The sequence below is a fragment of the Serinicoccus kebangsaanensis genome, from assembly GCF_008919445.1.
Classification (GTDB): Bacteria; Actinomycetota; Actinomycetes; order Actinomycetales; family Dermatophilaceae; genus Ornithinicoccus; species Ornithinicoccus kebangsaanensis.
On sequence record NZ_VSLG01000020.1, the window covers coordinates 1 to 46,515 of the forward strand.

A 46,515-nucleotide genomic window follows, 5' to 3' on the forward strand; every position below is an offset into this window, starting at 1 on the left:
CGTCGACGAGGACAGGATCTCGGCAAGGGTCAACTTTCACCTGCCGTCACGGGGTCAGTTTTCACGTGCCGTCGACACCGAGTTTCGAGGAACCGGACTAGGCACTGCCTTGACCCAGCGAGCCCTAGCCCTTGCCCCGGGCCTGCCAGCCACGCTCAGCAGCAGCAAGATGGGCTACGGGGTCTACCGCAGGCTCGGTTTCGTCGACGTAGGTCGTCCGATTCACTGGGCATGACCAACATAGACCACAGCGAGTTCCACGCGCCGCACGCCAAGTGAGGCCAACCTTGGCTGGAGTCGACAACCCCAGGCCGCAAAACTCGCGGCGACACCTGAAGCATCCTGTACTGCCGCACCGAGCGTGGCCGCACGCTCCTGCCGCGCTGCGACTGTGACCTTGAGCCGCCTGACTGGAATCAGTCAGCGCCCGGGAGGGCGTTCAATTCACGCGCCTCAGCCTCACGAGGGTCTGCAACTGCGCGTAGGTCGACATGCAGTTGCACGACCGAGGGTCCGGCCGGGAAGCCTTCTGGCCGGACCGCACCGTTGTGGGCGTAGATCTCGATGCTGTGGTCATTCAGACGCCACCACCAGCTGGGTCCGTGGCCCGCCGTTTCCTCGGTGGTCTCCTCGGGCGCTCCATGAACGTCGGCGACCTGCTGGGCCAACTCAGCCGCAGCGTCGCGGACGTCGTCCCAGCCATGGTCGTCCCACAGGAACCAAAAGACGTCCGCGAATCGCTCATGGTACGTGCTCCACCCTGCCCGAGCCGTGCCCCATATGGGCATCGAGGCCATATGCCAGGATCGACCACTGCCCTCAGCGGGTGTCTCTTCTGCAGTCTCAGTCGCGATGCCCTTGGAGCGCAGCCACGGAAGTCCATCGTCGATACCTTCTGGCCAAGGTGATCGCAGAATGGATGTGAGCTGGGACGCGACTTCTTGCGGCGACGGCCTCATGACGGAACCCTAGCGAGACAGACGCGACGTCGCCCTGGTCGAGCGCACTACTTTGCCGCGTGGAGCGTGGGGTCAGTGGTCGTGCTGCTGCAGGTCCTGTGCGACTCGATGCCTGAAATCCTTGTGCGTATTGCCTATGGGCAACTGCATCACCAGCCGCGCCTGAACTTCATCCCAGCCGAAGGAATCCTGCAGCGCGTGCAGCGCGTCGTCGAAGTCAGCCGATGCCGTCACCGTCTGCAGAACTCGGATGGGGTCCTTCAGGGCTTCGTCAACGGCGGCAAGGGCGTGCAGGCGCTGGTCAGGCATGCCCGAGTCTGGCACGGCTGGCCTCCATCCAGTGCGCGCTACTGCCGCCAGGAGGCCAGCCACGCTCGTCCACCTCCGCCGCGTCGCACCGTTCGTTCAAGACGCGGTCTCTGGGAGTCGGTGTGTCCGATGTGACCTGTCGACGCAACTGTCCGCCGGGCACGGTCCGAGTGCGCCGTCCGGAAACTACGCTCTATTCGTCACCCTCGTCTTCGGCGACGGGAATCAGTTCGGATGTTGGGATGATGTTCATGCCATCGTTCGGGAACCTAACGTGAGCGTCCCCATTGTGATCTCTGACTACGTACACGATGCCGACTTCACCCCCGGCAGCCTCTTTCCATCGCACTCTGTCACCCTGCTGGATCCCATCCATTGCCCTCCACCATCCTCTCAACGGTCTACGCACGAGCCCTCTGTGCTCGAACCCCATCGCACCGTACCGCCCGTCACCTTGCCGACGCGTCGGATCGGCCGCCTGGAGGACGGCCATACCCATCCGACTCTGCCGCGAAGCGCGCGTCGTGAGCGAGACGTCGCATGGAATTGGGAGACACGCCCTAGTGCCCGGACGCACCTGGCGCCCGATCCACCGCATAAGGTGGCGGCTCTATGCCCCTGGACCTTCCCGTCGCCGCCCGCACGCTGCCCAACGGTCTGCGTGTCGTCGTGAGCGAGGACCACGCCGTCCCGAGCGTCAGCATGAGCCTGTGGGTGGACGTGGGCTCGCGTCACGAGCAGGCAGGGCGGACCGGGCTGGCGCACCTGTTCGAGCACCTCATGTTCCAGGGCAGCGAGCTGGTCGCGGAGGGTGAGCACATGGCCTCGCTCATGGCCCACGGAGGCCGGGCGAACGCGACCACGAGCTTCGACCGGACCGCCTACGTGCAGTCGGTGCCGCGGAACTGCCTCGACCTGGCGCTGTGGCTGGAGGCGGACCGTCAGGGCCACCTCCTGCCGGCGCTGACGCAGGAGAACCTGGACAACCAGCGGGACGTGGTCGTGGAGGAGAAGCGGCAGCGCTACGACACCGTCCCCTACGGCACCGCCCTGCTCCTGCTCGGCGAGCTGCTCTTCCCCGCCGGCCATCCCTATGCGCACCCCACGATCGGCTCCATGGCGGACCTGGCGGCGGCCGGCTTGGAGGACGCCCACGCCTTCTACCGGGCGCACTACGGGCCGCGGACCAGCATCCTGACCCTGGTCGGAGACCTCACCGCGGACGAGGGGTTCGGTCTCGCCGAGCGCTACTTCGGGCACCTCGAGGACGCCACCACCGCCCGTCCGCCGACCACCGCCGCGCTGCCCCCGCTGCAGACCCCGGCCCGGACGGTGGTGACCGACGAGGGGGTGCCCTCCGAGCGGATCTACCTGGCCGCCCGGCTGCCCGCCGTCACCGACGAGGAGTTCCTGGCCTGCGCCCTCGCCCTCGATGCGCTGGCCACGCTGAGCATCTCCCGGGTGCACGAGTCACTGGTCCGCGGCTCGGAGGTCGCCAGCGGCGCCTCCGCCACGGCCCTCGGCCTGCGGGACGGCACCTCGATCGGGCTCATCGTCGTGGACGTGACCGAGGGCACCGACCCGGCGGAGGTCGAGCAGCAGCTGGCGGAGCTGCTCCGCGACTTCGCCGTCACCGGCCCGCGCGAGGTGGAGCTCGAGGCGTCCCGGGCGGACAGCGAGAGGTCGTGGCTGGAGGCGCTGGCCGGGTACGACGAGCGGGCCGAGCTGCTCAGCCGGGCCGCTCTGCTCTTCGGCGACGCCGGCCAGGTCAACGACCATCTCGACCGCGTCCTCGCCGTCACCGGCGACCAGGTGCGGGGCGCGGCCGGCCGCTACCTCGTGCCCGAGGCGATGGCGACCCTCGTCTACCGCTGGGAGGAGGGGTGATGAGCGGCCGACGCGTCCGCCGGCGCCCCGAGGTCGGGCCGCCCCTGCCCTGGGAGTTCCCGGAGGCGTCGACCCGCACGCTGCCCAACGGGCTGCGTCTGCTGCTGGTCGACCTGCCCGGCCAGCACGTGCTGTCACTCCGGCTGGCCCTGGCGGCTCCGCCCTCGCAGGAGGAGCGCGGCACCGAGGGGTCGACCCTGATGATGGCGCGCTGCCTCGACGAGGGCACCGCATCCCGCGACGCCACCGAGCTGGCGGAGCTCGTCGAGCGGCACGGCATCGCGCTGGGCGCCGGGGCGGGGGAGCGGGGCATCCACCTCGGTGTGGAGGTGACCGGGCGGCACCTGTCGCCCGCGCTCGACCTGCTGCTCGAGTGCCTGACCGAGCCGGCGTTCCCCGAGCGGGAGGTGGCCCGGCTGGTCCGGCACCGGCTCACCGACATCACGCACGAGCTCGCCGACCCGACCGGGCTGGCGCAGCACGAGTTCCGGCAGGCCTACTTCGACCCGGACGGCCGGTCCCACCTCCCCCTGGGCGGGGTCGCAGCCACCGTCCGTGAGCTCACCCCGGACGTGCTGCGTGCCCGCCACGCCAGCCTGTCCCCGCAGGACGGGGTCCTCGTGCTGGCGGGTGACCTGTCCGGCGTCGTGGACCCCGAGGGGCTGCTGGTGCGCACGCTCGGGAGCTGGCGGCCGCGCAGCTCGCCGACGGCGCAGGAGCCGTCCCCCTCGCGGCGGGCCCCGGACGCCGCCCGCCTGGTGGTCGTCCCCCGACCCGGCGCGGAGCAGACCGAGCTGCTGCTGGGTCGTCCCGGCCCGGATCGGCGCACACCTCACGGGTGGGGCACCTACCAGGCTCTCGCGATGCTCTTCGGCGGTGCACCGCACGCCCGGTTGGACCGGGTGCTGCGCGAGGAGCGGGGCTACACCTACGGCATGCGGCTGGGCTTCCGCCCGCGCCGCAGGGGCGGTCAGTGCATGGTCGGCGGCGCCGTGCGGGCCGATGCCACGCTGCCCGCCCTGCAGGAGACCCTCCGGATCCTGGCGGTGCCGGGCGAGGACCTGACCGCACGAGAGGTGCGCGAGGCCGCCGACTTCGTCGCCATGACGGCCCCCGGACGGTACCTCACCGCCGACACCGTCGCCGACGAGCTCGTGTCCCTCCTCGACGACGGCCTGCAGCCGTCCGTGGTCACCCGCACCCTGCAGGAGCTGCGTGGCCTCACCGTGGAGCAGGCCGCCGGGGCGTGGGACGAGGTGCGGGACGGACCGGGGTGGACCGTGGTGGTGGTCGGCGACCCGGAGGCCACCCGCGGCGTGGCCGCCTCCGACCTCGGGCCGGTGGAGTCGGTCGAGGGGGCCGGCCCTGCGCGTCAGCCCTGAGCCTCCTCGGCGCCGGCGAGGGTGGACAGGATCTCGGCGTGGAAGCGCCCGTTCGAGGAGATGACCGCCTGGCCGGGGCTCTGGGCCGTGAGCGGCTGGGCTGCCGGCTCGCCGGAGGGATCGGTCACCGTGCCGCCGGCCTCCCGCAGCAGCGGGGCCAGCGTCGCCAGCTGCAGCGGGTCCGCCCACGCCGACAGGCTGACGTCGAGCGCTCCCTCGGCGACCAGGGCGTGGCTCCAGAACTCACCGTAGGCGCGGGTCCGCCACACCCGGTCGGTCAGCGCGCTGAAACCCGGCCCGTGGGGTCCGTGCATCCAGCCGGCCACGTCGTCGGCGGACAACGAGGCGTGCGCCAGCACACTCGTCGGGGAGACCGCGATCCGCCGTGCCCGGGCCAGGGTGCGCCCGGTCCAGGCGCCCGACCCGACGCCGGCCCACCACCGACGGGCCAGCATCGGGGCGGCCACCAGCCCGAGCACCGGCACGTCCTCGACGACCAGGCTGATCAGGGTCGCCCACACGGGCACCCCGCGGACGTAGTTCGCGGTCCCGTCGATCGGGTCGATCACCCACCGCCGGGCACCGTGACCGGTCGCGTCCATGGTGCGCCCCTCGACCCGGTCGCGCGGGCGGGTGCGGTGCAGCTGGTGCCGGAGCAGCTCCTCCAGGCGGGTCGCCGCGGGCGTGGTCAGCAACCCGTCGTCCCCCACCTGGACCTCGGCCTCGAGGGAACCGAAGAGGTCGAGCGAGGTGCGCTCCACCGCGTCCGCGAGGACGTGGGCGAGTCTCAGGTCGTCGTCGTAGCCAGCCACCTGCTCACCGTAACCGCTGGTCAGCCCTCATCCGTGCTCATCGCTGCTCCGGCTGCGCAGCAGCCGCCGGAGCGACTCCAGCCGGGCTGCGCCGGCCGGTCCCGCCCGTCCGGCCCCGACCCAGTCGTCGAGGGCGCAGTCCGGCTCGTCGTGGCTGCAGCCGCGCGGGCACGACACGGTGCCACCGGCCAGGTCGTCGAAGTGCTCGACGAAGGTGTCCGGGTCCACGTGCCCCAGGCCGAAGGACCGGACACCGGGTGTGTCCACCACCCACCCGCCCTCGGCCAGCTCCAGGGCGATCGCCGAGGTGGAGGTGTGCCGCCCACGACCGGTCACGGCGTTGACCTCGCCCGTCGCCCGCAGCGCGTCCGGGACGAGGGCGTTGACCAGGGTCGACTTGCCGACGCCCGAGTGGCCCACGAGCACGCTCGTGCGGTCCCGCAGCAGGGACCGCACCAGGTCCACCGCCTCGGCGTCCAGCATCCGGCCCGCTCCGCCGTCGCCGGCGCTCCCGGTGACCACCGAGGGCACGTCGAGCGCGGTGTAGTGCTGGAGGAAGCCGTCCGGAGAGGCCAGGTCGGCCTTGGTGAGGACCAGGAGGGGGTCGAGCCCGGCGTCGTAGGCGGCGACCAGGCACCGGTCGACCATCCGCTCACGGGGCGCGGGGTCCGCGAGGGCGGTCACGATGACGAGCTGGTCGGCGTTGGCGACGATGACCCGCTCGACGGTGTCGGTGTCGTCGGCGCTGCGGCGCAGCACGGTGCGGCGCTCCTCGACGCGGACGATCCGGGCCAGGGTGTCCGGCCGGCCCGAGGTGTCGCCGACCATCGCGACCCGGTCACCGACCACGATGCGGCTCCGGCCGAGCTCGCGGGCCCGCATGGCGACGACGGTCCGGTCCGCGAGCCGGGTGGTGTAGCGACCACGATCGACGGTCGTCACCATGCCCACGACGGCGTCCTCGTGGGAGGGCCGGTCCTTGGTGCGGGGCCGCGACCCCTTGCGCGAGGGCCGGACGCGCACGTCCGACTCGTCGAGGTGGTCGTACCGACCGCTCACGGGGTGGTCACCGCACCACCGGCGAGGGCACGGCGGTGGCGACCGCCCTCTCCCAGGCGGCGTCGAAGCCCGGGAAGGTCTTGTCCGCCGTCGCCACGTCCTCGACCTCGACGCCGTCGACCCTCGATCCGACGACGGCGGCGAACATCGCCATGCGGTGGTCGTGGTAGGTCCGGCAGCGCGCGCCGTGCAACGGGCCAGGGTGGACCTCCAGCCCGTCCGGGCGTTCCCGTGCCCCAGCACCGAGCCGCTCGAGCTCGGTGCGCAGCGCCGCCAGGCGGTCGGTCTCGTGGCCGCGCAGGTGGCCGATGCCGCTGAGCCGGCTGGGCGAGGTGGCCAGGGCGCACAGGGCCGCGACGACGGGCGTGAGCTCGCCGACCTCCGACAGGTCGAGATCCACGCCGTCCAGGCTCCCGTCCGCCCGGCCGTGGGCCTCGAGGCCACGCTCGGTCAGCTCGGTCCGTGCCCCCATGGCCGCGAGGATCTCACGCATCCTCATCCCGGGCTGGGTGGTCCGCTCGGGCCAGCCCGGGACCACCACGCGGCCCCCGGTCGCCGCCGCCAGCGCCACGAACGGCGCCGCCGAGGACAGGTCCGGCTCGACGACCGCGTCGACGGCTTGGACCGCACCCGGATGGACCCGCCAGCTCGACGGCGTGGGCCGGTCCACCCGCACCCCGGCCGTGCGCAGCACGTCGAGGGTCATCTCGATGTGCGGCACGCTGGGCAGGACCTCGCCCACGTGCTGCAGCAGCATGCCGCGGGGGTATGCCGCGCCCGCGAGCAGCAGCGCGGAGACGAACTGGGAGCTCGCGGAGGCGTCGATGCGCACCTCCGGCACGGAGCCGACGTCCGGCCCGGCGGCGCCGCGGACGCCACCGTCCACGACGAAGGGCAGGGTGCCCGCGCCCTCCTCCTCCACCCTCGCCCCGAGGGCGCGCATGCCGTCCAGGACCGGGCCGACCGGCCGGGTCCGAGCGCTCGGGTGCCCGTCGAACCGGACCGGCCCGTCGGCGAGCGCGGCCACCGGAGGCACGAACCGCATGACGGTGCCGGCCTGACCGCAGTCGATGTCCGTGCCGCCGCGCAGTCCCCCGGTCGGTGGCCGGATCAGCCATCGGGCCGCATCGGTGTCGTCGACCTCCGCGCCGAGGGCGCGCAGGGCGGCGACCATCCGCTCGCTGTCCCGGGAACGCAGCGGTTGGGTCAGTGAGCCGGGTCCGTCGGCGAGGAGGGCCAGCACCAGCCAGCGGTTGGTCAGGGACTTGCTGCCCGGGATCCGGACCGTGGCGTCGACCGGGCCCGGCGCGGCGGGTGCGGCCCACCAGCTCGGCGGCCCAGTGCTCATCGGTGCGTGCTCCTCGGGGTCGGACGGTCCTCGGGCGAGAGGTCGGCCTCCACGCTATCGCCTGCGGCTCCTGTGGCCAGCCCGTCGAGGAACTCGCCGGCATACCCGATCACGGCGGCGAGGTCGCGGGTGGGGGAGTGGGTGCCCGGGACGGAACGGAGCTGCAGCATCTCCATCCCGTCCACCGCCTTCGCGATCTCCTCCGGGGTGCCCATCGGATCCCGGGCACCGTTGACGACCAGCGTGGGCAGGCCGGCTCCGGGCGGGCGGGCGAGCTCTGCGGCGCGGCTGCGCTCGGGGCGACCCGGCGGATGCAGCGGGAAGGCGAGGCACAGCACCCCGGCGACACCGGCGACGGCCACGCCGTCCGAGCCGACGCTGGTGCGACAGGCGACCCGCGCGCCCGCGCTGCGCCCTCCGTAGACCCAGGGTCGGGGCAGCGGGGACCCGTCGGGCGCCTCGTCGCGCGTGCTGAGCCGCTCGACCACCTGGATCCAGGCGTCGTCGAGGGTCGGTGGTGGCGTCGCGACCCTGCGGCCGGCCACCCGCCACGGCTGGTCCACCAGGAGCACGGCCCACCCCTCCTGGCTCAGCGTGGTCAGGGCCCGCACGTCCGCGGCGTCGCGGGAGCCGCCGGCGCCGTGGCCCAGCAGCAGGGTCCCGCGAGGGGTCCCGCGCGGAGGCACCAGCCGCACCTGGGCCGGACCCCTGGTCGTGGGGACGTCCTGGCGGGCGAGGTCGAGCACCGGCACGACCAGGTTCACCCGCCGACCACCTCGCCGGTCACGGGGTCGACGACCCCGACCAGGTCCTCTGCCGGCGCCGGCTCCACGAGCTGGGGGCCGGTGCTCCGGGAGCTGCCGACCGACCTGCCCACGGCCCAGGCCTGGAACCGCCCCGGCAGGTGGGCGGCGTCGATGATCGAGCGGACGTCCTCGGGCGCGGTGACCTCCGGGTCCAACCAGTCCTCCCACTGCTCCGGCTCGAGCGCCAACGGCTGGCGGTCGTGGATGCGGTCCAGGCCGGGCTCGGCGCTCGTCGTCACGACGGCGTACGACACGATCCACCCGAGCGGGTCGTCCTCGGCGGCGGAGGGATCGCGCCAGAACTCGTACACACCCGCCAGGGCCAACGGCACCTCGTCGCCACGGCTGACGTAGAACGGCTGCTTGCGCGGCTTGCCCTTCGCGTCGGTGGCCACCGGGCTGACCTGCCACTCGTACCACCCGCTGATAGGCACGAGACACCTGCGGGCGAGCGCCGGGCGGGAGTAGGCGGGCTTGTCCAGCAGCGTCTCCTGCCGGGCGTTGATCATGCGTGCGCCGATGGCGGGGTCCTTCGCCCACGAGGGCACGAGGCCCCAGGTGAGGAGGCGGAGCTGGCGCGCCGGCTCGGCATGCTCGCGCGGTGTGCGGGTGAGCACCACGGGTGCCTGCTTGCTGGGTGCCACGTTGTAGTCGGGCTCCCCGGGCGGGGGCTGCTGCGGGTTCTTCAGCACGCTCCGGGACACCTGGTCGGTGGCGTCGAGATCGATGTCGTAGGCCTCGACGAGCTCGTCCGGGTGCGCGCTGGCGGCATACCTGCCACACATCAGTCCGGCCCGCCTCTCACTGTCGGTAGCTGGAGAGGAAGTTTCCCATGCGTTCCAGGGCGGACCGCAGGTCCGCACCCCACGGCAGCGTCACGACCCTGAGGTGGTCGGGAGTCGGCCAGTTGAATCCGGTCCCGTGCACCACCAGGATCTTCTCGCGCTCGAGCAGGTCCAGGCACAGCTGCTCGTCGTCGTGGATCTCGTGCACCTCGGGGTCCAGCCTCGGGAAGACGTAGAGGGCGCCGCGAGGTTCCACGCAGCTCACGCCGTCCATCGCGTTGAGCATGGTGGTGGCGATGTCGCGCTGCTCGGCGAGGCGCCCCCCGGGCCGGATCAGCTCCTCGATGCTCTGGTGCCCGGACACGGCCACCTGGATGGCGTGCTGCGCGGGGACGTTGGGGCACAGGCGGGTGGAGGCGAGCAGCTCGATGCCTTCGAGGAAGCCCTTGGCGTGGGACGTCGGCCCGGTGATCGCGACCCACCCTGCCCGGTAGCCCGCGACGCGGTAGGTCTTGGACAGGCCGTTGAAGGTGAGGCACAGCAGGTCCGGCGCCAGGGAGGCCACCGCGACGTGGGCGGCGTCGTCGTAGACGATGCGGTCGTAGATCTCGTCGGAGAGCAGCAGCAGCGAGTGCTCCCGGGCCAGCTCGACGATCTGCTCCAGCACCTCACGCGAGTAGACGGCCCCGGTCGGGTTGTTGGGGTTGATGATGACCAGCGCCTTGGTGCGTGGCGTGATCTTGGCCCGGATGTCCTCCACCTGCGGGTTCCAGCCGTCCTGCTCGTCGCACAGGTAGTGGTGCGGCGTGCCCCCGGCGAGGCTGGTGGCAGCGGTCCACAGCGGGTAGTCGGGGGCCGGAACCAACACCTCGTCACCCGGCTCCAGCAGGGCCTGGAGGACCAGCATGATGAGCTCGGAGACGCCGTTGCCGAGGTAGACCCGGTCCACGTCCAGGTCCGGGAAGCCGTCCTCCTCCTGGTAGCGGGAGACCACGGCACGACGGGCCGAGAGGATGCCCTTGGACTCCGAGTACCCCTGCGCCGTGGGCAGCGCCGCGATCATGTCCTGCAGGATGATGTCGGGAGCCTCGAAGCCGAACGGGGCCGGGTTGCCGATGTTCAGCTTGAGGATCCGGTGCCCCTCCGCCTCCAGTGCGGCGGCACGGGCCGCCACCGGGCCGCGGATCTCGTAGAGGACGTTCTGCAGCTTGGCCGGCTGGGTCAGCGGGCGGAGCCGCGCGGTGCGGGGGCTGGTGGTCACGGCACCATGCTCCCACTGCGGGGTCGGAGGCGGTCATCCGGGAATGCCGTGGGCCATGGACCGCGTTGTCGCCTGAGTCCGACCGTCCCCTGCAGGAGGCACCCCTTGCTCACCACCACTGCCGCACGCGGCGAGCCCGCCGGCGCCTTCGCCCTCAGCGGGACGCACGGGCTAGGCTGGGCGACGATGACTACTGATCAGCCGAGGGTCGACGACATCGACGCCGAGGCGGTGGCCGAGGCTGACGCGACGGTCGATGTCGCGACCGAGAGCCCCGCCGACCGGGCCGCACGGTTCGAGCGCGAGGCGATGCCGTTGCTGGACCAGATGTACAGCGCCGCGCTGCGCACGACCCGCAACCCGACCGACGCCGAGGACCTGGTGCAGGAGACCTACGCCAAGGCGTTCGCGGCCTTCCACCAGTACCGTCCCGGCACCAACCTGCGGGCCTGGATGTACCGCATCCTCACCAACTCCTACATCAACAGCTATCGCAAGAAGCAGCGGCAGCCGCTGGAGTCCGACGCGGCAGAGGTCGAGGACTACCAGCTGGCACGGGCCGCGTCGCACACCTCCCGGGGGCTGCGCTCGGCCGAGGCCGAGGCGCTGGACCACCTGCCGGACAGCGACGTGACGAGGGCGCTGGCCAGCATCGGGGAGGACTTCCGGATGGCTGTCTACCTCGCGGACGTCGAGGGCTTCTCCTACAAGGAGATCGCCGAGATCATGGACACCCCGATCGGCACCGTCATGTCCCGGTTGCACCGGGGACGCAAGCAGCTGCGAGACCTGCTCACCGACTACGCCGTCGACCGCGGCATCGTCCGGGCCGAGGAGGGGTCGTGATGGCAGAGGACCTGCCCGAGAAGGCCGACTGTGCCGGCGTGCTGCTGCGGCTCTTCGAGTTCGTGGACAACGAGACCGGCCCGGTGGACCGCGAGCGCATCCGGGAGCACCTGGACGAGTGCGGTTCCTGCCTCGCGGAGTATGACCGGGAGCTGCTGCTCAAGGCGCTGGTCCGGCGCGCCTGCGTCCGGCAGGCTGCGCCGGAGGGCCTGCGCGCCCAGATCCTCACCCGCATCACCAGCACCAGCGTGACGGTCGTGCGGCGGCGCGAGGGCTGACACCGAGCCGCACCGCACACGCACGAGGGCCGACCAGGATGTCTGGTCGGCCCTCGTGCGTGTGCGGTTCAGGCGTTCGGCTTGCGGCCGTGGTTGGCCGCCTTCTTCTTGCGGTCGCGACGCTTGCGTGCACGCTTGCTCATCGGTCCTCCTGAGGTGGGGTTTCTCGCTCCAGTGTCCCACAGCCAGGGCGCACCAACTGACCTGTGACTCAAGTCACACTGAGGGTAAAGACTTGTTCAAGAATACGCACGGTTTTGCCATGAGAGCGCGCTCTCACGGGCGCTGTGTGGCACCCTAGAGGGAAGCCGGTTGGTCTCACCGGCACCTGCTCCTCCCCGTGTGGAGCATCCCTACGGAAGGACACCACTATGCTGCACCTCATCGTCGACATCTTCAGCTCCGGCGCCTTCGAGGCGTTCTTCGGCTTCATCGACGTCGTGTCCTGGGAGGACTGACGACTAGCACGTCGAGGAAGAGGGGCGCGGATCGCAGTGATCCGCGCCCCTCTCGCATGCGCGTGTGGCTTCTCGTCCTCACCCTGGCCGTGGTGGCCGTGGTGGTCGTGGGGTGGGCCCAGCTAGGCATCGGCACGGACCAGACGGTCGGCACCGGGAGCCTGGTCATCCTCGTCGTGCTGGCCACCCTGGGGGTGGTGATCCGGGAACGCGGGCTGGGACCGCACTGGGGGGTGTCCGTGGCGACGGTGGTGCTCGCGGCCACCATCCCGCTGGCGGGTGCCTTCGGGGCGGCTCTCGTCGGGGGGTGCGCCTATCTCGCGGACCCCGGGGCGCGAACCCTGAGGACCAGACTCTTCAACGTCGCCATGACGGCCGCCATGGGAGCGGTGGGTGGCGTCTGCTACAGCCTCGTCGGGGGAAGCTTCGTCCAAGGAGCCAGCTTCTCCGCCCTCGAGCTCCTGCTACATGTCGGCGCACCGCTCGCGGTGGCGTATGTGGTCATGGCGCTCGTGAACTCGTTCTGCATCGGCGTCATGTCCTTCGTCGTCCGGGGCACGCGCGTGCTCAGCGTGGCGCGTGCGGTGCTGAGCAGCCTGGGCTGGGGATACCTCTCGCACGCCGTGACCGCCTTCCTCTTCGTCGTGCTCTGGGGGCCGGTGGGTCTGGGTGCGACCTCGGCGCTGTTCGTGCTGGGTCCGTTGCTCATCGTGCACTGGACCATCGGCCGGGACGCCCTGGCCCGGCGGGAGCACCAGGAGACGGTCACGACGTTCGTCGCCGCACTGGAGCAGGCGGACCCGGCCTCGGTCGGTCACAGCGCGCGGGTCGCCGACGTCGCCGAGGCCATCGGCGCACAGCTCGGCCTCGGGGGCGAGGCCGCGGAGGACCTGCGGTACGCCGCGCTGCTGCACGACATCGGCCTGATCGTGGTGCGCCCCGAGTTCCCGAGCGACCCCCAGGACGAGATCGCCTACCTGAGCGCGCTCAGCGCCCACCCGCCGGCGGGCGTCAGCGTGCTGGCCGGGCTGGACTTCCTCGAGGGCTCCCTGCCGGCGATCGCCCACCACCACGAGCGATGGGACGGTCGCGGCTACCCGGCCGGCCTGGCCGGCGAGCAGATCCCCCTCGCGGCACGGATCATCGCGGTCGCGGACGCCTTCGACGCCCTCCTCGGCGACCAGGAGATTGTCTCGGCGGAGCCGGGTGCGGCGGCAGCCGAGCTGCGCCGGCGGGCGGGCACCCATCTCGACCCACGCGTCGTCGAGGCGTTCGAGGCGGCGCTGGCCCGGCAGGGTGCACTGGGCCGCCGGCCACTCCCGGCGACGGTGTCAGGGCGCACGGCCCGGCTGCAGGACCACGACCATCCCGGCGTCAGCGACTCGTTCGCCGACTGGCAGCCCGAGACGGTGGGTCAGTCGTGAGGCGCACAGTGAGGGCCTCATGGCACTGACCTGGAGCGTCGCCCTGGTCGGGCTGCTGGCGATGGTGATCAGCGAGGCCTGGAGGCAGAGGTCCACGGCTCCCGTGCGCGACGCGCCGCTGACCCAGGCGGCCGCCATGGCGCTGGTGATGTCGACGGCGTGGCCGGTGACGGCCCGAGGTCTCGGCGACGTCGTGGGCCTGCTCGGACCGTTGCTCCTGGCGGCGGCCGCCGTCCTCGGGGTGGCGGCGTGGCAGCGCAGGCTCGGCGACGCGCCCCAGGACCTCCTGCGACTCGGGACGTCGGTGATCGTGGCCGGCCTGCTGGTGCGGATCCCCGGCCCCACCGGGATGACGCTGCTGGAGCGGATCTGGCACCCGGGGGGCGGCACGGTGCTGTTCGCCCTCGTGCTGCTCGTGGTGGGTGTCGTGGCCGTCGGCGCACCTCTCATCGGGCGCGCGGTGCACGCCGCGGTGAGCGGGCGGGACACCCCGTGGGCGAGCGTCGTCGGCGAGCTGGGTCCGCAGGCCCTCGTCTCCCTCGCCGGTGCCTCCACCGCCGTGGTGATGTCCCTTGCCCTGACCGAGCTCGGTCCGGCCAGCCTCGTCCTGTTCCTGGTCCCGCTGCTCGTGCTGCAGCCCGCGGTGGCGCGGCAACGACGCATCCGGCTGGCCCAGCGCCAGACGATCTTCGCCCTGGCACGGCTCCCCGAGGAGGCCGGCTTCGCCGCGCCGGGGCACGGGTCACGGGTCGCGGCGCTGGCCGTGCCGATCGCCCGGGACCTGGGGGTGGACGCCGCCGACCTGCCGGACGTGGAGGCGGCCGCGCTGCTGCACGACATCGGCCAGGTCGGCCTCCCGCGGCCGGTGCCGGACGGGGCCACCGTGGAGGTCTCGGCGCGGGACCAGCGAGCCATCGCCTTCACCGGCTCCTCGATCCTGGCGCGGACGGCCGAGCTCTCCCGGCTGGCCACGCACGTGGCCGACGTCGGTCTCGCGCAGCACCGGGCGACCGAGCGGGGTGACGTGTCCGTCATCTCCCGCGTGGTGCGCGTGGCCTCCGCCTACGACGACCTCACCGGGCGGACCACCCGGTTGGCCGGTGCCGCGGGACCCGTCCAGGCCCTGGAGCGCATCCTGCGCAGCACGCCGCACGACTACGACGCGGCCGTGGTCGACGCCCTGATCCGGCAGCTCGAGCGCAGGGACGTGCTCTCGGCCAGCCAGGCGTCCGCGCTGCGCACCTGAGGACACGACAGCGCCCGGCGGCATGGGCCGCCGGGCGCTGTCGTGTCGGGGGATCAGCCCTGCTTGGTCTCGGCGAAGATCTCGGCGATGCGGTCGATCTTGGCGAGCAGCTCGTCAGCCGTCGCGACGTCGAAGCTGCCCTTGGTGCCGGACGCGCCGGCCAGCTTGGTGGCCTCGTTGACGAGCACGTGCAGCTCGGGGTACTTCTCGAAGTGCGGCGGCTTGAAGTAGTCGGTCCACAGCACCCAGAGGTGGTGCTTGACCAGCTCCGAGCGCTGTTCCTTGATGATCATCGCGCGCATGCGGAAGTCCGCGTCATCGTTGTCTGCGACCTTCTCGCAGATCTTCTTGACCGATTCGGCCTCGATGCGGGCCTGGGCGGGGTCGTAGACACCGCAGGGCAGGTCGCAGTGCGCGCTGACCTCGATCGTGGGGGCGAAGAGCCTGGTGAACATCAGCCATCCTTGTGCGTAGTCGGGCGGGGGACTCCAACACCCCTCACGTTAGCCTGAGTGGGTGCTGCTCGCGATCGACACCGCCACCGGCATCGTCGGTGCCGCACTCCACGACGGTGAGCGGGTCCGTGCCGAGGTGGTCCACCACGACGTGCGGCGGCACGGGGAGCTGCTCGCCCCGGCGATCCAGGAGGCTCTCCGGGAGGCAGGCATACCCGCTGCCGAGCTCACCGCCGTGGTCTGCGGGGTCGGTCCCGGTCCGTTCACCGGCTTGCGGGTCGGGGTGGTCACCGCGCTGACCCTGGCGCACGGCCTCGGGCTCCCCACCCCCCAGGGCATCTGCTCGCTGGACGCCCTGGCCCATCAGGTCATGGGCACCCACGAGGGGGAGCTGCTCGTCGCCACCGACGCCCGCCGGCGCGAGGTCTACTGGGCCCACTACGCCGTCGGTCCGACGGACGCCCGGCGGATCGCCGGACCCGGGGTATGCGCTGACGCGGACCTGGCGGAGCAGCTGCGGACGCTGCCCACGGTCGGCCGCGGTGCCGAGCTCTACCCGGACGCGTTCAGCGGCGTCGCGCTCCCGGACGTCCGGGACGTGCGACCTGGCGCCCTGGCCGAGCTGGCGGTGCGGCTGCGGGCCGGCGACCACCCCGACGCGGAGACGGCGCTGCTGCCGCCGGAGCCGCTGTACCTGCGCCGGCCCGACGCCGTCGAGATGCGTCGATGAGGGCGGGCACCCACCTCCGGGCCGCGACCTGGCGCGACATCCCCGCCATGGCCGACCTGGAGCGCGCGGCCTTCCCGGAGGACCCGTGGGACGAGGCGAGCCTGTGGTCCGAGCTGGCCCGACGTCCCCGCCGGTCCTACCTGGTGGCGCACGACCCACGGACGTCCGACCTGGTGGGGTATGCCGGTCTGGACCTCGGCGGCGACGTCGCCGACGTCATGACGCTGGCCGTCGACCCTCGGGCTCGCGGGCGTGGGGTCGGGACGCTGCTGCTGGACGAGCTGCACCACCGGGCCCGCGCCGCCGGTGCGGCCAGCGTGATGCTGGAGGTGCGCAGCGGCAACGACGTGGCCCGACGGCTCTACGCCTCCCGCGGCTACGCCCTGGTCCGCACGCGTCGGCGCTACTACCGGTCCGGCGAGGACGCCCTCGCCCTGCGCAAGGAGCTGTCGGCCGATGGATGAACCCCTGGTGCTGGGCATCGAGACCAGCTGCGACGAGACCGGCGTCGGCCTGGTCCGGGGCGAGACGCTGCTCTTCGACGCGATCGCCAGCAGCGTCGAGGAGCACGCCCGGTTCGGTGGCGTCGTCCCGGAGGTCGCCAGTCGCGCCCACCTGGAGGCGATGGTGCCGACCATCGAGCGCGCCTGCCGTGAGGCGGGGGTGCGGCTGGCGGACGTCGACGCGGTCTCGGTGACTGCGGGGCCAGGGCTCGCCGGGGCCCTCCTCGTCGGGGTCGCGGCCGCGAAGGCGCTGTCCCTCGGGCTGGGCGTCCCCCTCTACGGCGTGAACCACCTCGCGGCCCACGTCGCCGTCGACGTGGTGGAGCACGGCCCCCTGCCGGAGCCCACCATGGGGTTGCTGGTCAGCGGTGGTCACTCCAACCTGCTCCTGGTGCCGGACGTGACGCACGACATCCGGTCGCTGGGCGCCACGATCGACGACGCGGCAGGGGAGGCCTTCGACAAGGTGGCGCGGGTGCTGGGGCTGCCGTTCCCCGGAGGGCCGCACATCGACCGGGCCGCCCGGGAGGGCGACCAGGTGGCCATCGACTTCCCCCGCGGACTGACCTCGGGCAGGGACATGGAGCGGCACCGGTTCGACTACTCCTTCTCCGGCCTGAAGACGGCCGTCGCCCGGTGGGTGCAGGCGCGGGAGGCGGACGGCGAGCCGGTCCCGGTCGCGGACGTGGCCGCGAGCTTCCAGGAGGCGGTCGTGGACGTGCTCACCCGCAAGGCCGTCCTGGCGTGCTCCGAGCACGGTGTCGACGACCTGCTCATCGGCGGAGGGGTGGCGGCGAACAGCCGGCTGCGCGCCCTGGCCCAGGAGCGGTGCGACAGGGCGGGCATCAGGCTGCGGGTGCCTCGACCGGGCCTGTGCACCGACAACGGTGCGATGGTGGCGGCACTCGGCGCGCAGATGGTCACCCGGGGGCGGGACGCCTCCCGTCTGGACCTGCCGGCAGACTCCTCGCAGCCGGTGGAGCAGGTGCGTTCCTGACCCTGGGCGCGGGAGGCGTGGGGCGGTCGTCGTCGACTTGCCGCACCGTCGGCTGCAGGCGCACCATGGGCTCTCGTGCGTGTCTTTTGGGCCCATCCGGCCCGTGCGGTCACCCTGGGCTTCGTGGGGCTCGTGCTCCTCGGCACGACCCTGCTGCTGCTCCCCGTCTCCCGCGCCCCGGGCGCGCCGGCGGATCTGCTCGTCGCGGCCTTCACCACGGTCTCCGCGACCTGCGTGACCGGCCTGATCACCGTCGACACCGCGAGCTACTGGACCCCCTTCGGGCAGGTGGTCATCCTCGCCCTGATCCAGATCGGTGGCTTCGGGGTGATGACGCTGGCCACGCTGCTCGCGATGGCCGTCCGGGGCAAGCTCCGACTGCGCTCCACCCTGGCGGCGCAGGCGGACTCGCACTCGCAGCGGCTCGGCGAGGTCCGGTCGGTGATCCGGTCCATGCTGCTGATCCTCGTCGTCGTCGAGCTCGTCGTGGCGGTGCTGCTGGCCGCCCGGTTCCGCTGGGGCTACGGCTACGACGTGGGCACGGCGGTCTGGCACGGGGTGTTCCACTCGATCTCCGCCTTCAACAACGCCGGCTTCGCGCTCTACCAGGACAGCGCCATGGGCTTCGTCGGCGACCTGCTGGTCATCGGACCCATCTGTCTCGCGCTGGTGATCGGCGGGCTGGGTTACCCCGTCCTGCGCGAGCTGCTGCACCGCGTGCCGCACGCGCGATGGAGCGTGCACACCCGGCTCACGGTCTGGGGCACGGCGGCGCTGATGCTGCTCGGCACGGCGCTCTTCTGGTGGTTCGAGTCCCGGGCCGGGGGGACGTTGACCCACCTGGGCCCCGGGGGTCAGTTCGTCGGGGCCGTCGGTGGCGGCCTGTTCCCCCGGACGGCAGGCTTCAACAGCATCGACTACGGCGTGGCCAGCGACGAGACGCTCGCGGTCACCACGGTGCTCATGTTCATCGGCGGCGGGTCGGCCGGCACGGCGGGCGGGGTCAAGATCACGACCTTCCTGATCCTCGCCTTCGTCATCTGGTCCGAGATCCGCGGCGAACCCGACGTGGTCATCGGTCGCCGCCGCATCTCCAGCTCCACCCAGCGCCAGGCCCTCTCGGTCGCGCTGCTCGCGGTGGGCCTGGTGGTCGTCTCCACGATCTACCTCATGAGCCGCACCGAGGGGGCGCGGCCCACCGACCTGCTGTTCGAGACGGTCTCGGCGTTCGCCACCGTCGGCCTGTCCACCGGGCTCACCGCCGCCCTCCCGTGGGACGCTCAGCTCCTGCTCATGCTGCTGATGTTCCTCGGGCGGGTGGGCCCCATCACGGTGGCCGCCGCGCTGGCCCTGAACACCCGCCACCGCCACTACCGACTCCCTGAGGAGAGACCCATTGTTGGCTAGGAAGAAGCGAGACGCGGACGGCGCCACCCCGACGGTTCTCGTCGTCGGGCTGGGCCGGTTCGGGACGGCCGTCTGCGAGTCGTTGGTGCGGCAGGGCGTCGACATCCTCGCGATCGACACGGACGAGCGCCGGGTGCAGAAGTATGCCGACGAGCTCACCCACACCGTGGTCGCCGACGCGACCGACGGGGAGGCGATGCGGCAGCTGGGCATCGGGAGCGTGGACCGCGCCGTGGTCGCGATCGGGTCGGACATCGAGGCCAGCGTCCTCAGCGTCATCACCCTGCACGAGGCGGGGGTGGGGCGGATCTACGCCAAGGCGATCACCCGCAAGCACGGGAAGATCCTGGACAGCATCGGCGCGGACCACGTGATCTACCCGGAGTACGTCATGGGCCAGCGCGTGGCGCACATGGTCACCGACGGGCTCGCCGACTACCTCGAGTTCGACGACGAGTTCGCGATCGCCCGGTGCAGCGCGCCGGTCGAGACCTGGGGCCGGAGCCTGGCCGACTCCGCGGTCCGGACCCGGCACACCATCACGGTCGTCGGGATCAAGCCGCCGGGCGAACCGTTCACCTATGCGGTGCCCGAGACGATGGTGGAGGAGGGTGACGAGCTCGTGGTCTCCGGCCGGGTCGGGGACGTCGAGCGGTTCGTGTCCCTCCCGCGTGCCCGGCGCCGGGCGGACTCCTGAGGCGCGGGCCCGTGCGGGCCGCGGGCTCAGGCGCGGTCCACGACGAGGACGGCGGGCGTGCCGGCCACCGTGGTGAGCACCAGGATCACCTCGTCGTCGCCGACGGTGCGCCGCGGCAGGCGCAGCTCTGACCGGAAGGCGTCCGGGTCCGTGCGGACACCCCGCTTCTTGATCGTCACCGGCCCGCCGGCCCGCCCGCGCAACCACGCGCGGACGGTGCGGGCGCGCAGCGGGAGCACCTCCCGGACGGCATACCAGCGCACGACCGGGTTCTCGACCCGGTGCTCGGCACTGACGTAGCCCGCGTCGTCGGAGAGCTCCTGACCCTGCACCAGGGCCGCGACCGCCCCGGTGAGGTCGGCAGCGAGGACGGTGCGGTCGGGCTCGGCGAGCCACGGCCCCGGGTCGGCGCCTGGCGCGAGCACCCCAGGGTGCGGCCCGGAGCGCACCTCGTGCCAGCTCACCTCGCCGTCGGTCGTCGTGCCGACCACCGCCCGTCGCCCCGGTGGGCCCAGCCCCCACCACAAGGTGCACTCGAGGACGTCGCCGTCGATCCCCACCCACTCGGCCGCCGCGTCATGGGGCACCGCGGCACGTGGGAACGCGGGAGAGAGCTTCGCCGCCGTGACCCGGGCCTGCTGCGCCACCGCGAGGACTGTCTCGAAGGGGGGCGACAGGTCCTCGAGCCGGGTGAGCCGGCGGGTCCGGCCACGGGTGTCCGCGTGCCCGGGCACCCGACGGGCGGGGTCCAGGAACGCGGCGTCGGCCGCACCGACGTCGGTGTCGTGGGCATCCCCGACCAGGACGCGCACCCGGTCGAACGGGGCGAGGTTGGCCCGGGCCGCCGCGGCGACGGCCGGGTCGGCCTCCACGGCCGTCACCGCCAGCCCGGCCTGCGCGAATGCCATGGAGTCCAGCCCCAACCCGCATCCGAGGTCGACGACGTGCTCCACCCCGCTGCTCGCCAGCAGCGTCGCGCGGCGGGCGGCGACCGGCGGGCGGGTGGCCTGCTCCACGCCATCCTGGGTGAGCAACAGCCGGTCGACCAGGTCCCCGAGCCGCGGTCGCGCGCGGGACCGGAGCCGCGCCTGGGTCAGGGCGGCGGACACGAGGTCGGGATCGTGCCCGGCGTCCCGCAGCCGCGTCATGAGGGACAGCGAGGTCCCCTCGTCGTACGGCGGCAGACCGGCGAGCAGCTCGGCGCCCGCACCGTGCTGCAGCCGCTCCACGAGAGCCACGGCAGGATCGGCGCTCATGGCCCCATTGTGCTCCCAGTAGATTGGCGGCATGCCCCGAGTGTTCAGCCGCAAGGTCAGCCGGATGCTGCGTCGCGGGCGCCGGATCGCCGTCGGGGTCGCCGGTGCCGGGGTGGCCGGACAGCTGACCCTGGCCGCGGGCGTCGTCGCGGCGGACGCCCTGCGCAAGCGGCGTGACCACGTGGATCGCGACGCGCCGGTCCAGGACCCGCTCTCGACGACGGTGCAGGGGTCGCGGGTCACGACCTACACCTACGGGCAGTACCTCTACGACGACATGATCGCGGCCATCGACGAGGCGGAGGACTTCGTCTACCTGGCGTCCTACATCTGGAAGGCCGACGAGGTGGGCCGGGCGTTCAAGGAGGCGGTGCTGCGCGCGGCCGACCGCGGCGTGCTGGTGTGCCTCGTCTTCGACGGGTTCGCGAACCTCGTCGTGCCACGGGACTTCCTGAAGTTCCCGGAGGGTGTCCACGTGCTCCGTTTCCCGGTGCTCCGGACGGCGCTGCCGCTCATCGACGTCCGTGCTTCCGGGCGGGACCACCGCAAGATCCTCGTCGTCGACGGTCGGGTGGGCTTCGTCGGGGGCTACAACATCGGGTCCCTGTATGCGACGAGCTGGCGGGACACGCACGTCCGCGTCGAGGGCACGAGCGTCTGGGAGCTGCAGAACGCCTTCACCGACTTCTGGAACCGGCACAAGGGCAGGCGCCGCCCGGATCTCCCGGACAGCGGGACGCTGGACTGGAACGCCCACATCCGTGCCGCACGCAACGAGCCGAGCCGGGTGGTGTACCCGGTGCGCGCCCTCTACCTCGAGGCGATCGACCGCGCCGTCCACCGCATCTGGATCACCCAGGGGTACTTCATCCCGGACCGGGAGATCCTGCACGGGCTGCTCACCGCCGCCTCGCGCGGTGTGGACGTCCGCGTGGTCATGCCGCAGGCCTCCAACCACGTGCTCGCCGACATCGTCGCGCAGTCCTACTTCGCGACGTTGCTCGAGGGTGGGGTGCGGCTGCACCTCTACCACGACGTCATGGTGCACGCGAAGACCATGACCGTCGACGGGCGCTGGGCCACCATCGGCACCGCCAACGTGGACCGCCTCTCCATGCAGGGCAACTACGAGATCAACCTCGAGATCGTCGACCCGGAGCAGGCCGAGCACATGGAGCGCATCTTCCGGTCCGACCTGGAGCACTGCCACGAGCTGACCCTGCAGGAGTGGGAGGAGCGGGGGAGGGGCACCCGGCTGGTGGAGCGGGTGCTGCAGCCGCTGCAGGTTCTGCTCTGAGCCGAGTTCGCCCAACTCGCTGGCACTCGGCTTGACCGAGTGCTAATGCGCTGCCTAGATTCGTCCTGAGCACTCTGGGCACGTCAGTGCCAGCCGCGAGTGACCGCCGACCCCCGCGACGGCGGTGGCCACTGCGCGGTGGAGTGAGCACCGGAAGTAGCGACCACCTGACCGGCGCACCCGCGTCGGGCACTGAAGGAGAAGGAAGGTAACCGTGTCGGTTTCCATCAAGCCGCTCGAGGACCGCATCGTCGTCAAGGCCGTCGAGGCCGAGCAGACCACGGCCTCCGGCCTGGTCATCCCGGACACCGCCAAGGAGAAGCCCCAGGAGGGCGAGGTCCTGGCGGTCGGGCCGGGTCGGATCGACGACAACGGCAATCGTGTCCCCATGGACGTCGCCGTCGGCGACCGGGTGATCTACAGCAAGTACGGCGGCACCGAGGTGAAGTACTCCGGCGAGGAGTTCCTCATCCTGTCGGCGCGTGACGTGCTCGCCATCGTCGGCTGACGCCCTCGCAAGAATCCGAGCTTGCGAGGCTCGGAGCCAGGCGTGGAAGCCGACCAGAGAGCGCGTCGGCTGACGCACTCGCAAGAGTCCGAGCCTGCGAGGTGCACCCTCGCACGACATCACCGCAGACGCACCGCCCCGGCCGCCCACGTGGTGCCCGGGGCGGCGCGCGTCCTGCGCCGCAGACCAGACAGATCCGCTGAAAGGAGCGCTCGCCCATGGCGAAGCAGCTGCAGTTCAACGACGACGCCCGCAAGGCGTTGGAGCGGGGCGTCGACGCCCTGGCCAACGCGGTCAAGGTGACGTTGGGCCCGAAGGGCCGCAACGTCGTCCTCGACAAGAAGTGGGGCGCGCCGACCATCACCAACGACGGCGTGACCATCGCGCGCGAGGTCGAGCTGGAGGACCCCTACGAGAACCTCGGTGCCCAGCTCGCCAAGGAGGTCGCGACCAAGACCAACGACATCGCCGGTGACGGCACCACCACGGCGACCGTCCTCGCCCAGGCCATGGTCAAGGAGGGCCTGCGCAACGTCGCCGCGGGCGCGGCGCCCGCCGGGCTGAAGCGGGGCATCGACCAGGCCGTGTCGGCGATCAACGACCGCCTGCTGGAGACGGCGCGCGAGCTCGAGGGCCGCGACGAGATCGCCCAGGTGGCGGCCCTGTCGGCCCAGGACACGCAGATCGGTGAGCTGATCGCCGACGCCTTCGACAAGGTCGGCAAGGACGGCGTCATCACGGTGGAGGAGTCCTCCACCACCGCGATGGAGCTGGAGTTCACCGAGGGTATGCAGTTCGACAAGGGCTACCTGTCGCCCTACTTCGTCACCGACACCGAGCGGATGGAGGCGGTGCTCGAGGACGCGTACGTGCTGCTGGTCCAGGGCAAGATCTCCAAGGTCTCCGACCTGCTGCCGCTGCTGGAGAAGGTCGTCGGCGAGGGCAAGCCGCTGATGATCATCTCCGAGGACGTCGAGGGAGAGGCCCTGTCCACCCTCGTGGTCAACAAGATGCGCGGCACCTTCAACGCGGCTGCCGTCAAGGCTCCGGGCTTCGGTGACCGCCGCAAGGCGATGCTGCAGGACATGGCCATCCTGACCGGTGGCCAGGTCGTCGCCGAGGAGGTCGGCCTGTCCCTGGAGTCCGTGGGCCTGGAGGTCCTCGGCACCGCGCGCCGCATCGTGGCCACCAAGGACACCACGACCATCGTCGAGGGCAGCGGAGACGCCCAGGCGGTCAGCGACCGCGTCGCCCAGCTCCAGAACGAGGCCGCCGCGACGGACTCCGACTGGGACCGCGAGAAGCTGCAGGAGCGGATCGCCAAGCTGGCCGGTGGGGTCTGCGTCATCAAGGTGGGTGCGCACACCGAGGTCGAGCTCAAGGAGAAGAAGCACCGCATCGAGGACGCCGTCTCGGCGACCCGTGCGGCGATCGAGGAGGGCATCGTCGCCGGCGGTGGCTCGGCGCTGGTGCACGCCGCCCCGGCGGCAGCCGAGCTCGGGCTGGCCGAGGACGAGGCCGTCGGTGCCGCGATCGTGGTCAAGGCGGCCCAGGAGCCGCTGCGCTGGATCGCGGAGAACGCCGGCCTCCAGGGCTACGTCGCGACGACCAAGGTCGGGGAGATGTCACCCGGGCAGGGGCTCAACGCCGCCACCGGGGAGTACGGCGACCTGTTCGCCGCCGGCGTGATCGACCCGGTCAAGGTCACCCGCTCCGCCCTGCGCAACGCGGCCTCGATCGCCTCGATGGTGCTCACCACCGACACCCTCGTCGTGGACAAGCCCGAGGAGGACGAGGACGAGGCCGGTCACGGTCACGCCCACTGACCGCGCCGCGCGGGCCGGCCGAGCCGGCTGACCCGCGCCACGACGAAGGCCCCGTCGGGACACCTCCCGGCGGGGCCTCGTCGTGCGGTCGTCGGGGCGTCCGTGGTGGTCGTGCTGGACCCGGAGGGTCAGCGCGGCTGGTGCGGCCTGGCCGCGTCCACCCGCTCGTAGTGCTCGGCCCGCTCCTCCTCGGTCATGCCTCCCCAGACGCCGTAGGGTTCACGGACCGCGAGCGCGTGCGTGCGGCACTGCTCGAGGACCGGGCAGGTCGCGCAGACCAACTTGGCGCGTTCGTCCCGACGGCGGCGCGCCGGGCCCCGCTCGCCCTCGGGGTGGAAGAAGACCTCGGGGCTCGTCGTCCGGCAGGCGCCTTCGAACTGCCACTCCCACAGGTCCGCCACGGGGCCAGGCTGTCCAGCGGTCTCGGCCACGGCTTCCTCCTCTCGGGGGCTGGACCCGGGTCCTCACCTGCGCCTCGCCCCCCTGCGGGGCCCCTGAGCAAGCAGCATCCGAGCGTGACGAGCGTCTCGTCGTGCCGTCACTCTACGTGCTCGGGCACGCAGGGCATAGCGGCGGGTGGCCCGCCCCGGGAGCGGGGCCCAGCGGCCCTAGACTGGGGACATGACCTCCGGTGACACCCCCGGTCCCTCCGACCCCTTCGCGCGGCTCGGGCTCACCTACGACGACGTGCTGCTGCTGCCCGGTGAGACCGACATGTCCCCGACCGAGATCGACACGACGAGCCGGTTGACCAGGGAGGTGTCCCTCCGGGTGCCGCTGGTCTCCGCCGCGATGGACACGGTGACCGAGGCGCGGATGGCGATCGCGATGGCCCGGCAGGGCGGGATCGGGATCCTGCACCGCAACCTCTCCGTGGAGGACCAGGCCCTCCAGGTCGACCTCGTGAAGCGGACCCAGACCGGGCGCATCACCAACCCGGTGACGATCGGCCCGGGGGCGACCCTGGGCGAGCTGGACCAGCTGTGCGGCCAGTACCGCGTCTCCGGGCTCCCGGTCGTCGACGAGGGAGGGCACCTGCTCGGGATCTGCACCAACCGTGACCTGCGGTTCACGCCGGTGGCCGAGTGGGACCGCACGCTGGTCCGCGACGTCATGACGCCGATGCCGCTGGTCACCGCCAGCGCCGACGTGTCCCGCGAGGAGGCGACCGCCATCCTGCGGGCGCACAAGCGGGAGCGGCTCCCGCTCGTGGACGAGCAGGGCCGGCTCTCCGGCCTGATCACGGTGAAGGACTTCGTCAAGAGCGAGCAGTACCCGCACGCGTCCAAGGACGGTGACGGCAGGCTGCTGGTCGGTGCGGCGATCGGCTACTTCGGGGACGCCTGGCAACGGGCCACGACGCTGATGGAGGCGGGTGTCGACGTGCTCGTCGCCGACACCGCCCACGGGCACGTGCGGATGCTGCTCGACATGGTCGCCCGGCTCAAGAGCGACCCCGCGACCCGCCACGTCCAGGTGGTCGGCGGCAACGTCGCCACGGGCGCCGGTGCCCGGGCCTTCGTCGACGCGGGGGCGGACGCCGTGAAGGTCGGCGTGGGGCCCGGGGCGATCTGCACCACGCGCGTGGTCACCGGGGTGGGGGTGCCGCAGCTGTCGGCCGTGCACGAGGCGGCCCAGGTGTGTCGGGAGGCCGGCGTCCCGGTCATCGCCGACGGCGGCATGAAGTACTCCGGCGACATCGCCAAGGCGCTGGTGGCCGGTGCCGAGGCGGTCATGATGGGGTCGATGCTGGCCGGCTGCGAGGAGAGCCCGGGTGAGCTGATCTTCGTCAACGGCAAGCAGTTCAAGAGCTACCGCGGCATGGGCTCGCTCGGGGCGATGAGCTCCCGCGGGGCGAAGTCGTTCTCGAAGGACCGCTACTTCCAGGCGGAGGTCACCAGCGACGACCAGCTCGTCCCCGAGGGCGTCGAGGGCAAGGTCGCCTACCGCGGGGCGGCGAGCGCGGTGGTGCACCAGATGGCCGGTGGCCTGCGGCAGGCCATGTTCTACGTCGGGGCGCGGACCGTCCCCGAGCTGCGGGACAAGGGCCGTTTCGTCCGGATCACCCAGGCCAGCCTGCAGGAGTCCCACCCGCACGACATCGAGATGACCGCGCAGGCGCCGAACTACGGCTGAGCCCCCGGCGCGACGCGTGGCGCAGTCCGGTCGCGACGGTGCCGGCAGGTAGCCTGAGCCGGTGAGCGAGATCGAGATCGGACGTGGAAAGCGGGGCCGTCGGGCCTACTCCTTCGACGACGTCGCCGTCGTGCCGTCCCGCCGCACCCGTGACCCCGAGGACGTCTCGATCACCTGGCAGATCGACGCCTACCACTTCGAGCTGCCCATCCTCGCGGCGCCGATGGACTCGGTGGTCTCACCGGAGACGGCGATCGCGATCGGAGCGCTCGGTGGACTCGGGGTCCTCGATCTCGAGGGCCTCTGGACGCGCTACGACGACCCGGCCGACGCGCTCGCGGAGATCGCGCGGTTGGAGGGCGAGGAGGCGACGCAGCGGATGCGGGAGCTGTATGCCGCGCCGGTGCGTCCGGAGCTCATCACCGCTCGGCTGCGGCAGATCAGGGACGCCGGGGTGACGGTCGCCGGCTCCCTCTCGCCGCAGCGGACCCAGCAGTTCTGGAAGGCGGTCGTCGACGCCGGGGTCGACCTCTTCGTCATCCGCGGCACCACCGTGTCGGCCGAGCACGTCTCCAGCCACGCCGAGCCGCTGAACCTCAAACGCTTCATCTACGAGCTGGACGTGCCGGTCGTCGTCGGCGGCGCCGGCACCTACACCGCAGCCCTGCACCTGATGCGCACCGGGGCCGCCGGGGTGCTGGTCGGCTTCGGTGGCGGCTCCACCCACCGCACCCGCACGGCGCTGGGCATCCACACCCCGGCCGCGACCGCGATCGCCGACGTCGCGGCCGCCCGGCGGGACTACCTGGACGAGTCCGGAGGACGCTACGTCCACGTCATCTCCGACGGGGGGACCAGCGAGTCGGGCGAGATCGTCAAGGCGGTCGCCTGCGGAGCCGACGCCGTCATGCTCGGCGCCGCCCTCGCCCGGGCCCAGGAGGCGCCCGGTGCGGGCTACCACTGGGGGAGCGAGGCGCACCACCCGGAGCTGCCGCGCGGCGAGAAGGTGCACGTCGGGTCGGTCGGCACGCTCGAGGAGGTGCTGGTCGGTCCGGCCCGCACCGCCGACGGCACGACGAACCTCATGGGTGCCCTGCGCCGGGCGATGGCGACCACGGGGTACACCGACCTCAAGGAGTTCCAGCGAGTCGACGTGGTGGTGGCGCCCTATGGCGAACGATGAGCGACCGGAGTCGGGCAGGCACCGTCCGGGTGGACTGCCCGAGGTGAACGTCAGCATGGCCCCCGAGCACGTGCGCCGCCGTCGCGTGGTGCTGGGCACGCTGCTCGCCCTGGTCCTGCTGGGTGGGTGGGGGCTCACCCAGGTCATCGGCGGGGCCGACGGTGCGCCCGCGGCCGGCCCGGAGACGACCTCGGGACCGACCGAGGCCAGCGCTCCGCAGCAGGCGGACGACGCAGGCGGCGACGGTGGCGAGGGTGACCAGGACGGCCAGGAGGGTGAGGGCGGTCAGGACGACGGGGCCGGTGAGCCGGCCGACCCGGGGACCGAGGACGACGGTGGTGAGCCTGCCGTCTGGCAGCGCGAGCCCGTCCCGGGCGAGCACGCGAGCGACCTGACCGCGCTGGAGCAGGTGGACTACCTGACCGGAGGGCTGACCCCGAAGTCGGTCATGTCCTCGGGGCGTGGGCTGATGATCGCCAACAACATGATGTACAGCCACACCTCCACCGTCTTCGACAGCACCAGCCGGGAGCAGCTGGAGGTCCTGGACGACGCGGTCGAGCTGTCCCAGTTCGGCATCGAGGGGCACCCGGGCCTCTCCCAGGGGTCGCCGGTCGAGGCCGCCTGGACGGCGGACGGACGGTATGCCTACGTCTCCCAGTACACGATGTACGGCGAGAACTTCGGGGTCGAGGGCTTCGACGCCTGCACCCGGGACAGCGGCGTGGGAGCCTCCTTCGTCTATCGCTTCGACGCCGAGGAGATGGCCTGGGACCAGGTCTTCGAGGTGGGCGCCGTGCCGAAGTACCTCGCGCTGAGCCCGGACCAGGAGACCCTGCTGGTGAGCAACTGGTGCGACGCGACCCTGTCCGTCGTCGACACCGAGCGCGGCGAGGAGACCGGGGTCATCCAGCTGGCCGCAGCACCACGCGGCGTGGTGGTCATGCCCGACAACACGACGGCCTACGTCGTCGCGATGTATGCCGACGAGCTCTACAAGGTCGACCTCGCCGAGGGCACCGCGGAGGTGGTGATGCAGACCGCCTCCCGCCCGCGCCACCTCAACCTCGCCGACGAGGGGCGCACGCTCTACCTCACCACCAGCGGCGGCAACGCCATCTACAAGATCGACACCGGCACCGACGAGATCGTCGACCAGGTGAACCCCGGCGCGGAGCCGCGCAGCGTGGCGATGAGCCCGGACGAGAAGGCGCTCTACGTCGTCAACTACAACGAGGCGAGCATCGCCAAGGTCAGGACCTCCGACATGGAGGTCGTCGACACCGCCCCGGTCGACGCGAACCCGATCGGGATCGACTACGACCCGGTCACCAACACCGTCTGGGTGGCCTGCTACGGCGGCTCGATCTACGTCTTCGACGACCAGAGCACCCTGCTCTGACGTCCAGGGGGAGGACCTACCCTGGAGCGGTGATCCGCACCGCCCTCAAGCCCGCCTGGCTCGCGCTGCTGGCGCTGCTGGTGGTGGTGGTCGTGGCGTTCTACCAGCTCGGCATGTGGCAGCTCGGGGTGAGCTCGAACGCCGCCTCCAGGGAGTTCTCGCAGGAGCAGCGGCAGCGCCCCACGGTGCCCGTCGGGGAGGCCATCGCGCCGCAGACGACCTTCCCGAGCGACGGTGCCGGGCGGTCGGTGCGGGCGCAGGGCAGCTACGCGGCCGACCTGCAGTTCCTCGTCCCCGACCGGCTGCTGGCCGGCGAGCGTGGCTACTGGGTGGTCACCCCCGTGCGCACCGACTCGGCGATCGGCCCGGCGCTGCTCCCGGTGGTCCGGGGCTTCGTGCGCTCCCCGTCCGACGCCGCCGCCCCGGCCGAGGCACCGGTCACGGTCACCGGCACCCTCGCCCCCTCCGAGTCACCCGGCCCCACCGGGCTGCCCGCGGGTCAGCGCGGTGCGATCGACACCGCCGACCTGGCCAACGACTGGCAGTCCCCGATCTACGACGCCTTCGTCTTCCTCGTCGACGAGCAGCCCGGCCTCACCGACGAGGCGGTGCAACCGGTCCCGCCGCCGGTCTTCGGGGAGAGCGGGGTGGTGTGGCGCAACGTCGGCTACGCGCTGCAGTGGTTCATCTTCGCGGCCTTCGCCATCTACATGTACCTCCGCTTCCTGCACGACGCGGCGCGCCGCGCCGAGGGCCCCGCGCCCTCGACCGCCGACGCTCCGCCGGCCCCACCTCCCCAGCCCCGGTCCGCCCCCGCCCCGATGAAGGAGCCCCACCCATGACCCCCCGTGCCAAGCTGCTGTTCTTCCGCCTCATGGCGTTCGTGGTCGGCATCGGCCTGCTGCTCCTGGTGGCGCACATGGTCCTGCGCTACGGCTTCGGCAACCATGCCCTGGCGTGGTGGCCCTCGCCGCACGGGTGGGTCTACATGGTCTACCTCGTCGCCACCGCGCTGCTCGGCTTCCAGCTGCGCTGGGGCCTGGGGAAGATGGTCGGGGTGATGCTGGCCGGGTGCGTGCCCTTCCTGTCCTTCTGGGTGGAGCACCGGGTCGCCAGGGAGGCGGCGGCCCAGATCGAGGGGGACGGCGCGGGCGCGGGTAGGGTGGCCGCGTGACCTCGGCAGCACCGGCTCTGGACGTGCGCCCCGACCCCGTGCTCGTCGTGGACTTCGGTGCGCAGTATGCCCAGCTCATCGCCAGGCGGGTCCGTGAGGCGGACTGCTACAGCGAGATCGTCCCGCACACCATGCCCGCCGCCGAGATGCTGGCGAGGAACCCCGCCGCGATCATCCTGTCCGGAGGACCCTCCTCGGTCTACGCCGACGGTGCCCCAGGGCTGGAGGAGGCCGTCGTCACCGCGGGGGTGCCGGTGCTCGGCATCTGCTACGGCTTCCAGGCGATGGCGCGGGTGCTGGGCGGCACCGTGGAGCGGACCGGGAGCCGGGAGTACGGTCAGACCGACGCCACGGTGAGCGGACCGCCGAGCACCCTCTTCGCCGGGCAGCCGGAGCAGCAGGTCGTGTGGATGTCGCACGGGGACGCCGTGACGGCGGCGCCGACGGGGTGCACGGTCTCCGCCCGCACCCCCGGCGCGCCGGTCGCCGCCTTCGAGGACGACGAGCGCCGGCTCTACGGCGTGCAGTGGCACCCTGAGGTCCTGCACTCCGCGCACGGCCAGGAGGTCCTGGTCAACTTCCTCACCCGTGGGGCCGGCATCACCCCCTCGTGGACCAGCGAGAACGTCGCGGAGGGGCTGATCTCCCAGGCCAGGGCGCAGATCGGCGCGGACCGGGTCATCTGCGGCCTCTCCGGCGGCGTCGACTCCTCGGTCGCCGCGGCCCTGGTGCAGCGCGCCGTGGGCGACCAGCTCACGTGCGTGTTCGTCGACCACGGGCTGCTGCGCGAGGGCGAGGCCGAGCAGGTCGAGACCGACTTCGTCGAGGCGACCGGTGTCGACCTCGTGGTCGTGGACGCCCGCGAGCGCTTCCTCGGCGCGCTCGCCGGCGTGAGCGATCCGGAGGAGAAGCGCAAGATCATCGGGCGCGAGTTCATCCGGGTCTTCGAGCAGGCGGCCCGCGACGTCGTGCGCGCCCACGACCCGTCCGCCGACGGCGACGGGGACCCGGAGGACCACCCGGTGCGCTGGTTGGTCCAGGGCACGCTCTACCCGGACGTGGTGGAGTCCGGCGGCGGCACCGGCGCGGCCAACATCAAGAGCCATCACAACGTGGGCGGGCTGCCCGACGACCTCCAGTTCCAGCTGGTCGAACCGCTGCGCACCCTCTTCAAGGACGAGGTGCGGCAGGTCGGGCTGGAGCTGGGCGTCCCGGAGGCCATCGTGTGGCGCCAGCCCTTCCCCGGGCCGGGCCTGGGCATCCGCATCATCGGCGAGGTCACCGCGGACCGGCTGGACACCCTCCGGCGCGCGGACGCGATCGCCCGGGAGGAGCTGACCGCGGCCGGGCTCGACCGGGACATCTGGCAGTGCCCCGTGGTGCTCCTCGCGGACGTGCGGTCGGTCGGGGTCCAGGGGGACGGCCGCACCTACGGCCACCCGGTGGTGCTGCGGCCGGTGTCCTCCGAGGACGCGATGACCGCCGACTGGACCCGGCTGCCCTACGACGTGCTGGCCCGCATCTCCTCCCGGATCACCAACGAGGTCGAGGAGGTCAATCGGGTCGCGCTCGACGTGACCAGCAAACCCCCGGGGACGATCGAATGGGAGTGAGGACCACCCTGGCGCTCGCCGCCGGCAAGACGGCGCGCGCGGCGTCCCGGCTCCGCGGCGGCGGCTCGGCGCTCCCCGGTCTGGTGACCGAGCGGATCGACCCGGCGGTGCTGCGGCATACCCTCGGGTCGTTGCCTCGGGGCGTGGTCGTGGTCAGCGGCACCAACGGCAAGACGACGACCACCAAGATGCTGGTGGCGCTGCTGCGGGCGCACGGGCTGCGGGTGTTCACCAACCCGACCGGCTCGAACTTCACCCGCGGGGTGATCTCCTCGATGCTCGGCGAGGTCGGGCTGCGCGGCGCCCTGGCCGCGGACGTGGCCGTGGTGGAGCTGGACGAGGCGCACGCCCTGCACTTCAGCGCCCAGGTGCGGCCGACGCACTCGCTCCTGCTCAACGTCGCGCGGGACCAGCTCGACCGGTTCGCCGAGATCGACCACACGGCGCAGCTGCTCACCACGCTGGCCGAGCAGACGACCGACGGGGTCGTGCTGAACGTGGACGACTCCTTCATCTCCCGCATCCGCGGACGGGTGGGCGACGGGGTGCGGGTGAGCTGGTTCGGGGTCGACCCGTCCATCGCCGACCGCCTGCCCGAGCTGCAGGAGCAGGACGTCCGTGCCGAGGACACCTCGGAGGTGGTGCTGGACCGCGAGGAGCGCAGCGCCGCAGCCCTGCTGCTGCCGGCGGACGACGGGCGCGCCTTCACCGTCCGGCTCCCCGGCGACCCGGGCGCGGACGTCGGGCCGGTGACCCTGCGCCAGCGGGGGCTCGCGGCGATGATCAACGCGACCGCCGCCACGGCCATGGCCCGGCACGTGCTCGGCGACGACTTCCGCGCCGGCGTTGCGGGTGCCGCGCTGGCCCGGGTGGCGCCACCGTTCGGCAGGGGCGAGGTGATCGACGTCGGTGGGGTGCCGCTGGAGCTGGTCCTGGTGAAGAACCCGGCGGGGTTCACGGTGGCGCTGGGTACCTACGGGTCCGAGCCGGTCGCCACCATGGTCGCCATCAACGACAACTACGCCGACGGCCGGGACGTGTCCTGGCTCTACGACGTGTCCTTCGAGTCGTTGCGCGAGCGCGGGGTGGCGCTGACCTCGGGCGTGCGGGGATGGGACATGGCGCTGCGCCTGCGCTACGACGGCGTCGAGGTCGGGGACGTCGAGACCGACCTGGACGCAGCCCTGGACCGCTTCCTGAGCGACCACGAGGGGGAGCCGAGGCGCATCTTCTGCACCTACACGGCGATGATGCACCTGCGCCGTCGGCTGGCCGACCGCTTCGGGCTGGCCCGCTTCGGAGAGGACCCGGACGCATGACCCGGCCCGAGGGCAGCAGCGGCGTGGCGGTCGCCCTGCCGGACGACGTCGCGGCGCTGGCCGAGGTGCCGGCGGACAAGGGCGAGGTGCACGTGGTGCATCTCTACCCGCGCGAGATGAGCATCTACGGCGACCTGGGCAACACCCGGTGCCTGGCTGCCCGGTTGCGCTGGCACGGATACCGTCCCGTCGTCCACGACCACCACCCCGGCGCCCCCTGGCCGGAGCGGGTCGACATCCTGCTGGGCGGCGGTGGCCAGGACAGCGGGCAGGTGCGGGTCACCGAGGACCTGGAGCGGCACGCAGACCGGCTGCGGGAGCTCGCGGCCGACGGTCTGCCCATGCTGATGATCTGCGGCATGTACCAGCTCTTCGGCGAGGCCTTCATCACGGTGGAGGGCCAGCGCCTGCCAGGCCTGGGGATCCTGGACGTCACCACCCGCGGCAACGCCACCCGGATGATCGGGCCGGTCGTGCTGGACACCGACTTCGGGTCGGTCGTGGGCTACGAGAACCACTCCGGCTCGACCGTCCTCGGGGAGGGGCAGCGGCCCTTCGGCCGGGTGCGGCACGGCAAGGGCAACAACGGCTCGGACGCCCTCGAGGGTGCCCGGGTCGGCAACGTCGTCGCCTCCTACCTGCACGGTCCCATCCTGCCGGCCAACCCGACGCTCGCGGACGGTCTGCTCGAGATCGCCGCGCGGCGTGCGACCGGCGAGTGGGCGCCGGGTGAGATCGACGACACGGTCGCCACCAGGGCGCACCAGGCTCAGGTGCGCAGGCTGCTCGGGTCCTGATCGACCAGCGTCGTGCGCCCCGACCCGAACCACCACGCGGCCACGGCACCCAGCCCGAACGGCACGACGACGACGTGGGCGTAGATGGCATACAGCAGGGCGGTCGCGGAGGCGGCCCCCGGATCGCCCCCGAGCAGGACCAGCATGCCCGCGGTCCCCACCTCGGTCACGCCCAGGCCACCGGGGGTGACGGCGACCACGGTGAGCAGCTGTCGGAACGTGTAGGCGCAGACGAGCTCGGCCAGCGGGAGGTCCAGCCCGACCACGTGGGCGGCGAACCAGTAGAGGCCGAAGAGCAGCACGAACTGCCCGGTCATGCCGAGCGCCATCGTCAGCCCGCCGCTGCGGACCACCCCCGCGACCCGGTGCCGCTGGTCGGTGAGCAGCTCGTCGGGAGCCTGACCGCGGATGGTCGTGGCGCCGACGACGGCCAGCCCGCGGCGCGCCGTCCTGGCGATCACCCGTGCCGCGCCGTCGGACAGCACGAAGACACCGGCCACGAGCACGAGCAGCAGACCCAGCGCCCCCGCGACCCACGCACCGCGGATCACCACGTCCGGGGCGTCGACCGGCCCGGCGACGAGCACCAGCGCCCCGAGGATGGGCAGCGCGACCCGCGCCAGCAGGTTCCACAGCCCGGTCACCAGGATGCTGGTGGAGATCGAGCGCAGCGCGAAGCCCCAGGAGCGGAACATCCCGCCCATCAGCGCGATCCCCACCGCACCGCCGAGCGGGAGCAGGTTGGCCGCGGTCGCGGACACCGCGTTGGCCTTCAGCGCCTGGACGTGCCCCAGCCCCGGCAGGGACCCGATGAGGACCCAGGTGTAGCTGAACAGCCCGGCCAGCAGCAGCAGCGCCATGACCAGTGCCGTCCCGGGGCGGACCCGGCCCAGCTGCGCCCCGATCTGCGCCCACGAGGTGTCCAGGAAGTGCGGCAGCCCGTAGGCGATCAGCAGGGTTGCCACCACCAGCCCGACGGCGGAGCTGACGGCGTCCCGCCAGGTCAGGCGACGCGGCAGCGGACTCCGCTGCGCATCGCTCACGCCGCCCCCTGGTCCACGTCGCCCATGCTCCCAGACCCGCGGCCTCCCACGGGGGCGGCACGTGCGCCACGGGCCGAGAGCAGCCACCACAGGCCGGCCGCGGGCAGGACGACGGGGATGAACAGATAGCCCTGCCCGAAGTGGCTCCACACGGTCTGGTCCGGGAACATCTCCGGCGCCAGGTAGCTCCAGGTGCCGACGACCAGGACCCCGGCGAGCTCGACCGACAGCGCCACCACCGCCACCCACCAGGCTCGGCGCCCGCGCAGCGAGAGCGAGACGAGGGCGACGACATACACCAGGGCGGCGACCGCGGACAGGCTGTAGGCCAGGGGTGCCTGCTCGAACCGGGTCGAGATCTGGGCGGCGGACCGGGAGACGGTGCCGATGACGAAGACGAGGTAGAGCGCCAGGATCACCCGGCCCGGCCCGTGCCGGCGGTCGCCGTCGTGCGGTGTGGGGCGGCTCACGTGAGCATCCCCACGCCGTACCAGATCTGCGCCGTCCGGGCACCCATCACGGCGACCACGAAGGCCGCGACCGCAAGCACGAAGGTGCTCCACCGCGTCGGCTCCTGACCCGCCCAGACCAGCGCCAGCGCGGGCAGCAGCAGGATGGTCACGAGGTAGGCCCACAGCTCCCAGCCCGGGCCCACCGGAGCGGCGCCACCCAGCTGCCGACCGAAGTAGGTCGCGCAGTAGGCGACCACGCCGGCCTGCAGCAGCCAGGTGAGCCCCAGCGTGACCCGGCCGGGGGGCCGGCCGTTCAGGCCCGCCACCAGCGCGACGATCGCGATCGCCAGCCCGCCGAGCAGCAGGACGAGCGTCGGCGGGTCGAGGTATCCCGAGCTCGGGGTGGCCGCGCCACCGGTGACGGCGGCGGTCGGGAGGGCGTGGGTCACCCCACCAGGGTAGGCCGCGGGCCGCGGCGGACCGGACCGGGCATGTCCTTCCGGCTGCCTAGGATGGGACCTGATGAGCGGCTTGTTCGACCACCTTCCCTTCGACGCACCCGTGCCCTCCCTGAGGGCGGGTGCCGCGAGCGGCCATGCTGACCGCGCCGGCGGGGTGGACGAGCGGGGGGTCCCGGCCTGGGCCGTCGCGGGGGAGGACCCGGCGGGGCAGGGGACGGCGGAGAGCGACGCGGCACGGGGTCGGTCGGCCACGCGCGGTCCCTCCGTGGCCGAGCTGCTGGCCGGCCTCAACGAGCCCCAGCGGGAGGCGGTCACGCACCAGGGCAGCCCCCTGCTCATCGTGGCCGGTGCCGGGTCCGGCAAGACCCGCGTGCTCACCCACCGCATCGCCTACCTGCTGGCCGAGCGGCACGTCCACCCCGGCCAGATCCTGGCCATCACCTTCACCAACAAGGCCGCCGCCGAGATGCGGGAGCGGGTCGAGGCTCTCGTCGGTCCCCGGGCCAAGGCCATGTGGGTGTCGACGTTCCACTCCGCCTGCGTGCGGATCCTGCGCCGCGAGGCCGCGACCGCCGGGCTGAAGAGCTCGTTCTCGATCTACGACGCCGCCGACAGCCAGCGGCTGATGGGCCTGGTCATCCGGGACCTCGACCTCGACCCGAAGCGGTACCCCGCGCGGGCCTTCCTCGCCAAGGTGTCCAACGCCAAGAACGAGCTGATCGACGACGAGAGCTTCGCCGCCACCGTCGGCAGCAACAGCTACGAGGCCAAGGTCGCCGAGGCGTACACGATGTACCAGCGTCGGCTGCGCGCGGCGAACGCCCTGGACTTCGACGACATCATCTCCACCACGGTGCACCTGCTGCGTGCCTTCCCGGCCGTCCGGGAGCACTACCGGCGCCGGTTCCGGCACGTCATGGTGGACGAGTACCAGGACACCAACCACGCGCAGTACGCCCTGGTCCGCGAGCTGGTCGGCTTCGACGGAGACATCGTCGACGGGGGCAGCCGCGCGCTGCCACCGGCGGAGCTGTGCGTCGTCGGTGACGCCGACCAGTCGATCTACGCCTTCCGCGGGGCGACCATCCGCAACATCGTCGAGTTCGAGGAGGACTACCCGCAGGCACGGACGATCCTGCTGGAGCAGAACTACCGCTCCACCTCGACCATCCTCACCGCCGCGAACGCGGTCATCGCCCGCAACCCCAAGCGGCGGGAGAAGCGGCTGTGGACCGACGCGGGGGAGGGGCACCGGATCGTCGGCTACGTCGCCGACTCCGAGCACGACGAGGCCTCCTTCGTCGCGCGCCGGATCGACGAGCTGGCCGACGAGCGGGGCGTCCGCCCGGGCGACGTGGCCGTGTTCTACCGCACCAACGCGCAGTCCCGCGCCCTGGAGGAGGTGCTGGTCCGGACCGGCCTGCCCTACAAGGTGGTCGGCGGGACGCGGTTCTACGAACGGCGCGAGATCAAGGACGCGCTCGCCTACCTGCGGGTCATCGCCAACCCGGCCGACGACGTCAACCTGCGGCGCATCCTCAACACCCCCAAGCGGGGTATCGGCGACCGCGCGGTCGCGGCGGTGACGATGCTCGCCGAGCGCGAGCGCATACCCTTCGTGGCCGCGCTGGGCCGGGCTGCCGACGCGCCGGGGATCGCCTCCCGCTCGGTGGCCGCGATCGGTGGGTTCACCGCGCTGCTGGAGGAGCTCGGGGCGCTCGCGGCGCAGGAGGACACCGGCATCGGCGCACTGCTGGAGGCGATCCTCGACCGCACCGGGTACCTCGCCGAGCTGCGGGCCAGCCACGACCCGCAGGACGAGACCCGGGTCGAGAACCTCACCGAGCTGGTGACCGTGGCCCGGGAGTTCGACGACAACTACCCCGAGGGCGGTCTGGTCGACTTCCTCGAGCAGGTGTCGCTGGTCGCCGACGCCGACGAGATCCCGGAGGGCGAGGGGGAGCCCGGCACCGACGCACCCGACCAGGGCGTCGTGACCCTCATGACCCTGCACACGGCCAAGGGGCTGGAGTTCCCCGTCGTGTTCCTCACCGGGATGGAGGACGGCACCTTCCCGCACCAGCGCAGCCTGGACGACCCGGATGAGCTGGAGGAGGAGCGACGCCTGGCCTACGTCGGCATCACGCGGGCGCGCGAGCAGCTGCACCTCTCCCGGGCCGGGAGCAGGTCCGCCTTCGGGGCCCCGCAGTGGTTCCCCGCCTCCCGCTTCCTGGACGAGATCCCCGACGACCTGGTCACCTGGGAGCGCACCGACGCCGACCGGATGAGCATGACCGGGCGGCGCTCGGCCGCCGAGGGCATCGGCTGGTCCGGTGGGTATGCCGGTGGCTCGCGCGGCGGGTCCGGCTGGTCCGGCGGCGGGCGCCCCGCCGCGGTGCGGCTCGATCCGCGGGGGAGCGCGCCGAAGCGGGCGCGCAGCGAGGCGCAGCAGGCCGAGCTGGCCGGCCTGGCCGCGGGCGACAAGGTCTCGCACGACAGCTTCGGGATGGGCACCGTGGTGCTGGTGGAGGGCACCGGCCAGCACACGATGGCCCACGTCGACTTCGGCGACGCCGGGCTGAAGCGGCTGCTGCTGCGGGTGGCGCCCCTCGTCAAGCTCTGAGCGCACGGCACCTGGGTGCTGGCGCGGGCCAGGTATGCCGCTGCGATAGTGTGCGGCGCAGGGCCACCGACGGCTCCCGGGACGGATCCCGGCGACCCGGCGGGCGGCATACCGGAAGCACCATCGACAGACGGGAAGCAAGACTCGTGGATCTGTTCGAATACCAGGCACGTGACCTGTTCGAGAAGCACGGCGTGCCTGTGCTCGCGGCCGAGGTCGTCACCGACGCGGCGGACGCGGGTCCGGCGGCCGAGCGCGTCGGTGCGCACAGCGGCGGCGTCGTCGTGGTCAAGGCGCAGGTGAAGGTCGGCGGCCGCGGCAAGGCCGGCGGCGTCAAGCTCGCCAGGAGCCCGCAGGAGGCGCAGGACGCCGCCGACGCCATCCTGGGCATGGACATCAAGGGCCACACCGTGGGCGCCGTGATGATCGCCCAGGGCGCCCAGATCGCCGAGGAGTACTACTTCTCCCTCCTCCTGGACCGCGCCAACCGCTCCCTGCTCGCCATGTGCAGCAAGGAGGGCGGGATGGACATCGAGACCCTCGCGGAGGAGCGCCCGGAGGCGCTGGCGCGGGTCGCGGTCGACCCGAACACCGGCATCGACGACGCGAAGGCGCGGGAGATCGGCGAGCAGGCCGGCTTCGACAGCGGCGACGTCGACGCGATCGCCCCGGTGCTGATCCGGCTGTGGGACGTCTACAAGAACGAGGACGCGACGCTGGTCGAGGTGAACCCCCTGGTCAAGACCGAGGACGGCACGATCCTCGCCCTCGACGGCAAGGTCACCCTGGACGGCAACGCCGACTTCCGGCACGAGGACCACGCCGGGCTGGAGGACGCCGGCTCGGCCGACCCGCTCGAGGCCAAGGCCAAGGAGCTGGACCTCAACTACGTCAAGCTCGACGGCAACGTCGGCATCATCGGCAACGGTGCCGGGCTGGTCATGTCCACCCTCGACGTCGTCGCCTACGCCGGTGAGGACCACACCGGCGGAGCGGCCAGGCCGGCGAACTTCCTCGACATCGGCGGTGGCGCCTCGGCCGAGGTCATGGCCAACGGGCTGGACGTCATCCTCGGGGACGAGCAGGTGAAGTCGGTCTTCGTCAACGTCTTCGGCGGGATCACCGCGTGCGACGCGGTGGCCAACGGCATCGTCCAGGCGCTGAAGATGCTGGGTGACGAGGCGACCAAGCCGCTCGTGGTCCGGCTCGACGGCAACAACGTCGAGGAGGGCCGGGCGATCCTCGCCGAGGCCGCGCACCCGCTGGTGACCATCGAGGCCACCATGGACGGTGCCGCCCGCAAGGCCGCCGAGCTGGCCGCCGGCTGACCCTCACGACGACATACCGACGACAAGAAGAAGAGACCACCATGGCGATCTTTCTGAACAACGACTCCACGGTCATCGTGCAGGGCATGACCGGCTCCGAGGGCATGAAGCACACGCAGCGGATGCTGCGCTCCGGCACCCGGGTGGCGGGCGGGGTCAACCCGCGCAAGGCGGGGACCACCGTCGACTTCGAGGGCGGCGTGCAGGTGCCGGTCTTCGGCTCGGTGGCGGAGGCGATGGAGGCCACCGGGGCGAACGTCTCGGTGCTCTTCGTGCCGCCGGCTTTCACCAAGGCGGCCGTGGTCGAGGCGGTGGACGCGGGTATCCCGCTGGCCGTCGTGATTACCGAGGGCGTGCCGGTGCAGGACACCGCCGAGTTCTTCGCCTACGCGCAGGAGAAGGGCACCACCCGCATCATCGGGCCGAACTGCCCGGGCCTGATCAGCCCGGAGCAGTCGAACGCCGGGATCATCCCGGCCGACATCACCGGCCCCGGGCGGATCGGACTGGTCTCCAAGTCCGGGACGTTGACCTACCAGATGATGTACGAGCTCAAGGACATCGGCTTCACCACGGCGGTCGGGATCGGTGGTGACCCGATCATCGGCACCACGCACATCGACTGCCTGCAGGCCTTCCAGGACGACCCGGAGACCGAGGCCATCGTCATGATCGGCGAGATCGGTGGTGACGCCGAGGAGCGGGCCGCGGCCTACATCAAGGAGAACGTCACCAAGCCGGTCGTGGGCTATGTCGCCGGCTTCACCGCGCCGGAGGGCAAGACCATGGGGCACGCCGGCGCGATCGTGTCCGGCTCGTCGGGCACGGCGGAGGCCAAGAAGGAGGCCCTCGAGGCCGCCGGCGTCAAGGTCGGCAAGACGCCCTCGGAGACCGCGCAGCTGATGAAGGAGATCGTCGCCGGTCTCGGCTGACGAACCGTCCTGCGGACCGGCCTCTCGGGGCCCCGCCAGAGCGACCGGACAGGCCCTCGGGGATCCCCCGAGGGCCTGTTCGGTCGTGGACCGGCGCGCCTCCCGTCCGGGTGGCCGCGCCTCGATGACCATGGGCACGATGACTGTGGTGGAGCGGACCGGCGCCGGCGGGCGCGCGGCAGACGAGACGTCGGCGCGGGACGAGATCCCCGGGAGGGGGCCGGTCCTGACCGCCCGGCGCCTCGGCGAGCTGCTGGGCGCCGGGGTGGCCGGTGTGGTGTGCGTGCTCCTCGGGGTGCTGGTCGTCGTGCTGCCGACCGTCCTGGCCTGGATCGTGGAGGAGCGGAGCACGGCCAGCTTCTGGCAGACCGTCGGCGTCGGCGTGGACGTCTGGGCGCTGGCCCACCGGGCCGCGGTGCAGATGCCCGGTGCCGAGCTCGTCCTGGCGCCGCTGCTGCTCACCGCGGTCTTCCTCGCCCTGTGCTGGTATGCCGCGCGCCAGGTCGTCCTCAGCCGGCACCACCTCACCGCCCGGGTGCCGCGCATCGGTGGCTGGCGGTCGGCGTGGAGCGCGCTCGGCGGGTCGGACGGCACCGCCTTCGTCTGCGGCTACCTCGCCGCCGGGCTGCTGGTCGCGCACACCGCGAGCTTCGGGATCGCCCCCGTCCGGCTGGCGACCCTCGTGCCCGGCGCCGTGCTGGTCCCGCTGGTGGCGCTCGGCCTGGTCTGGTGGGGTGAGCACCGCCGGGAGGAGCACCCCACCGTGGACGCCGGGCTGGCCTTCCTCGAGGCGCGGACCCCGGTGCTGGTGCGCCGGGCCCTCCCTCCGGTGGTCGAGGTGATGGTGTCCCTGGTCGCGGTGTCCTTCCTGCTCGTCCTGGGGCTGCTGCTGCTCCGCGGCGAGCGGATCATCACCCTCTACGGCTCCCTCGACGCAGGCCTGGTCGGGACGCTCGTGCTCACCGTGGGGCAGCTGCTCGCCCTGCCCAACCTCATGGTGTGGGCGCTGGGCTGGGTGACGGGGTCGGGGGTCACCGTCGGCACCGTGCACGTGGGCTGGAGCGAGGCGAGTGCCGGTGACCTCCCGGTGATGCCCGTCCTGGGTGCCCTGCCCGAGCCCGGCGCGATGCCGCCGGGAATGTGGGTCATGGCCCTGGTGCCGTGCGTGGCCGGCGGATGGCTGGGCTACCGGGCGGTGGGCTCGGCGTCCCGGCTCGCCAGCTGGTGGACCAAGACCCAGATCCTGCTCGCCTCGTGCGTGACCGTGGCCCTCGTCGTCCTGGTGCTGTCCTGGCTCGCGACGGGTGGGCTCACCCCGGGGCTGCTCGGCACCGTCGGTGTCGAGCCCTGGCGCGTGGCGGGGATGCTGCTCGCCCAGCTCGTCGCGGGCGGCCTGGTCGTGGTGAGCGCCCTGCACCTGCGGCGCCGTCGTCTCTGACCCGGCCCACGTAGGCTGCGCAGCGTGAGCGACTCCGACCGCCCCGCGCGCGTCCTCGTCCTGGTCTCCGGCTCCGGCACCCTGCTCCAGGCCGTCCTCGAGGCGTGCGACGACCCTGGCTACGGCGTCGAGGTCGTGGCGGTCGGGGCCGACCGGGACCAGATCCAGGGCCTGGAACGAGCACGGGTACGGGGCATACCGACCTTCGTCGAGCGGCTCGCGGACCACCCGGACCGCGACGCGTGGGACGCCGCGATGGTGGCGCACCTCGACGAGCACCGGCCCGACCTCGTGCTCAGCGCCGGCTTCATGAAGATCCTCGGACCCGCCGTGCTGGCCGGGCACCGGGTGGTCAACACCCATCCGGCCCTGCTGCCCGCCTTCCCCGGCGCGCGCGCGGTCCGCGACGCGCTGGCGCACGGCGTGCGGGTCACCGGGTGCACCCTGCACGAGGTGGACGACGGGGTCGACACCGGCCCGATCGTCGACCAGCGTGCGGTGACGGTGCGCCGGGACGACACCGAGGACTCCCTGCACGAGCGGATCAAGGCGGCCGAGCGGGAGATGCTCGTCGCGGCCCTACCCGGGGTGGCGCGCGTGCACCCGCTCGATGACGCCTAGCGCGGTCCGCTCGGAGTCGAGCACCTCGAGACCGAGCGCGCCCAGGTGGGCGCGCGGCCGCCGACCGAAGTGCTCCCCGGCGAGCGGCACGCTCACCGTGTCCGCGGCCGCCTGCCCGGCCCGCACCCACCACCGCGACGAGGCGACGTGGTCGGCGAGCAGCAGCGACCCCCCGGGGCGCAGCACGCGGGTCATCTCCCGCAGCGCGAGGTCCAGGTCGGGGACGCAGCACAGGGTGAAGGTCGACACGACCGTGTCGAAGGCGCCGTCCGGGAGATCCATCGCACCGGCGTCACCGTGGACGAAGTCGACCTGCAACCCCAGGTCGGACGCCCGTCGCCGGGCCTGCGCCAGCATGGCTGCGCTGCGCTCCAGGCAGGTCAGCTCGACCCCGACGGGGTAGTGGGGCAGGTTGGCCCCGGTCCCGACGCCCACCTCCAGCACGCGCCCGACCGCGCGCCCGGCCACCCACGGGCGGCTCGCCGCGAGGAGGCGCCGCTCCATCCCCGCCGACAGCTGGTCGTAGCGCGGTGCCAGGCGGTCCCAGCGACGGGCGTGCTCCCGGTCCATCCGAGCAACCTAGCGGTCCGGCCCCGGCTCCGACCGCGTTAGAGTGAGCGGCACACGACTGGCGCGGGTGGGACACCACCGGGGAGTGACACGCGTGGGCATCGCCCGCCTGGGTGCCTGCACCGTCGAGCGACGGCACCGCCGTCCACCCCGAGGAGCGATGCAGTCATGACTTCGTCCACCACGTCCCCCGCCGAGCGCCGGCCCCTGCGCCGGGCCCTGGTCTCGGTCTACGACAAGACCGGCCTGGACGAGCTGGTCACCGCCCTGCACGAGCACGGGGTCACCCTGGTCTCCACGGGTGGGTCGGCGGCACGGATCGAGAGCCTGGGCCTGCCGGTGACCCGCGTCGAGCAGCTCACCGGCTTCCCCGAGTGCCTGGACGGGCGGGTCAAGACGCTGCACCCACGGGTGCACGCCGGCCTGCTGGCGGACACCACCAACCCCGAGCACGTGAGCCAGCTGGCGGAGCTGGGGGTCGAGGGTTTCGACCTCGTCGTCTGCAACCTCTATCCCTTCGCCGACACGGTCGCCTCCGGCGCGGACGCGGCGGAGTGCGTCGAGCAGATCGACATCGGCGGGCCGTCCATGGTGCGCGCCGCCGCCAAGAACCACCGCAGCGTGGCCGTCGTGACCAGCCCGCAGGCCTACCCCCAGCTGCTCGAGGCGGTGGCCGAGGGTGGCTTCACCCTGGCCGAGCGCCAGCAGCTCGCGGCGCAGGCCTTCGTGCACACCGCCACCTACGACGTGGCGGTCGCCTCGTGGATGGGCAACGTGCTCGCCGACACCAGCGGCGGCACCGGCTTCCCCGCGTGGATCGGCGCGACCTGGGACAAGGCGGCGGTCCTGCGCTACGGCGAGAACCCGCACCAGCGCGCCGCCCTCTACACGGCCGGTTCCCACCAGAGTCCCGGGCTGGCCCAGGGCGAGCAGCTCAGTGGCAAGGCGATGTCCTACAACAACTACGTCGACGCCGACGCGGCGCGGCGCGCGGCGCACGACCACGGGGACCAGCCGACGGTGGCCATCATCAAGCACGCGAACCCGTGCGGGATCGCCGTCGGCGCCGACATCGCCGAGGCCTACGCCAAGGCGCACGCCTGCGACCCGGTGTCCGCCTTCGGCGGGATCATCGCCACCAACGCCCCCGTGACCGAGGCGATGGCGCGGCAGGTGGCGGAGGTCTTCACCGAGGTGGTGGTGGCCCCGGACTTCGAGCCGGCCGCCCTGGAGCTGCTCTCCGCGAAGAAGAACCTCCGGCTGCTCACGGTGCCCTCGCCCGCGGCGGGAGGCGTCGAGACCCGCCCCATCTCCGGGGGTCTGCTGGTGCAGGCCGTCGACACGGTCGACGCCGAGGTGGAGAACGGCGGCGACGACGCCTCGCGCTGGCGGCTGGTCGCCGGGGAGGCGGCGGACGACGCCACCCTCGCCGACCTCCAGTTCGCCTGGCGGGCCGTGCGGGCGACCAGGTCCAACGCCATCCTGCTCGCGCACGCCGGCGCGTCCGTCGGTGTCGGTATGGGTCAGGTCAACCGGGTGGACTCGTGCCAGCTGGCGGTGAGCCGGGCCGGCGAGCGGGCCGCCGGTGCGGTGGCCGCCTCGGACGCCTTCTTCCCGTTCGCCGACGGGCTCACGGTGCTGCTGGACGCCGGCGTCCGGGCGGTGGTCGCTCCCGGCGGGTCGATCCGGGACGAGGAGGTCGTCGCGGCCGCGGAGCAGGCGGGGGTGACGATGTACTTCACCGGCACCCGACACTTTGCCCACTGACGAGCCGGCCGCCGCGGCCGTGGCCGCCCCGGCGGTGCTCCCGCTCGTGGCGGCCGGCGTCTGCGGAGCGGTGCTCCCGGTCCAGTCGAGGGTCAACGGGGTGCTGTCGCAGCAGGTCGGCTCGCTCCCCGCGGCGACGATCTCGTTCGGCAGCGGCCTGGTCGTCCTCACCCTGCTCCTCGCCTCTCCTGCGCTGCGGCGCAGCGTCGCCGCCGTCTGGACCGCGCTGCGGACCCGGCGGCTGCGGTGGTGGCAGGTGCTCGGCGGGGTCGGCGGCGCGCTGCTGGTCGCCAGCCAGACGTATGCCGTCCCGCTCGTCGGGGTGACCGCCTTCCTCGTCGCGGTCATCGGCGGGCAGTCGGTCAGTGCCCTCCTGGTCGACCGGGCCGGTCTGGGGCCGGGGCCGGTCCAGCGGCTCCGTCCGGGGCGCGTCCTGGCGGCGGGTCTGGCCGTGCTGGGGGTGGCGGTCGCCGCCACCGCCCGTGGGGGTGGCGACACCGGGGTCGCCACTGGCGTGGCGCTCGTGCTGCCGGTGCTGGTGGTGGTCGCCGCGGGTGGCCTCACCTCGGTCCAGCAGGCGCTCAACGGCGTCGTCACCACCGTGAGCCGCGCACCCGTGGCCACCGCGTGGGTCAACTTCCTCACCGGCACGGTGACGCTGGTCGTGATCGGTGCGGTCGTGTCGGGCACCGGTGAGCTGCCCCTGCGACCTGTGGGGCCGGACCTGCCGTGGTGGGCGTGGACGGGAGGCACGATGGGCATCGTCTTCATCGCCCTGGCGGCGTATGCCGTCACGCACCTGCCGGTGCTCGTCTTCGCCCTGGTGACGGTGACCACCCAGCTGGCGGTGGGGGTCGGGCTGGACTCCCTGGACCCGGCGAGCCGCGCGCTGCTCGGGCCGCAGGTGCTCGTGGGGGTGCTGCTCGCGCTCGTCGCGTCCGTCTGGGCGGCGCTGGCCCGTCGCCACCCCCGTGCGGCTGCGCCGGCGGCCGCCGGTCACCGGTAGGGTCTGCGTCAGTGTCAGGGTGAGTCTTGCTGCCTTTGGCGGCTGGTTGGATCCTGAGCACCTGGTGTCTGGCTCATAGGGTCGTTGTCGCCCCTTCGGGGTTGATGCGCATGC

The 46,515-nt window shown here is 72.5% G+C and carries 45 protein-coding genes and 1 riboswitch; of the genes, 30 read left to right on the forward strand and 15 right to left on the reverse strand.

Annotated elements, in window-relative coordinates; genetic code table 11:
• Window positions 1-40: 40 nt before the first annotated feature.
• The gene (locus tag FXF60_RS16995) at window positions 41-235 is read left to right on the forward strand and encodes a GNAT family N-acetyltransferase (protein WP_367889971.1); all 195 of its coding nucleotides are present in this window, start codon (window positions 41-43) and stop codon (window positions 233-235) included.
• Window positions 236-1,031: 796 nt separating this feature from the next.
• On the opposite strand, the gene FXF60_RS15510 is transcribed toward FXF60_RS16995, so the two are convergent.
• Entirely contained in the window at window positions 1,032-1,268 is a 237-nt protein-coding gene (locus tag FXF60_RS15510; protein WP_151526886.1) for a hypothetical protein, read from the reverse strand.
• 612 nt (window positions 1,269-1,880) lie between these two features.
• Between FXF60_RS15510 and FXF60_RS15515 the strand changes: the two genes are divergently transcribed.
• The gene (locus FXF60_RS15515; RefSeq protein WP_151526887.1) at window positions 1,881-3,155 is read left to right on the forward strand and encodes a M16 family metallopeptidase; all 1,275 of its coding nucleotides are present in this window, start codon (window positions 1,881-1,883) and stop codon (window positions 3,153-3,155) included.
• Window positions 3,155-4,537, forward strand: a complete 1,383-nt coding sequence (locus FXF60_RS15520) for a M16 family metallopeptidase (protein WP_151526888.1) — start codon at window positions 3,155-3,157, stop codon at window positions 4,535-4,537. Before FXF60_RS15515 ends, FXF60_RS15520 begins: the two co-directional genes overlap by 1 nt.
• On the opposite strand, the gene FXF60_RS15525 is transcribed toward FXF60_RS15520, so the two are convergent.
• From FXF60_RS15525 to FXF60_RS15550, 6 genes are read right to left on the reverse strand one after another with little or no spacing between them, the layout of a single operon-like run.
• Window positions 4,528-5,349, reverse strand: a complete 822-nt coding sequence (locus FXF60_RS15525) for an inositol monophosphatase family protein (protein ID WP_151526889.1) — start codon at window positions 5,347-5,349, stop codon at window positions 4,528-4,530. The two genes, FXF60_RS15520 and FXF60_RS15525, sit on opposite strands and share 10 nt — an antisense overlap.
• Window positions 5,350-5,376: 27 nt before the next feature.
• Window positions 5,377-6,408, reverse strand: coding sequence for a ribosome small subunit-dependent GTPase A (gene rsgA, locus FXF60_RS15530; protein ID WP_192796777.1), 1,032 nt, complete (start codon window positions 6,406-6,408; stop codon window positions 5,377-5,379).
• A 7-nt stretch (window positions 6,409-6,415) separates the two neighbouring features.
• Entirely contained in the window at window positions 6,416-7,756 is a 1,341-nt protein-coding gene (gene aroA / locus FXF60_RS15535) for a 3-phosphoshikimate 1-carboxyvinyltransferase (protein ID WP_151526890.1), read from the reverse strand.
• A complete protein-coding gene (locus FXF60_RS15540) occupies window positions 7,753-8,520 on the reverse strand; it encodes an alpha/beta hydrolase family protein (RefSeq protein WP_192796778.1) in 768 nt (255 codons plus the stop codon). The genes aroA and FXF60_RS15540 overlap by 4 nt, the downstream gene beginning before the upstream one ends.
• Entirely contained in the window at window positions 8,517-9,347 is an 831-nt protein-coding gene (locus FXF60_RS15545) for an SOS response-associated peptidase (protein ID WP_151526891.1), read from the reverse strand. The genes FXF60_RS15540 and FXF60_RS15545 overlap by 4 nt, the downstream gene beginning before the upstream one ends.
• A 16-nt stretch (window positions 9,348-9,363) precedes the next feature.
• Window positions 9,364-10,608: a pyridoxal phosphate-dependent aminotransferase gene (locus FXF60_RS15550; protein ID WP_151526892.1), complete on the reverse strand. Its 1,245-nt coding sequence runs from the start codon at window positions 10,606-10,608 to the stop codon at window positions 9,364-9,366.
• Between the two features lie 186 nt (window positions 10,609-10,794).
• Between FXF60_RS15550 and FXF60_RS15555 the strand changes: the two genes are divergently transcribed.
• Window positions 10,795-11,454: a sigma-70 family RNA polymerase sigma factor gene (locus tag FXF60_RS15555; RefSeq protein WP_151526925.1), complete on the forward strand. Its 660-nt coding sequence runs from the start codon at window positions 10,795-10,797 to the stop codon at window positions 11,452-11,454.
• Entirely contained in the window at window positions 11,454-11,732 is a 279-nt protein-coding gene (gene rsrA / locus FXF60_RS15560; protein ID WP_151526893.1) for a mycothiol system anti-sigma-R factor, read from the forward strand. The genes FXF60_RS15555 and rsrA overlap by 1 nt, the downstream gene beginning before the upstream one ends.
• 68 nt (window positions 11,733-11,800) lie before the next feature.
• Here the strand turns inward: rsrA and FXF60_RS17025 are convergent, their stop codons facing one another.
• Window positions 11,801-11,875: a 50S ribosomal protein bL37 gene (locus FXF60_RS17025; protein ID WP_373288732.1), complete on the reverse strand. Its 75-nt coding sequence runs from the start codon at window positions 11,873-11,875 to the stop codon at window positions 11,801-11,803.
• 377 nt (window positions 11,876-12,252) lie between these two features.
• Between FXF60_RS17025 and FXF60_RS15565 the strand changes: the two genes are divergently transcribed.
• Entirely contained in the window at window positions 12,253-13,614 is a 1,362-nt protein-coding gene (locus FXF60_RS15565; protein WP_151526894.1) for an HD-GYP domain-containing protein, read from the forward strand.
• A gap of 19 nt (window positions 13,615-13,633) precedes the next feature.
• Window positions 13,634-14,860: an HD domain-containing protein gene (locus FXF60_RS15570; RefSeq protein ID WP_151526895.1), complete on the forward strand. Its 1,227-nt coding sequence runs from the start codon at window positions 13,634-13,636 to the stop codon at window positions 14,858-14,860.
• A gap of 53 nt (window positions 14,861-14,913) precedes the next feature.
• Here the strand turns inward: FXF60_RS15570 and sodN are convergent, their stop codons facing one another.
• Window positions 14,914-15,315 carry a superoxide dismutase, Ni gene (gene sodN, locus FXF60_RS15575; protein WP_151526896.1) on the reverse strand — a complete coding sequence of 134 codons (402 nt, stop codon included), beginning with the start codon at window positions 15,313-15,315 and terminating at the stop codon, window positions 14,914-14,916.
• A gap of 61 nt (window positions 15,316-15,376) precedes the next feature.
• Here sodN and tsaB point away from each other — a divergent pair, with 61 nt between their 5' ends.
• The 5 genes from tsaB (at window position 15,377) to FXF60_RS15600 (ending at window position 19,649) form a co-directional block, all read left to right on the forward strand.
• Complete coding sequence (gene tsaB / locus FXF60_RS15580) at window positions 15,377-16,045, forward strand: tRNA (adenosine(37)-N6)-threonylcarbamoyltransferase complex dimerization subunit type 1 TsaB (protein ID WP_151526897.1); 669 nt, start codon at window positions 15,377-15,379, stop codon at window positions 16,043-16,045.
• Window positions 16,042-16,509 carry a ribosomal protein S18-alanine N-acetyltransferase gene (gene rimI / locus FXF60_RS15585; protein ID WP_151526898.1) on the forward strand — a complete coding sequence of 156 codons (468 nt, stop codon included), beginning with the start codon at window positions 16,042-16,044 and terminating at the stop codon, window positions 16,507-16,509. Before tsaB ends, rimI begins: the two co-directional genes overlap by 4 nt.
• Window positions 16,502-17,545 (forward strand): tRNA (adenosine(37)-N6)-threonylcarbamoyltransferase complex transferase subunit TsaD, encoded by a 1,044-nt coding sequence (gene tsaD / locus FXF60_RS15590; RefSeq protein ID WP_151526899.1) that lies wholly within the window; start codon window positions 16,502-16,504, stop codon window positions 17,543-17,545. The genes rimI and tsaD overlap by 8 nt, the downstream gene beginning before the upstream one ends.
• A gap of 75 nt (window positions 17,546-17,620) precedes the next feature.
• The gene (locus tag FXF60_RS15595) at window positions 17,621-18,952 is read left to right on the forward strand and encodes a TrkH family potassium uptake protein (RefSeq protein ID WP_151526900.1); all 1,332 of its coding nucleotides are present in this window, start codon (window positions 17,621-17,623) and stop codon (window positions 18,950-18,952) included.
• On the forward strand, window positions 18,942-19,649 hold the full coding sequence (locus tag FXF60_RS15600; RefSeq protein WP_437440875.1) for a potassium channel family protein: 708 nt from the start codon (window positions 18,942-18,944) through the stop codon (window positions 19,647-19,649). The genes FXF60_RS15595 and FXF60_RS15600 overlap by 11 nt, the downstream gene beginning before the upstream one ends.
• A gap of 26 nt (window positions 19,650-19,675) precedes the next feature.
• On the opposite strand, the gene FXF60_RS15605 is transcribed toward FXF60_RS15600, so the two are convergent.
• A complete protein-coding gene (locus FXF60_RS15605; protein WP_192796779.1) occupies window positions 19,676-20,905 on the reverse strand; it encodes a DUF8688 domain-containing protein in 1,230 nt (409 codons plus the stop codon).
• A 31-nt stretch (window positions 20,906-20,936) separates the two neighbouring features.
• Here FXF60_RS15605 and FXF60_RS15610 point away from each other — a divergent pair, with 31 nt between their 5' ends.
• The 3 genes from FXF60_RS15610 to groL all read left to right on the forward strand — a co-directional run bounded on the left by FXF60_RS15610 (window position 20,937) and on the right by groL (window position 24,536).
• Window positions 20,937-22,202, forward strand: a complete 1,266-nt coding sequence (locus tag FXF60_RS15610; RefSeq protein WP_151526903.1) for a phospholipase D-like domain-containing protein — start codon at window positions 20,937-20,939, stop codon at window positions 22,200-22,202.
• A gap of 214 nt (window positions 22,203-22,416) precedes the next feature.
• A complete protein-coding gene (gene groES, locus FXF60_RS15615) occupies window positions 22,417-22,710 on the forward strand; it encodes a co-chaperone GroES (protein ID WP_151526904.1) in 294 nt (97 codons plus the stop codon).
• A gap of 218 nt (window positions 22,711-22,928) precedes the next feature.
• Window positions 22,929-24,536 carry a chaperonin GroEL gene (gene groL / locus FXF60_RS15620; protein ID WP_151526905.1) on the forward strand — a complete coding sequence of 536 codons (1,608 nt, stop codon included), beginning with the start codon at window positions 22,929-22,931 and terminating at the stop codon, window positions 24,534-24,536.
• A gap of 128 nt (window positions 24,537-24,664) precedes the next feature.
• Here groL and FXF60_RS15625 read toward each other — a convergent pair whose 3' ends face one another.
• Window positions 24,665-24,937: a WhiB family transcriptional regulator gene (locus FXF60_RS15625; protein ID WP_437440876.1), complete on the reverse strand. Its 273-nt coding sequence runs from the start codon at window positions 24,935-24,937 to the stop codon at window positions 24,665-24,667.
• 220 nt (window positions 24,938-25,157) lie between these two features.
• Here FXF60_RS15625 and guaB point away from each other — a divergent pair, with 220 nt between their 5' ends.
• The 8 genes from guaB (at window position 25,158) to FXF60_RS15665 (ending at window position 34,160) form a co-directional block, all read left to right on the forward strand.
• Window positions 25,158-26,672 (forward strand): IMP dehydrogenase, encoded by a 1,515-nt coding sequence (gene guaB, locus FXF60_RS15630; RefSeq protein WP_151526907.1) that lies wholly within the window; start codon window positions 25,158-25,160, stop codon window positions 26,670-26,672.
• Between the two features lie 61 nt (window positions 26,673-26,733).
• Window positions 26,734-27,855 (forward strand): GuaB3 family IMP dehydrogenase-related protein, encoded by a 1,122-nt coding sequence (locus tag FXF60_RS15635; RefSeq protein ID WP_151526908.1) that lies wholly within the window; start codon window positions 26,734-26,736, stop codon window positions 27,853-27,855.
• A gap of 55 nt (window positions 27,856-27,910) precedes the next feature.
• Complete coding sequence (locus FXF60_RS15640; protein ID WP_238335890.1) at window positions 27,911-29,257, forward strand: YncE family protein; 1,347 nt, start codon at window positions 27,911-27,913, stop codon at window positions 29,255-29,257.
• A gap of 29 nt (window positions 29,258-29,286) precedes the next feature.
• Window positions 29,287-30,099, forward strand: a complete 813-nt coding sequence (locus tag FXF60_RS15645) for an SURF1 family protein (RefSeq protein ID WP_151526910.1) — start codon at window positions 29,287-29,289, stop codon at window positions 30,097-30,099.
• Window positions 30,096-30,431, forward strand: coding sequence for a DUF3817 domain-containing protein (locus tag FXF60_RS15650; protein WP_151526911.1), 336 nt, complete (start codon window positions 30,096-30,098; stop codon window positions 30,429-30,431). Before FXF60_RS15645 ends, FXF60_RS15650 begins: the two co-directional genes overlap by 4 nt.
• Entirely contained in the window at window positions 30,428-32,044 is a 1,617-nt protein-coding gene (gene guaA, locus FXF60_RS15655) for a glutamine-hydrolyzing GMP synthase (RefSeq protein ID WP_302849038.1), read from the forward strand. Before FXF60_RS15650 ends, guaA begins: the two co-directional genes overlap by 4 nt.
• Entirely contained in the window at window positions 32,035-33,363 is a 1,329-nt protein-coding gene (locus FXF60_RS15660; protein WP_192796780.1) for a Mur ligase family protein, read from the forward strand. The genes guaA and FXF60_RS15660 overlap by 10 nt, the downstream gene beginning before the upstream one ends.
• A complete protein-coding gene (locus tag FXF60_RS15665) occupies window positions 33,360-34,160 on the forward strand; it encodes a type 1 glutamine amidotransferase (protein WP_238335891.1) in 801 nt (266 codons plus the stop codon). Before FXF60_RS15660 ends, FXF60_RS15665 begins: the two co-directional genes overlap by 4 nt.
• Here FXF60_RS15665 and FXF60_RS15670 read toward each other — a convergent pair.
• From FXF60_RS15670 to FXF60_RS15680, 3 genes are read right to left on the reverse strand one after another with little or no spacing between them, the layout of a single operon-like run.
• Window positions 34,133-35,203: a lysylphosphatidylglycerol synthase transmembrane domain-containing protein gene (locus FXF60_RS15670; RefSeq protein WP_192796781.1), complete on the reverse strand. Its 1,071-nt coding sequence runs from the start codon at window positions 35,201-35,203 to the stop codon at window positions 34,133-34,135. The genes FXF60_RS15665 and FXF60_RS15670 overlap by 28 nt on opposite strands.
• Complete coding sequence (locus FXF60_RS15675; RefSeq protein WP_151526914.1) at window positions 35,200-35,673, reverse strand: hypothetical protein; 474 nt, start codon at window positions 35,671-35,673, stop codon at window positions 35,200-35,202. The genes FXF60_RS15670 and FXF60_RS15675 overlap by 4 nt, the downstream gene beginning before the upstream one ends.
• On the reverse strand, window positions 35,670-36,104 hold the full coding sequence (locus tag FXF60_RS15680) for a hypothetical protein (RefSeq protein WP_151526915.1): 435 nt from the start codon (window positions 36,102-36,104) through the stop codon (window positions 35,670-35,672). Before FXF60_RS15680 ends, FXF60_RS15675 begins: the two co-directional genes overlap by 4 nt.
• Before the next feature lie 73 nt (window positions 36,105-36,177).
• Between FXF60_RS15680 and pcrA the strand changes: the two genes are divergently transcribed.
• The 5 genes from pcrA to purN all read left to right on the forward strand — a co-directional run bounded on the left by pcrA (window position 36,178) and on the right by purN (window position 43,058).
• On the forward strand, window positions 36,178-38,739 hold the full coding sequence (gene pcrA / locus FXF60_RS15685) for a DNA helicase PcrA (protein WP_151526916.1): 2,562 nt from the start codon (window positions 36,178-36,180) through the stop codon (window positions 38,737-38,739).
• A gap of 146 nt (window positions 38,740-38,885) precedes the next feature.
• Window positions 38,886-40,067: an ADP-forming succinate--CoA ligase subunit beta gene (sucC, locus tag FXF60_RS15690; protein WP_151526917.1), complete on the forward strand. Its 1,182-nt coding sequence runs from the start codon at window positions 38,886-38,888 to the stop codon at window positions 40,065-40,067.
• Between the two features lie 41 nt (window positions 40,068-40,108).
• Entirely contained in the window at window positions 40,109-40,999 is an 891-nt protein-coding gene (sucD, locus tag FXF60_RS15695; protein WP_151526918.1) for a succinate--CoA ligase subunit alpha, read from the forward strand.
• A 139-nt stretch (window positions 41,000-41,138) separates the two neighbouring features.
• Window positions 41,139-42,437 (forward strand): cell division protein PerM, encoded by a 1,299-nt coding sequence (locus tag FXF60_RS15700; RefSeq protein WP_151526919.1) that lies wholly within the window; start codon window positions 41,139-41,141, stop codon window positions 42,435-42,437.
• Between the two features lie 24 nt (window positions 42,438-42,461).
• Complete coding sequence (gene purN / locus FXF60_RS15705) at window positions 42,462-43,058, forward strand: phosphoribosylglycinamide formyltransferase (RefSeq protein ID WP_192796782.1); 597 nt, start codon at window positions 42,462-42,464, stop codon at window positions 43,056-43,058.
• Here purN and FXF60_RS15710 read toward each other — a convergent pair.
• Window positions 43,017-43,628 carry a class I SAM-dependent methyltransferase gene (locus FXF60_RS15710; protein ID WP_151526921.1) on the reverse strand — a complete coding sequence of 204 codons (612 nt, stop codon included), beginning with the start codon at window positions 43,626-43,628 and terminating at the stop codon, window positions 43,017-43,019. The genes purN and FXF60_RS15710 overlap by 42 nt on opposite strands.
• Before the next feature lie 44 nt (window positions 43,629-43,672).
• A riboswitch (ZMP/ZTP riboswitch) is annotated at window positions 43,673-43,750 on the forward strand.
• A gap of 46 nt (window positions 43,751-43,796) precedes the next feature.
• Between FXF60_RS15710 and purH the strand changes: the two genes are divergently transcribed.
• Both purH and FXF60_RS15720 read left to right on the forward strand, forming a co-directional pair.
• Window positions 43,797-45,395, forward strand: coding sequence for a bifunctional phosphoribosylaminoimidazolecarboxamide formyltransferase/IMP cyclohydrolase (gene purH / locus FXF60_RS15715; protein ID WP_151526922.1), 1,599 nt, complete (start codon window positions 43,797-43,799; stop codon window positions 45,393-45,395).
• Complete coding sequence (locus FXF60_RS15720) at window positions 45,385-46,401, forward strand: DMT family transporter (RefSeq protein ID WP_151526923.1); 1,017 nt, start codon at window positions 45,385-45,387, stop codon at window positions 46,399-46,401. Before purH ends, FXF60_RS15720 begins: the two co-directional genes overlap by 11 nt.
• Window positions 46,402-46,515: the final 114 nt, after the last annotated feature.

Bases quoted from the DNA above. Each gene is read 5' to 3' on its own strand.
- FXF60_RS15510 (WP_151526886.1), bottom strand. From the start codon at position 1,268: ATGCCTGACCAGCGCCTGCACGCCCTTGCCGCCGTTGACGAAGCCCTG.
- FXF60_RS15515 (WP_151526887.1), top strand. From the start codon at position 1,881: ATGCCCCTGGACCTTCCCGTCGCCGCCCGCACGCTGCCCAACGGTCTG.
- FXF60_RS15520 (WP_151526888.1), top strand. From the start codon at position 3,155: ATGAGCGGCCGACGCGTCCGCCGGCGCCCCGAGGTCGGGCCGCCCCTG.
- aroA (WP_151526890.1), bottom strand. From the start codon at position 7,756: ATGAGCACTGGGCCGCCGAGCTGGTGGGCCGCACCCGCCGCGCCGGGC.
- FXF60_RS15545 (WP_151526891.1), bottom strand. From the start codon at position 9,347: ATGTGTGGCAGGTATGCCGCCAGCGCGCACCCGGACGAGCTCGTCGAG.
- FXF60_RS15555 (WP_151526925.1), top strand. From the start codon at position 10,795: ATGACTACTGATCAGCCGAGGGTCGACGACATCGACGCCGAGGCGGTG.
- rsrA (WP_151526893.1), top strand. From the start codon at position 11,454: ATGGCAGAGGACCTGCCCGAGAAGGCCGACTGTGCCGGCGTGCTGCTG.
- FXF60_RS15570 (WP_151526895.1), top strand. From the start codon at position 13,634: ATGGCACTGACCTGGAGCGTCGCCCTGGTCGGGCTGCTGGCGATGGTG.
- sodN (WP_151526896.1), bottom strand. From the start codon at position 15,315: ATGTTCACCAGGCTCTTCGCCCCCACGATCGAGGTCAGCGCGCACTGC.
- rimI (WP_151526898.1), top strand. From the start codon at position 16,042: ATGAGGGCGGGCACCCACCTCCGGGCCGCGACCTGGCGCGACATCCCC.
- tsaD (WP_151526899.1), top strand. From the start codon at position 16,502: ATGGATGAACCCCTGGTGCTGGGCATCGAGACCAGCTGCGACGAGACC.
- FXF60_RS15605 (WP_192796779.1), bottom strand. From the start codon at position 20,905: ATGAGCGCCGATCCTGCCGTGGCTCTCGTGGAGCGGCTGCAGCACGGT.
- FXF60_RS15610 (WP_151526903.1), top strand. From the start codon at position 20,937: ATGCCCCGAGTGTTCAGCCGCAAGGTCAGCCGGATGCTGCGTCGCGGG.
- groL (WP_151526905.1), top strand. From the start codon at position 22,929: ATGGCGAAGCAGCTGCAGTTCAACGACGACGCCCGCAAGGCGTTGGAG.
- guaB (WP_151526907.1), top strand. From the start codon at position 25,158: ATGACCTCCGGTGACACCCCCGGTCCCTCCGACCCCTTCGCGCGGCTC.
- FXF60_RS15640 (WP_238335890.1), top strand. From the start codon at position 27,911: ATGGCCCCCGAGCACGTGCGCCGCCGTCGCGTGGTGCTGGGCACGCTG.
- FXF60_RS15650 (WP_151526911.1), top strand. From the start codon at position 30,096: ATGACCCCCCGTGCCAAGCTGCTGTTCTTCCGCCTCATGGCGTTCGTG.
- FXF60_RS15660 (WP_192796780.1), top strand. From the start codon at position 32,035: ATGGGAGTGAGGACCACCCTGGCGCTCGCCGCCGGCAAGACGGCGCGC.
- FXF60_RS15665 (WP_238335891.1), top strand. From the start codon at position 33,360: ATGACCCGGCCCGAGGGCAGCAGCGGCGTGGCGGTCGCCCTGCCGGAC.
- pcrA (WP_151526916.1), top strand. From the start codon at position 36,178: ATGAGCGGCTTGTTCGACCACCTTCCCTTCGACGCACCCGTGCCCTCC.
- sucD (WP_151526918.1), top strand. From the start codon at position 40,109: ATGGCGATCTTTCTGAACAACGACTCCACGGTCATCGTGCAGGGCATG.
- FXF60_RS15700 (WP_151526919.1), top strand. From the start codon at position 41,139: ATGACTGTGGTGGAGCGGACCGGCGCCGGCGGGCGCGCGGCAGACGAG.
- FXF60_RS15710 (WP_151526921.1), bottom strand. From the start codon at position 43,628: ATGGACCGGGAGCACGCCCGTCGCTGGGACCGCCTGGCACCGCGCTAC.
- purH (WP_151526922.1), top strand. From the start codon at position 43,797: ATGACTTCGTCCACCACGTCCCCCGCCGAGCGCCGGCCCCTGCGCCGG.